50 protein-coding genes and 1 pseudogene (1 of these 51 running past the window's edge) are annotated in these 57,671 nt (G+C 57.2%); 21 read left to right on the plus strand and 30 right to left on the minus strand.

Annotated elements, in window-relative coordinates; all coding sequences use genetic code 11:
- A partial coding sequence (locus tag ACH2ED_RS09735) for a hypothetical protein (RefSeq protein WP_395090583.1) occupies positions 1-190 on the plus strand: 190 nt, incomplete at its 5' end.
- Positions 180-1,460, plus strand: coding sequence for a hypothetical protein (locus ACH2ED_RS09740; RefSeq protein ID WP_395090585.1), 1,281 nt, complete (start codon positions 180-182; stop codon positions 1,458-1,460). The genes ACH2ED_RS09735 and ACH2ED_RS09740, both read left to right, overlap by 11 nt.
- Before the next feature lie 81 nt (positions 1,461-1,541).
- Here the strand turns inward: ACH2ED_RS09740 and ACH2ED_RS09745 are convergent, their stop codons facing one another.
- The 9 genes and pseudogenes from ACH2ED_RS09745 to ACH2ED_RS09785 all read right to left on the minus strand — a co-directional run bounded on the left by ACH2ED_RS09745 (position 1,542) and on the right by ACH2ED_RS09785 (position 9,455).
- A complete protein-coding gene (locus ACH2ED_RS09745; protein ID WP_395090587.1) occupies positions 1,542-2,669 on the minus strand; it encodes an SGNH/GDSL hydrolase family protein in 1,128 nt (375 codons plus the stop codon).
- 20 nt (positions 2,670-2,689) lie between these two features.
- The gene (locus tag ACH2ED_RS09750; RefSeq protein WP_395090589.1) at positions 2,690-3,481 is read right to left on the minus strand and encodes a hypothetical protein; all 792 of its coding nucleotides are present in this window, start codon (positions 3,479-3,481) and stop codon (positions 2,690-2,692) included.
- Entirely contained in the window at positions 3,478-3,768 is a 291-nt protein-coding gene (locus ACH2ED_RS09755) for a DUF1905 domain-containing protein (RefSeq protein WP_395090590.1), read from the minus strand. Before ACH2ED_RS09755 ends, ACH2ED_RS09750 begins: the two co-directional genes overlap by 4 nt.
- Positions 3,769-3,810: 42 nt before the next feature.
- A complete protein-coding gene (locus tag ACH2ED_RS09760; RefSeq protein ID WP_395090592.1) occupies positions 3,811-5,187 on the minus strand; it encodes an acetylxylan esterase in 1,377 nt (458 codons plus the stop codon).
- 18 nt (positions 5,188-5,205) lie between these two features.
- Positions 5,206-5,940, minus strand: coding sequence for a hypothetical protein (locus ACH2ED_RS09765; RefSeq protein WP_395090594.1), 735 nt, complete (start codon positions 5,938-5,940; stop codon positions 5,206-5,208).
- Positions 5,937-7,706 carry a hypothetical protein gene (locus ACH2ED_RS09770; protein WP_395090596.1) on the minus strand — a complete coding sequence of 590 codons (1,770 nt, stop codon included), beginning with the start codon at positions 7,704-7,706 and terminating at the stop codon, positions 5,937-5,939. The genes ACH2ED_RS09765 and ACH2ED_RS09770 overlap by 4 nt, the downstream gene beginning before the upstream one ends.
- On the minus strand, positions 7,703-8,161 hold the full coding sequence (locus ACH2ED_RS09775) for a substrate-binding domain-containing protein (protein WP_395090771.1): 459 nt from the start codon (positions 8,159-8,161) through the stop codon (positions 7,703-7,705). The genes ACH2ED_RS09770 and ACH2ED_RS09775 overlap by 4 nt, the downstream gene beginning before the upstream one ends.
- A pseudogene (locus ACH2ED_RS09780) lies at positions 8,161-8,259 on the minus strand (LacI family DNA-binding transcriptional regulator); the annotation flags it as partial. The gene ACH2ED_RS09775 and the pseudogene ACH2ED_RS09780, both read right to left, overlap by 1 nt.
- Positions 8,260-8,357: 98 nt before the next feature.
- Positions 8,358-9,455, minus strand: a complete 1,098-nt coding sequence (locus tag ACH2ED_RS09785; protein WP_395090598.1) for an Mrp/NBP35 family ATP-binding protein — start codon at positions 9,453-9,455, stop codon at positions 8,358-8,360.
- 126 nt (positions 9,456-9,581) lie between these two features.
- Between ACH2ED_RS09785 and ACH2ED_RS09790 the strand changes: the two genes are divergently transcribed.
- Complete coding sequence (locus tag ACH2ED_RS09790) at positions 9,582-10,775, plus strand: polysaccharide biosynthesis/export family protein (RefSeq protein ID WP_395090600.1); 1,194 nt, start codon at positions 9,582-9,584, stop codon at positions 10,773-10,775.
- Here ACH2ED_RS09790 and ACH2ED_RS09795 read toward each other — a convergent pair.
- Both ACH2ED_RS09795 and ACH2ED_RS09800 read right to left on the minus strand, forming a co-directional pair.
- Positions 10,753-12,087, minus strand: a complete 1,335-nt coding sequence (locus ACH2ED_RS09795) for a hemolysin family protein (RefSeq protein WP_395090602.1) — start codon at positions 12,085-12,087, stop codon at positions 10,753-10,755. The genes ACH2ED_RS09790 and ACH2ED_RS09795 overlap by 23 nt on opposite strands.
- Before the next feature lie 3 nt (positions 12,088-12,090).
- Positions 12,091-12,864, minus strand: coding sequence for a diacylglycerol kinase (locus tag ACH2ED_RS09800; protein WP_395090604.1), 774 nt, complete (start codon positions 12,862-12,864; stop codon positions 12,091-12,093).
- Positions 12,865-12,964: 100 nt separating this feature from the next.
- Here ACH2ED_RS09800 and ACH2ED_RS09805 point away from each other — a divergent pair, with 100 nt between their 5' ends.
- Positions 12,965-15,106, plus strand: coding sequence for a heavy metal translocating P-type ATPase (locus ACH2ED_RS09805; protein WP_395090605.1), 2,142 nt, complete (start codon positions 12,965-12,967; stop codon positions 15,104-15,106).
- Here ACH2ED_RS09805 and ACH2ED_RS09810 read toward each other — a convergent pair.
- The 5 genes from ACH2ED_RS09810 to rpmG form a co-directional block, all read right to left on the minus strand.
- Positions 15,103-18,294 carry an SNF2-related protein gene (locus ACH2ED_RS09810; RefSeq protein ID WP_395090606.1) on the minus strand — a complete coding sequence of 1,064 codons (3,192 nt, stop codon included), beginning with the start codon at positions 18,292-18,294 and terminating at the stop codon, positions 15,103-15,105. The genes ACH2ED_RS09805 and ACH2ED_RS09810 overlap by 4 nt on opposite strands.
- A gap of 28 nt (positions 18,295-18,322) precedes the next feature.
- Positions 18,323-19,021 (minus strand): esterase family protein, encoded by a 699-nt coding sequence (locus tag ACH2ED_RS09815; RefSeq protein ID WP_395090608.1) that lies wholly within the window; start codon positions 19,019-19,021, stop codon positions 18,323-18,325.
- Positions 19,022-20,212, minus strand: a complete 1,191-nt coding sequence (locus ACH2ED_RS09820; protein ID WP_395090610.1) for an acetyl-CoA carboxylase biotin carboxylase subunit family protein — start codon at positions 20,210-20,212, stop codon at positions 19,022-19,024.
- Positions 20,213-20,291: 79 nt separating this feature from the next.
- On the minus strand, positions 20,292-20,540 hold the full coding sequence (locus tag ACH2ED_RS09825) for a bL28 family ribosomal protein (RefSeq protein WP_395090611.1): 249 nt from the start codon (positions 20,538-20,540) through the stop codon (positions 20,292-20,294).
- Positions 20,540-20,707: a 50S ribosomal protein L33 gene (gene rpmG, locus ACH2ED_RS09830; protein WP_309690119.1), complete on the minus strand. Its 168-nt coding sequence runs from the start codon at positions 20,705-20,707 to the stop codon at positions 20,540-20,542. The genes ACH2ED_RS09825 and rpmG overlap by 1 nt, the downstream gene beginning before the upstream one ends.
- 94 nt (positions 20,708-20,801) lie before the next feature.
- Between rpmG and ACH2ED_RS09835 the strand changes: the two genes are divergently transcribed.
- The 3 genes from ACH2ED_RS09835 to ACH2ED_RS09845 are packed head-to-tail and all read left to right on the plus strand — an operon-like array spanning position 20,802 to position 22,804.
- Positions 20,802-21,779: an NAD(P)H-dependent flavin oxidoreductase gene (locus tag ACH2ED_RS09835; protein WP_395090612.1), complete on the plus strand. Its 978-nt coding sequence runs from the start codon at positions 20,802-20,804 to the stop codon at positions 21,777-21,779.
- A gap of 12 nt (positions 21,780-21,791) precedes the next feature.
- Positions 21,792-22,256: a hypothetical protein gene (locus tag ACH2ED_RS09840; RefSeq protein WP_395090613.1), complete on the plus strand. Its 465-nt coding sequence runs from the start codon at positions 21,792-21,794 to the stop codon at positions 22,254-22,256.
- A gap of 11 nt (positions 22,257-22,267) precedes the next feature.
- A complete protein-coding gene (locus ACH2ED_RS09845) occupies positions 22,268-22,804 on the plus strand; it encodes a hypothetical protein (protein WP_395090615.1) in 537 nt (178 codons plus the stop codon).
- Position 22,805: 1 nt separating this feature from the next.
- Here the strand turns inward: ACH2ED_RS09845 and ACH2ED_RS09850 are convergent, their stop codons facing one another.
- The 7 genes from ACH2ED_RS09850 to ACH2ED_RS09880 form a co-directional block, all read right to left on the minus strand.
- Positions 22,806-23,105 (minus strand): transcriptional regulator, encoded by a 300-nt coding sequence (locus tag ACH2ED_RS09850; protein WP_309690125.1) that lies wholly within the window; start codon positions 23,103-23,105, stop codon positions 22,806-22,808.
- 9 nt (positions 23,106-23,114) lie between these two features.
- Complete coding sequence (locus ACH2ED_RS09855; protein ID WP_395090617.1) at positions 23,115-23,768, minus strand: hypothetical protein; 654 nt, start codon at positions 23,766-23,768, stop codon at positions 23,115-23,117.
- A gap of 11 nt (positions 23,769-23,779) precedes the next feature.
- Positions 23,780-24,463: a ribonuclease III family protein gene (locus tag ACH2ED_RS09860; RefSeq protein ID WP_395090618.1), complete on the minus strand. Its 684-nt coding sequence runs from the start codon at positions 24,461-24,463 to the stop codon at positions 23,780-23,782.
- Positions 24,460-25,659, minus strand: a complete 1,200-nt coding sequence (locus tag ACH2ED_RS09865) for a pyridoxal phosphate-dependent aminotransferase (protein WP_395090619.1) — start codon at positions 25,657-25,659, stop codon at positions 24,460-24,462. Before ACH2ED_RS09865 ends, ACH2ED_RS09860 begins: the two co-directional genes overlap by 4 nt.
- Before the next feature lie 361 nt (positions 25,660-26,020).
- A complete protein-coding gene (locus ACH2ED_RS09870) occupies positions 26,021-27,394 on the minus strand; it encodes a hypothetical protein (protein ID WP_395090620.1) in 1,374 nt (457 codons plus the stop codon).
- Positions 27,395-27,986: 592 nt separating this feature from the next.
- Entirely contained in the window at positions 27,987-28,949 is a 963-nt protein-coding gene (gene cysK / locus ACH2ED_RS09875) for a cysteine synthase A (protein ID WP_395090622.1), read from the minus strand.
- A gap of 44 nt (positions 28,950-28,993) precedes the next feature.
- Positions 28,994-29,449 carry an RrF2 family transcriptional regulator gene (locus ACH2ED_RS09880; protein ID WP_395090624.1) on the minus strand — a complete coding sequence of 152 codons (456 nt, stop codon included), beginning with the start codon at positions 29,447-29,449 and terminating at the stop codon, positions 28,994-28,996.
- A gap of 96 nt (positions 29,450-29,545) precedes the next feature.
- Between ACH2ED_RS09880 and ACH2ED_RS09885 the strand changes: the two genes are divergently transcribed.
- The 6 genes from ACH2ED_RS09885 (at position 29,546) to ACH2ED_RS09910 (ending at position 33,944) form a co-directional block, all read left to right on the plus strand.
- Complete coding sequence (locus tag ACH2ED_RS09885) at positions 29,546-30,628, plus strand: GNAT family N-acetyltransferase (RefSeq protein ID WP_395090626.1); 1,083 nt, start codon at positions 29,546-29,548, stop codon at positions 30,626-30,628.
- Complete coding sequence (locus ACH2ED_RS09890; RefSeq protein ID WP_395090628.1) at positions 30,629-31,039, plus strand: hypothetical protein; 411 nt, start codon at positions 30,629-30,631, stop codon at positions 31,037-31,039.
- On the plus strand, positions 31,036-31,788 hold the full coding sequence (locus tag ACH2ED_RS09895) for a M48 family metallopeptidase (RefSeq protein WP_395090629.1): 753 nt from the start codon (positions 31,036-31,038) through the stop codon (positions 31,786-31,788). The genes ACH2ED_RS09890 and ACH2ED_RS09895 overlap by 4 nt, the downstream gene beginning before the upstream one ends.
- Positions 31,785-32,462: a glycosyltransferase family 2 protein gene (locus ACH2ED_RS09900; protein ID WP_395090631.1), complete on the plus strand. Its 678-nt coding sequence runs from the start codon at positions 31,785-31,787 to the stop codon at positions 32,460-32,462. The genes ACH2ED_RS09895 and ACH2ED_RS09900 overlap by 4 nt, the downstream gene beginning before the upstream one ends.
- Positions 32,459-33,190 (plus strand): zinc ribbon domain-containing protein, encoded by a 732-nt coding sequence (locus ACH2ED_RS09905; protein ID WP_395090633.1) that lies wholly within the window; start codon positions 32,459-32,461, stop codon positions 33,188-33,190. The genes ACH2ED_RS09900 and ACH2ED_RS09905 overlap by 4 nt, the downstream gene beginning before the upstream one ends.
- A 61-nt stretch (positions 33,191-33,251) precedes the next feature.
- Positions 33,252-33,944, plus strand: a complete 693-nt coding sequence (locus tag ACH2ED_RS09910) for a hypothetical protein (RefSeq protein ID WP_395090634.1) — start codon at positions 33,252-33,254, stop codon at positions 33,942-33,944.
- On the opposite strand, the gene ilvE is transcribed toward ACH2ED_RS09910, so the two are convergent.
- From ilvE to ACH2ED_RS09935, 5 genes are all read right to left on the minus strand, one after another.
- Positions 33,945-34,826 (minus strand): branched-chain-amino-acid transaminase, encoded by an 882-nt coding sequence (gene ilvE / locus ACH2ED_RS09915; protein ID WP_395090636.1) that lies wholly within the window; start codon positions 34,824-34,826, stop codon positions 33,945-33,947.
- A gap of 92 nt (positions 34,827-34,918) precedes the next feature.
- Complete coding sequence (locus ACH2ED_RS09920) at positions 34,919-35,557, minus strand: hypothetical protein (protein ID WP_395090637.1); 639 nt, start codon at positions 35,555-35,557, stop codon at positions 34,919-34,921.
- 491 nt (positions 35,558-36,048) lie between these two features.
- Entirely contained in the window at positions 36,049-40,944 is a 4,896-nt protein-coding gene (locus ACH2ED_RS09925; RefSeq protein ID WP_395090639.1) for a DEAD/DEAH box helicase, read from the minus strand.
- A gap of 142 nt (positions 40,945-41,086) precedes the next feature.
- Entirely contained in the window at positions 41,087-41,722 is a 636-nt protein-coding gene (locus tag ACH2ED_RS09930) for a metalloprotease (RefSeq protein WP_395090641.1), read from the minus strand.
- 2 nt (positions 41,723-41,724) lie between these two features.
- Entirely contained in the window at positions 41,725-42,219 is a 495-nt protein-coding gene (locus tag ACH2ED_RS09935; RefSeq protein ID WP_395090642.1) for a peroxiredoxin family protein, read from the minus strand.
- A 62-nt stretch (positions 42,220-42,281) separates the two neighbouring features.
- Here ACH2ED_RS09935 and ACH2ED_RS09940 point away from each other — a divergent pair, with 62 nt between their 5' ends.
- The gene (locus tag ACH2ED_RS09940) at positions 42,282-44,000 is read left to right on the plus strand and encodes a sodium:solute symporter (RefSeq protein ID WP_395090644.1); all 1,719 of its coding nucleotides are present in this window, start codon (positions 42,282-42,284) and stop codon (positions 43,998-44,000) included.
- Here ACH2ED_RS09940 and ACH2ED_RS09945 read toward each other — a convergent pair.
- Positions 43,963-44,751 carry a DUF4058 family protein gene (locus ACH2ED_RS09945; protein ID WP_395090645.1) on the minus strand — a complete coding sequence of 263 codons (789 nt, stop codon included), beginning with the start codon at positions 44,749-44,751 and terminating at the stop codon, positions 43,963-43,965. The genes ACH2ED_RS09940 and ACH2ED_RS09945 overlap by 38 nt on opposite strands.
- 38 nt (positions 44,752-44,789) lie before the next feature.
- Between ACH2ED_RS09945 and ACH2ED_RS09950 the strand changes: the two genes are divergently transcribed.
- The 6 genes from ACH2ED_RS09950 to ACH2ED_RS09975 all read left to right on the plus strand — a co-directional run bounded on the left by ACH2ED_RS09950 (position 44,790) and on the right by ACH2ED_RS09975 (position 52,875).
- Positions 44,790-45,971: a M20 family metallopeptidase gene (locus ACH2ED_RS09950; protein ID WP_395090647.1), complete on the plus strand. Its 1,182-nt coding sequence runs from the start codon at positions 44,790-44,792 to the stop codon at positions 45,969-45,971.
- 229 nt (positions 45,972-46,200) lie between these two features.
- A complete protein-coding gene (locus tag ACH2ED_RS09955; RefSeq protein ID WP_395090649.1) occupies positions 46,201-47,286 on the plus strand; it encodes an endo-1,4-beta-xylanase in 1,086 nt (361 codons plus the stop codon).
- An 11-nt stretch (positions 47,287-47,297) separates the two neighbouring features.
- Positions 47,298-49,322 carry an alpha/beta hydrolase gene (locus tag ACH2ED_RS09960; RefSeq protein ID WP_395090651.1) on the plus strand — a complete coding sequence of 675 codons (2,025 nt, stop codon included), beginning with the start codon at positions 47,298-47,300 and terminating at the stop codon, positions 49,320-49,322.
- A gap of 8 nt (positions 49,323-49,330) precedes the next feature.
- Positions 49,331-50,374, plus strand: a complete 1,044-nt coding sequence (locus tag ACH2ED_RS09965) for a LacI family DNA-binding transcriptional regulator (protein ID WP_395090653.1) — start codon at positions 49,331-49,333, stop codon at positions 50,372-50,374.
- Complete coding sequence (locus ACH2ED_RS09970) at positions 50,371-52,233, plus strand: alpha-L-arabinofuranosidase C-terminal domain-containing protein (RefSeq protein WP_395090655.1); 1,863 nt, start codon at positions 50,371-50,373, stop codon at positions 52,231-52,233. The genes ACH2ED_RS09965 and ACH2ED_RS09970 overlap by 4 nt, the downstream gene beginning before the upstream one ends.
- Before the next feature lie 468 nt (positions 52,234-52,701).
- Complete coding sequence (locus tag ACH2ED_RS09975) at positions 52,702-52,875, plus strand: hypothetical protein (RefSeq protein ID WP_395090657.1); 174 nt, start codon at positions 52,702-52,704, stop codon at positions 52,873-52,875.
- A 41-nt stretch (positions 52,876-52,916) separates the two neighbouring features.
- Here the strand turns inward: ACH2ED_RS09975 and greA are convergent, their stop codons facing one another.
- On the minus strand, positions 52,917-53,387 hold the full coding sequence (greA, locus tag ACH2ED_RS09980; RefSeq protein WP_395090658.1) for a transcription elongation factor GreA: 471 nt from the start codon (positions 53,385-53,387) through the stop codon (positions 52,917-52,919).
- 279 nt (positions 53,388-53,666) lie between these two features.
- Between greA and rpoB the strand changes: the two genes are divergently transcribed.
- Positions 53,667-57,671 carry the 5' portion of a DNA-directed RNA polymerase subunit beta gene (rpoB, locus tag ACH2ED_RS09985; protein WP_395090660.1) on the plus strand. It continues 42 nt past the right edge of the window, so the window shows 4,005 of its 4,047 coding nt (coding positions 1-4,005); the start codon lies at positions 53,667-53,669; the stop codon falls past the right edge of the window.

A 57,671-nucleotide genomic window follows, 5' to 3' on the forward strand; every position in this document is an offset into this window, starting at 1 on the left:
AGGCATGGGGCATCCTCCGATCGAGATAAGATGCCTTGATTATGACATGAAATTCTGCTTCAATGTAGGGGGAGAAAATTTATGCCGGGTTGTACTAGTCTACTGCCCCGAGGATCTAGTGACGGGTCTGTGGATCGATTTGATACAACAGGAATATCTCAGAATCAAGCGAGAAGAAAATGATTTTTAAGAGTCAGGTCTTTGACTTTGTTGAGAATGGTTGGCCGCGTGAGATACACATCATGCGCGGCGATATTGTGAGGGTTGTAGGGAAGTCTGATCAGAACGGCGTTGAGATGTCCCTATTTGTCGTGGGTGGGCTAGGTGTAGTAGCAACTGAACGCGCATGGACGTTGAAATGGACTGCGCAGAGCGACCGTGCGTTCTATGTGGTTTCGTTGCGCCGACGAGTCGGAGCGCGTCCAGAGGAGAAGGTTGCCGAGATGCGTGTGTATGTCTACGATACGCCTCCCGCCTCATTTCGCATACAAGAGGAAACGGATATTATCACCCACCGTTGCGAGCTCCAGTGTGCTATTAAAGAGACAATTCGGTCTGTTGACTTTGAAGTGGGCAACATAGCCCTGCGGAACGAGCTGGTAGAGGAAAATCAGTGCAACCTCTCTTTCAGCGGACTCCTTCCTGGAACTCATTCCGTCTCGGGCCGCGTCAATCTCACAGGTGGGAAAGGTGCAGTGACCATCGCGCCCCAGCAAGTCACGCTGACGGAAATCTTCCGGCTCCGCGTGACACCACCATTGAAAGAGATTAATCTCACGCAAGAGATAGGTTTAAAGTCCGTGGAAATTCGGGCTGAACCCCTCGTAGGAATCCCTTCTCTGGCGAAGGTCGTAATTTTATTGAACCAGAAACCACAGGTAGTCATGAATTCCGAAAATATGGTTACCCTGCCTGTTGAAAATCTTATGGATGGAGAGTATGCTGTGCAGGCAGTCATAACATATAATGGGAAAAACCGCCTGTCTGCTCCCTTCACTTTTACTGTGCGGCGGGATATGGCCACAGAAGTTCAACGTATTGTAACTATTGCTAGGGGTATTCCACTGGATGCCTGTACAATTTACATTACCCAACTTGCAACTAATCTAGATCCTCTCTTAATCCTAAAGTCGGCTTCTCAAGCCCTAGAGTCGGTACAAAAATCTTTAGAGCGTAACAACGGACTACCAATTCCAGGATATCTTCCAGATAAATTTGCTATGACATTGCGAGAGCTACAGACTAACCGGCGCGAGGCACTGGTGCTCAGCCGCGTTTTTCTTGCGGGCGAGATTGAGTTCTGGTCATTCCTGAAGAATGCCCCGGATATTTCTAAAGGTAAGATTGCTGTCCTGATCGCTGCACGAGACATTCCGCTTTCACAATCTGTGGTGGTCTCTCAGGCCTTGCGTAAGCGCATAGATCAAGATGTGGCACTGGTGGCTTCTTTAATGAAGTGAACCTTCAATCGCTCCAAAATCAGGGTGGCTTCGCCCAGCGCAAGGGCTAGAGCGTCGGAGGCACGGTTTTCGGGAAAGCGCTCAGAGCCGAAAAAGACCAAGGGGAATGGACTCGGCCAGGACTTTGTAGCCAAGTTTCTCCGGGTGCAGACGATCCACGCTCTCGGCGGCGGCGGAGAGCTGGGTGGGGTTCTTCGGGTCGCGGAGGGCGGCGTCGAAGTCGAGAACGGCGTCGAGAGTGCGCGTGGTGCGAACCCACTGGTTGATTGCCTGGCGCTCTCGCTCCAGCTCTGGGGTGTAGTAGAACGACGGTGCACACGGGAGAATGGTCGCGCCGTAGACTTTTATGCCATGCGCCTGCGCCCGAATAGCGAGCTGCTCGTAAGCGGCGATTAGCTCCGTGGCTCCCGCCGACTTGCCTCCCAGATCGTTGATGCCCTCGAAAATTACCAGCCAGCGCACGCCAGGCTGGGCAAGCACATCGCGGTCGAAGCGGGCGAGCGCACTGGGGCCAAGGCCGCCTTTTATCACGCAGTTGCCCCCGATCCCGGCGTTGAGAACGGCAATTTGTTTGGTTCGTTTGTCAGCCTGAAGCCGCCGCGCCAGAAAGTCCGGCCAGCGCCCATTGCCATTAGTGGGCGAGCCGCGCCCGTCGGTAATGGAGTCGCCGAGCGTCACAATCGCGGCGGCGTTTTTGTCGGCGAGGACTTCAACGCCAGAGAGAAAGTACCAGTGATCCACTTTGACGGCGCTGAGAAGCTCGGGCGCATCGAGTGCGACTCCAGGCTGCAAGTACGACGTGCACCGCGAGCCGGGATGCCCGGTGATGGCTTGCGTCGTCGTCCGAAGATGCAATGTAATCGCCAGATCGGAAAGGGCAGTGAGAGGAAAGTCCAGTGCATCCGAGAGAATCGGCGTTCCTGGCGCAACTGTGACTGAGGGCGCACCATGGAACGTGAGTGCCCGGCTCGTCTCCGTCGCGACCTTGCTCTCACCCAGTGCCCGTGCTACCTGGACGCCAGTGAACGTCAGCGGCGCGGTGCCAAACTCATTGGAGAGCCGCACCCGCAGCTTGCGCCCCGCGAGTGTCAGTCGCACGATCTGCCGCAAGGTCGTGTCCGCAAACCCTGGCGCAGGCGGCATATTCCCCGGCTCCGTAAGCTGCGGCGACGCCATCCACGCCCCCACCCAGTTATCGTTAGGTGTCATACGATGACTTCCAGTCCTTTTTACTGCCCACGTTCTGTGGGCGGCCCCCCAAGACTCGCCATTCCAAAATACCCCAAGATCGGCCCGATTCCGAAGCCAAGGAGCGGCATGGGGGTGAGCTGGTGGTACGCGAAGAAGTAGATCGCGAGGTAGTAGAGCGCCACAGGAGCCTGCCCCGCGCGAAAGAGTGCAATAACGGGCAGGGCAAGTGCGACAAGGGCGGCTATCAGGGCGACGGGGCTCACGGCAAGGGCGAGCGGCAGAACTCCCTCCACATAGGCAACCGGCTGGAGAGGGTCGGGGCGCAGCCAGGCGAGTATGGCGACTCCTGCCAGCGCGACACTCACTCCGGCGCGGGCAAGAAGCGAGAGGGGGGAGCGCGACAAGAGCGCGGCACTGGCAAGCGCAAACGCCGTGACCTGTGAGGCATCGGGCTGCGCGGCGAGTGCGGCGGCGATCCGTAAGAGGAGCCAGGCCATCCCGCGCACGTGGGGCAGGAGCAGAAGTGTTATTGGGAGCGCCACCGAGGCCATATAGAGCCGAAATCCCCCAAGCCCCAGCCAGCGCTGTGGCCCGTCCCCCGACATCAGCACCAGCGGCAGAAATAGCGCTACGGTCGCAATTCCCAGCGCGACAGCGAGCTGCTTGTTGGTGAGCACCAAGCGCTTGCGGGAGAGAGCGGCGCAGGTCACTGCCGCAACACAGAACACCACGATTTGTTGAATAAGCTGGCTGGTTGGAGCGCCGCCCCGATGCATCAGAAAGAGGCTCCCGAAAAACGCCGGGATTGCAGAGAGGATGAGAGTATTCATGGTACGTTTATCTTCAAGCACACTGTCACCGTGTCGCCAATCTCCAGGCGCTCCGCCTTGCGAACAACGTCTTTGAGCGGCACGATATAGCCGCCATTCTTGGGCCAGAGCGATGTTTTGTAGGTTGTCTCCCCAATCGTCACCATCGCGGGGATCATGCCCCAGCCGTAGGTCACCAGCCCCGAGATTGCCTTGATGTCCTCGCTCTCTTGCTCGGGGACGGTGACGAAATGAAACGGCGACGGGCCGCGCCAGTGCCAGATCAGGCCGGTAAACGTGAGGGTCATCTTGGCAGATAGGATACCTTGCCCGTGATCGCCCCGGTTGGATTATTTCCAGTACCGCTCCGCCCAGGTGAGCAGGTAGGGCCAGTTGGGGCCGATGGTGTGGCCGCCTTCATGCTGACGGAAAGCGATATCGGTGTCGGTCAAGCCTTTCCCGATCTCGGGCATGGTGTCGGTGGCGAGGGGTTTCTTGCCCAGAAGGCTATAAACCGGTCCGGCGGCGACTCCCGCCAAAAACTGCCCCTTGCTGTCCACCCAGTTTCCCTCCACAAACGGCGAACCGCAGCTGATAAAGACCGGGCGAGGGGCACACAAGGCGACCAGCTCGTGGGCATCTACAGGGAGATCATTGGGGCCAAGCGAGCCCGAGGCGTACTTGACGAAGTTGCCCGCCATCCAGTGGTACTCTCCGGAGCTGGCGACATTCTCGATCTGCTCCCCGAAGATGCGTCGGTAGAGCTTCGCCCCGCCTGTGCCCGACGAGCCGATATAACCAATCGAAAAGCGCGGCTCGTAGGCCATAGTGACAACTGCGGCCTTTCCGTAGCGGGAGAGGCCCTCAATCGCCACTTGCTTTGCATTGACGGCCTTGTCGGTCTCGAAGTAATCCAACGCCCGGCTCGCACCCCAGGCCCAGGCTTTCAGGGCACCCCAGTCGTCCACTTTGCGTGGCTCGCCCTTATTGACCAGGCCGATAATGCCCTCACGCAGTCCCGCGCCGTTGTCCGCTTGGATGGATGCAGGCGAGAGAATGGCGTAGCCCCAGCCTTTTGCGAGGACTTGCTCTTGCCAGCTGGGGCCGGAGCCGGGAGGCGGAGCGAAGGCGGGCACACCGGGGCGGGTGGGGAAGATAAAGCCAAACTCCATGATGACCGGAACAGGTTTGGTCGCACTCTCGGGGGTGGTTAGCGTGAGCTGGATGTCCACTTTAATAGACGGGAAGTCTTTGTTGTCCACGTGCCCGACCAGCTTCTTGGTGACGACGGCGATCTCGCCTTTCTTCTCCTTGAGTGTCTCCGTCACTTCCCAGGTTACCTTCGGGGTGTTTTTTGGGGTACGACCGTACATCTCACGGTCGAAGTCCTCGAAAAGCTCTTTTCGCCGGGCTTCCCAGTCTTTCTTACTGGCGACTTTCTTGCCGTTTTTGAGCATCAGTGGGTCGGGGAGGGTGTAGGTGCCCACTTTTGCTTCGTCGGAGTTGGCGGCGTTGGGGGCCGTTGGAGTGCCGCTGGGGCCGGGGCGAAGCTTCTCGATCTTGAGGAGCTCTAGGAGGTGCTTGTGATCGGCTTGGGTCTTGGCCTGCATCTCCGGCGACGGCCCCAAGCGGGGAGGCTGGGGGCGGGCAGGGGGCGTCTGTGTTTGTGGTGTTGTAGGGGGTGTCTGAGCGGTCAGCACCAGAGCGAGGAGAAGGGGAGTCATCATTATTGTTATCCTTTCAAATCAAAAAAAACGAATCGTTGCCAGAGAGCGGCGGGGAAGCGTCATCAGGGTGTCGGCGGGGAGCTTGCCCAGGGGGCGCCAGCGCTCGCCGTCCTCGCCCTGGCTAGATTCGATCCGGTTCCAGCCCTCGCCCACAAAGGCGGAGTAGTGCTTCATGGCGTAGAAGCGCTCCCGCCGTTCAATCACTCCCGATACGGGATCGAAGTAGACCATGGCCCAGCTGGGCGACTGAAACGAGCGTGATGCCATCCAGATAAAGTAGCCGCTGGCCTCCCCGATCACCAGCGTATCGTGAATCTGAGTGGCGAGCTTGACGAAAGTGTCGCCTTCCAGAAACTCGGTCTGGAGTAGCGGTGTGTTAGGGAATGCGGCGCGCTGGGCCTTGAGGGCGGTGTGGAACTGCGTCTGGTCGGCCTTGTCCGCGCCATCCGAGCGACCGGAGGCGAGATTGTTGCTCTTGAGTCGTGCGGGGGGGCTCCACGCGGTGAACATCAGCCGGACGGGGGCTTTGTTGCCGCGCCCGCGTCCGTACTTGAGAGCGCTCCGGGGGTAGTCGTGGTAGTTACGGACGCGGTAGAAATCCAGCTTCAGGTCTTGAAAGAGCGCTTGGTAGACTTTATCGCGGCCCGGAAAGTCACTGATCATGTCTCCGTTGAAGGTCTGAGAGCCGCCAAAACCCAGCATCGGCTGGCGCAGCGCGTTGGTGTCGAGTCTTGCATTGGGTATCTGTTTCATAGGGGAAACTCCAGGCGCGGGTAGCTATGGAGTGGGATTTCTTTGTCGTTGACCAGCAGCGGCCCGCTCCAACCAAAGACGACTCTTCCCAGTGTAGGGGAGATATAGTCAATCTGTAGCGCTTCATCGTGGGCTAGCTTTATTGTCGAGACAGCGTAGCAGAAGTCATCGAAGTTCCCGAAGGTCACCTTGTCGCCCAACTCGCAGAGCCAGACATTCTCGTGCGCCTCGGCGCGTAGCTCGTCGCCGCCGTGCCAGCTAGGTTTTTTTTGCGAGTAGAGCGCCAGATAGCTCTCCCCAAGCCGGGCAAAGACCCAGTTGCCATTCTCTCGCATTTCGTCGAAAGCCTTTCGTGGGAAGTAGGCATGGGAGAAGGGCAGGGGGGCGTTTTCGGGGGCGCGGTGGAGGCAGATCAGCACGTTTTTATGCTGCGCGGCGCGGGGGAGCCACTTATTGCCCGCCCAGAAGTTCGGGCGCTCACTGTGCGCACTGCTCTGGGAGTAGCCGCCGGGCTGGTTGGTGAAGACCACGGCGTCGGTGCTCAGAGTTGCCTGCCAGACATGTTGCTGGTAGCCAAGGCCACCGGGGCGAAAGTCTTGGGCACAGGAGAGCTGGTAGTGTGGCGTCTGGAAAGTGAGTACGTCCACCGGCCCGAGGCATGTATTCACTTGGTCACCGTCGGTGAGGAGGGCAGCCTCGGCGATGAAGTTCTGGAGCCACGTGTCTTCGGCGGCCTCAGCGAGGGCAAAGGCGGTCTTTCTGAGGCGGGGATGGCGGGCATTCTGCACCGCCCAGAAGAGCGACGCATCGGTGAGAGAGTCGAGGTCAATGCCAGCGGCTTCGGCTTCGTCGGGGGCGACGCCGTAGCGTGCGCGAAGCTCCCCGCCAGACCCATGGGCAAGCGCGACACTCTCTTTGGAGCATCTGTAGCCGCTCGTTGCCAGTGCCGTTGCCGCAAACGTCGGGTGCGAGAGATCTGGCTCGCCGAGGCCAAAGACCAGCCAGGTCAGCGTACTCAAGGGATCGTGGCGGCGGCCTGTGAGAAACTCGGCGTAGGTGCGCCCCTGGCTGACTCCCACCACGCCATTGCGGCTGTGCCGCGCGACTTCGGAGAGCAAGAAGTCAATATGCTTGCGAGCCTCGTCGCGGAGGGCTTCGTCGTCGGCGAAGTCATAGAGGCTCACTAAGGCGAGCAAGTCTTCGTCGAAGTAGCATGAGAGCCACTCGGCATAGCCAAAGCGACGGCGGTGATTGAACCAGCGCAGGCAGCGTTCGGTGGATTGCGCAATGTGCCACGCGCCCGTTTGTTGCGTGCCGGGAAAGATGCTCTCGGGAAAGAGCTGCCCTGCGAGAAGTTCGGCGGTGTGAAACAGAATCTGGTGGTTCTCGGTGTGAAAACACATCCCCTGGATGCCCCGGCCATTTGCGTCGCGCTGGTCGTACCAGTAGCAGAAGTTCCGTGCCGCCTCGGCAATTGCCGCACGTTCTGTCTGTGTGAGCTGAGCAGTCGCTTGTGGGCGCAGGAGAGTACGTAGCAAGGCTACAAGCACAAAGTCGGCGCAGTCGCGGCGCTGGTTGATCCGTGCCAGTGCGTTTGGGAGCAAGTGTGGCGGAACGGGAGACACTTCCGATTCCAGCACCGCGATTAGCTGGAAGGCATCGAGGGGCAGGAGCTGAAAGATACCATCTTCAGGAACCGCGGACACGTGTGCGGCATTTTGTGCCTGCACTGCCAGGTAGAGCTTCTGGCGCTCGGTGTAGGTCATGGTGGTGTCTCCGTGGACGCTCGCGCATGGAGTTTGCAGGCGGGAATTTCTACCCGGCAAGCATCAAGTGGCGCACCATCAATCAGGCGCTGAAGGGTTCGAACGCTCTCCCGCCCGAGAGCCTCACCACTGGGGTCAACGCTAGTAAGGCCCGATCCTGGGTACGCATTGTCCACCCCGACTACCGCGAGGTGCCAGCCCCGCTCGTGGGCGAGTGCAAGTGCCGCCTGAGCCAGCGTGTCGTTGGCGCAGAAAACCGCCGTGGGGCGCTCCGCAAGAGCGTGCCAACGGGTGAGAAGTGTCCTCCAAAGTCCACATCGGGATCGAGAGGGCTGAGCATACAGACCCCAAAGGTGCGCGTGGCACGACGCTGGACACTGCTCACCAGCGAACTCGGGGTATCGTTTAGCTCGGAGACAGCGCGCCGGATGCGCTCGGCGGTCTCCGATGAGCAGACACTCTCACGCCCTCCCACAAACAGTGATACCGTCGTCACCGACACGCCTGCCTGGCGGGCTACTTCCTTGATGGTTGCTTTCTGAAACCGCCGCATTGCGTCTGAGTCTTTCCTAAAGCATTTTACTAAGCTGGCGCGATGATAGCACGGAGGCGTCGGGTTTGTCAAGGCGTGGGATTTACGTGGGGTGGAGCTTACATCACATTAAGTGGCCGGAACTTTCGGGCCTGGATACTGATCTGCTGAGCGAGCTTCCCGGCCACTTCATGGAAGATCTGGGACTGCGCCCCCTCAGGGTCGGAGATGAGCACGGGCTCGCCGCAATCTGAAGCCTCACGGGTAGGAATATCGAGCGGAATACGGCCCAGAAACGGGACTTTGAGCTCCTCCGCTGCGTCTTGGCCACCACCGCGCCCGAAAATATAGTAGGTGTTGCCGGTGTCTGGTGCCACAAAATAGGCCATGTTCTCAATAATGCCCAGGATCGGGACATTGAGCTTCTGGAAGGCCCTAAGGCTCTTGACGGCGATACTCGACGCCACATCCTGCGGGGTCATGACGATCACCGCGCCCGAGAGGGGAATACTCTCCGAGAGGGTCATCGTGACATCGCCGGTGCCGGGAGGCAAATCCACCAATAAATAGTCCAGCTCACCCCAGGCTACATCCCCGAGGAACTGGTTCACCACTTTCCCCAGCATCGGGCCGCGCCAGACAACCGGCTGACCGGGCTCGACCAGAAATCCCATCGAGACGCAGCTGACGCCATGGCGCTCCGCCGGGGCGATCTTGGAGATCACATTGCCGTCGGCCTGGCGTTCTGCCGTTTGCTCCAAGTGCTCGTCCTCCAGGCCAAGAAGCATGGGAATGGTCGGGCCGTAGACATCGGCATCCATCAGCCCGACCCGTGCGCCGGATTGTGCCAGTGCAATCGCCAGATTAGTCGCCACCGTGGACTTGCCCACGCCGCCCTTGCCCGAGGCCACTGCGATGACGTGCTTCACTTTCGGGATGATCTTCCCGCCCTGGGGCCGCCGCGCGACAACATTGGCCGTGAGCTCTATTTTGATCCCCTTCACGCCCGGAATCTCCCCGACAGCCGCGCGGCAATCCGCTTCGATCTTGGCTTTCATCGGACAGGCGGGGGTCGTGAGCTCCACGATAAATGCCACGTTGCCGTCGCAAATACGGACATTCTTGATCATGTTGAGGGTGACCAGGTCTTTTCCTAGGTCGGGGTCGGGGACGGTGCGCAGGGCTGCGAGCACCTGTGCTTCGGACACTTCAGGCATATTTATCTTTCAATTACCAGGTTTTCTTCAAAATACCGGCTTTTCTTCCGATGATTAAACACGGGAACCTACCGCAAGGTTCCGCAGGTATAGCAAATCGAACGCTTTCACACACTTGGAGAAAAAATGAGATCACCCTACTTTATCATCGGACTAGCGCTCGTGGGCGCTTTACCTGCTTGGGCACAGACGACGAACACCCCGACATCGGTAGGCCAAGTGATTCAAGACCCAATCACGGAGCCCATCCAGAAATACGACACGCTGCGTGTTCTGGTGATCGGTGAGCCTCTCTACACGGGAACCAGTGAGTTCAAGGTCAGTGCGGATGGTACCATCGAGCTGCCACGCATCGGGCAGGTACGTGTCGCGGGAAACTCAAACCTGAAGGCGGCGAGCTTTATCGAGCAGCGTCTCAAGAGCGGTAAGTTTCTTAAGGAGCCTCATGCGCTGGTGACGATTATTGACCGTAAGCGCAAGGAAGTGAGCCTCAACGGAGCCGTGGGCATTCAAGGACGGCGAGTCCTACGTGAGGGAACCCGCCTCTCCGATGTGCTTGAGGAGGCGGGACTGGCGCAGCTCGCCGATCTGGAGAAAGTGGAAGTAACACGCGGTAAAGAAGTCCTCGCGATCAACTACAAGAAGTTCCGCAACGGTCTGGATAACTCAGAGACGGTTAATCCGTTTCTTGAGGACGGCGACCGTATCTTTATCCGATTGGGAGAGCCGACCGAAGGGACGGTGAAAGTGGTCGGTGAGGTGAAGGATCTCACCAAGCCACAGCTCTCTATCTCACAAGGGAGCACGTTCAGTCAGGTACTGAGCATGGTGGGGGGCATCACGGACTACGGCGACCGCAAAGGTGTCTTTTTGATCCGGGGCACCCAGCGCATCCCCGTGCCCTACGATGAAATTGTCGGCGGTGCCACGGACAAAGACATCAAGCTCCTAGACAAGGACGAGATCCATATCCCACGGCTGGAGAAACCGAGCCAGTACACCGTGATGGGAGGGGTTCGCACTGCCGGCCCCGTGCCGCTTCAGGGAAAAGTCACCCTGATCCAGGCCTTCGCTAACGCCGGGCCGCTGGAGGGAGCCAAGCGCAAAGACATCCAGCTTTTCCGTAAGGGCACGGACGGGCTCTATCCCAAGAAGCCTAAGAAACTCAGTATCGAGGATGGTATTGAGGCATCAACGGTGCTTCAAGACGGCGATGTGGTTATCATCCCCGATCCGTCGCGAGGCAATAAATTCGACTTCAATCAGGTACTCAGCACTCTGGGGAGCATGATCTGGATCAGCTCTCTACTGCGTCGCTAGAGAACGCTGTCAGGCGGGTGGCGCGGATGGTCTTGATACGCCGCCCTTCCAGGACCTCTACCACAAACTCGACACCCTCGGTGAGCACGCGCTCGCCGACGGCGGCTTCGTGGCCGAGCATTCCAAAGACGTAGCCGCCGACGGTGGTGTAGTCCTCGTGCTCTAAGCGGGTGCCCAGGCGCTCGTTGATATCATCCAGGCTCAGGCGGCTGTCGAGCAGGGTGACGGTGGGGGAGATCACTTTTATCTCCGGCTCGTCTACATCGTACTCGTCCTTGATCTCCCCGACAATCTCCTCTAAGAGATCCTCCAGCGTGACGATTCCCGCCGTGCCCGCGTACTCATCCTGGACTATCGCGAGCTGCTGATGCGAGTGGCGCATGGTCTCCAGCAGATCGGCCACCCGGCGACTCTCCGGCACAAAGATCGGGGCGCGCACGAGCTTACCAAGATGGGGCGGGCGCTCTTCCGCCGTGAGGAGCCGCAGCAGATCCTTGGCGTGGAGCACACCGATGACGTTATCTATGCTGCCAGCATAGACAGGGATGCGCGAGTGGCCCGATGTCAGAATCAGCTCCACGACTTTCTCCAGCGGGGCGTTCACTGGCACGGCGGCCATGTCTACTCGAGGCGTCATGACGGCGCGAATCTCTGTCTCGGAGATCTCGATGATGTTCTTGATAATCTCCTCCTCGCCTTCGTCAATGCCACCGCCCTTGCCCTGGTCGTCCACGAATTTCTCAAACTCACCCCGCGTCATCATAGGCGCTTCGAAGCGCGCCTGCGGGGCAATGGTACGTGCCAGCCCTAAAATCAGTGCGGAGAACGGGGTGAAAAGAGCGGTGCAGCCGCGCACCAGAGGCGCAAGGCGTGTAGCCCAGTGGTCGGGAGCCTGCAAGGCCAGGGACTTGGGGAGCATACCGCCCAGCGCCATTGCCAGCACTGCCACCGGGATCGTGATAATAACCGGGGCAATGATACTGGAGTAGTCGTTGTTATTGTCGTGGATGAGGCGCTGAATCTTGGGGACGAGCGCCTGCGAGAGCACCGTCGCGGCGACGGCGGCAGCGGTGAAGCCACTGAGTGTCACGCCCACCTGGGTTGTGGCAATCATCCGGGGTTGGTCTTCCAGGAGCACCTGGACAGCCTTCGCCCCACGGCGGCCTTCTTCGACAATCTGCTCCACACGGGTAGAGCGCAGCGCGAGGAGCGCGGCCTCCGCCATGGCAAAGGCACCCATGAGCAGAATCAGAAGCAGCACCAGTACACTACTGGCTACGATAATCGTCGGGGAGATACTAGCAGGGTCCATAGATTATTTGGGGAGAGGGGATGCCGCCGGACGGGGAAACCACGAGGTAGGCAGGTGGTATCCAAGCCAGGGCGGAACCTTGAGCACGAGAGCCGCTAGAGTTAGTGCGATAACAGCACCGGCAGCCACTTCGCGCAGCGTATGCACTTTCGTCTCGACCCGAGACTGGGCAACCAGCGCTGCCAGCCCTAGAGAGAGCACGACAACCGCAGGCTGTGGAACGAGAAACAAGATAATACCAGCCAGGTAGAACGCGATGGCGGAGTGGCCGGAGATCACGCCTCCTTGCAGCAAAGAGCCTTTTTTCCCCGCGATCTTGCCCACCAACACGAGTAGCAAAAGAAGCACAAAGGCCCCCGCAAACACCGGAACCGTGGGGGGCTGGATCAGGCGTAGAGGAAGGCTTTCAAGACGAACTGCTCCCCAGAAAACGACAGCACCCACCAGAGCTGCCGTGACAGCGGAGATAAGAACAGCACCTGCCGCAATATCTTTCACGAACTTCGCTGCCGGGTGGTAGCTCTGGGTAATCATGTCCACCGTGCCCTCGATGGCGGTATTGAACAGCTCCGTGATGAGCACCAAAGCCGCACAGAAAACAAGTGCCAGCATCTCGACTCGGGGGAGGCGCAGGATGATTCCAGCCAGAAACACCAGCGAGAACGCAATCGTATGAAAGCGCATGTTCCGCTGGGTGCGGAAAGCGTGGGCGATTCCCTCGACTGCATGTCGAAAAGAAACGACGGGATTTTTAGCGCGCCAGGAAGAGTGGCTCATTGTCTGGCTTGTATTGTAGCCTATCTAAGCGTTCTGGTCGAGGCATCTGTGGTGCTATTTGCAGATTTGTGTGCACACCGATGCGGTACCATGAACTGTTATGCCGATCTCCCGCTACTTTATTGCCGCTATGGACTGCCCTACGGAGGAGCAGCTTATCCGAAACCGCCTCAGGAGTGTTGGTGGTATTGAGGAACTTCAGTTTGATCTCATTGAGCGGATTCTGACAGTGAGGCAAGCTGATGAGAGCACGGCACAGACCGAGAGTGCGCTTGCGGAGCTGGGGATGCACGCCCGTCCTCTGACGGCGGAGAATGCGGGGACTGTCCATGTCGCTCCGGTGCTGCCGCGCCAAAAGATCGTGCGGCTCGCGCTGGCGGGAGCGCTCGCCGCGAGTGCAGAGGCGGGTGCATGGATGATCGAGAGCCGGACGGGTCACCATGCCGATGATGCTCTCGCGGTGATCATGCTTGCGGTGGCATCGCTGCTGCTCTCCGGCGGAGAGACGGCGCGGAAGGCCTGGATGGCGCTCCGCACACGAACACTCAATATTAACTTTCTGATGGGCCTGGCGATCGTCGGAGCGATCGCGATTCAGCAGTGGCCCGAGGCGGCGATGGCATCGTTTCTGTTCACGGTCGCGGAAGTGATTGAGGGGCTTTCCCTGGAGCGGGCCCGAAAAGCCGTACAGGGATTGATGGAGGCGACACCTGAGACCGTCGAGGTGCTCTCAGAGTGCGGGAGCTTCCACGAGAGCAAGCTGGCGCTGGTTGCCGTAGGCGATAGGGTGCGGGTTCGGCCCGGGCAGACCATTCCCCTAGATGGCACCGTCACTGAGGGAATCTCCACGGTCAATCAGGCGGCGATCACGGGCGAGAGTCTGCCGATAGAGAAAATTGTGGGGGATGCAGTCTTTGCAGGAACCCATAATACAACCGGGACTTTTGTCTTTCTTGTCAGTGCGGCACGGGGCGACACCACGATGGATCGGATTGTCGCCACGGTGAAAGAGGCGCAGCAGCAGCGGGCACCCACGCAGCGCTTTATTGATAAATTCGCCAAGATCTACACGCCAACTGTGGTAGTGCTGGCGCTTCTCTATGCCGTTTTGCCGCCGCTCTTTTGGGGAGCAAGCTGGCCCGGGCAGCTTCACAGTGCGCTCGTGATGCTGGTAATTGCCTGCCCCTGTGCGCTGGTGATCTCGACCCCCGTTACCATTGTGAGCGGCCTGACGGCGGCGGCGCGGCTGGGCCTGCTGGTGCGAGGAGGAGCTTTTCTGGAAGAGGGCCGTCGGCTCAAGGTGATTGCCTTTGACAAGACGGGGACCCTCACCGAGGGGCGGCCCGCGGTGACGGATATTCTGCCGCTGACCGACCGTGCGCCCTCCGAGCTGCTTCACCTCGCGGCGAGCCTGGATGCGGCGTCGGAGCACCCCGTGGCCGCCGCGATTGTGACGCACTGTGCGCAGAGCCACGCGTGTCAGCACCTGCCCGTGGAGGCCTTTGAAGCCGTGATCGGACGGGGCGTGGCGGGGACACTGGAGGGGCGACGGCACTATGTCGGCAACCATCGGCTGACTGAGGAGAACCAGGTCTGTGGCCCCCATGTTGAGGCGCTTCTGGCGCGGCTGGAGTCTGAGGGCAAGACCACGGTCGTGCTCACCGATGCTCAGCAGGCGCTCGCCGTGATCGGGGTGGCAGATACCGTGCGCACGACGGCGGCGGAGGCCGTCGCTCAGCTCAAGGCGCTCGGAGTGCAGACCGTTATTCTGACAGGCGATGGGAAAGCGGCGGCAGCACAGATCGCGCGGCAAACCGGCATCACCGATGTGCGTGCGGAGCTTCTGCCGGAAGATAAGCTAGCTGCGGTGAGTGCGCTGGCGCAGCAGTACGGCAGTGTGGGCATGGTGGGTGATGGAATCAACGACGGTCCGGCGCTGGCGCGTGCCCAAGTGGGGTTTGCCATGGGGTGCACGGGTACGGGAGTCGCGCTGGAGATTGCGGATGTGGCACTGCTTCGGGAAGATCTGCGCCTGATCCCTGCGTTTATCCAGCTCTCCCGGGCCGTGGCCTCGACGCTAACCCAGAACATCACGGTGGCACTGGGGCTCAAGCTGGTCTTCTTGATTCTGGCGCTACTGGGCAAGACAACGCTCTGGATGGCCGTCTTCGCGGATGTGGGAGGGAGCCTGCTCGTCACGCTCAATGGTCTGCGTATCCTGCGCCTCTCTCGTAGGTTTTAGGAGAACAACGCGGCGATATCGTCGCGCGTCAGGGATTTGAAGAGGCTCTGGTCGGTCTGGATGAGTGAGTCCACTAGCGCCTTTTTCCTCTCCTGAAGCATTACAATCTTCTCCTCGACGGTATCGCGGGCCAGAAATTTATAGACAAACACCGGGCGGGTCTGGCCGATGCGGTGCGTACGATCCGAGGCCTGCTGCTCGACAGCGGGGTTCCACCAGGGGTCAATATGGATCACGTAGTCCGCCGCTGTCAGGTTCAGCCCGACCCCGCCCGCCTTCAGAGAGATCAAGAAAAAGGGAATGGCCTCGTCGCTCTGAAACGTGTCCACACACTTTTGACGGTCTTTGGTACGTCCATCCAGGTAGAGATAGGGAATCTTGCGTGCATCTAGCTCCGCCTTCAGTAGACCAAGCATCTGAGTGAACTGGGAGAAGATCAGCGCCTTGTGGCCCTCGGAACGCAGAGTCTCCATCGTCTCCAGCACCGCTTCGAGCTTCGCAGAGCCGACTTTGGTCGTCGGGTCCATCAGGCGGGGATCGCAGCAGACCTGACGTAGGCGCAGTAGGCCCTCCAGCACCCGAAGCTGGGCATTGGAGTTCCCCTCGTTGTCCATGATTCCTAATATCTGCGCACGGTACTTATCACGAGTCTGCTCGTAGAGCGTGCGCTGGGCCTTTTCCAACTCCACCGTGATAATACGCTCCGTGCGGGGGGGCAGGTCGCTCGCCACTTGTGCCTTGGTACGCCGTAGCAGAAACGGGCGGGTTAGGGAGCGCAGCGCCGTCACCGCGTTCTCGTCCTTGCCGCGCTCAATGGGCCCCAGAAAGTTCTCCTTGAATATCTCCAAGCCGCCCAGCAGTCCCGGATTGAGGAAGGCGAACTGGCTCCAGAGCTCCGCCGTTCCGTTCTCGATAGGCGTGCCCGTGAGCGTGAGCTTGTGCTGCGCCTTGAGCAGGCGCGCGGCACGACTGGTCTGGGAGAGGGGGTTCTTGATGGCCTGCGCCTCGTCGAGGATGGCATAGAAGAACGGGTACTTACTCAGCTTCTCAATATCGCGCAGCAGTATACCGTAGGTAGTGATGATCAGATCGTGGCCATCGAAAGTTTTGGTATCCTCCACCCGTGCGCTGTCGTCGTAGCGTAGCAGCTTCAAGCCTGGGGCGAACTTCTCCGCCTCGCGTTCCCAGTTAAAGACCAGGGAGCGTGGCACCACCAGCAGGCTCGCTTTTTTGTTCTGGCCCTGCAAGGAGAGCAGCAGTGCCAGAGTCTGGGCCGTCTTGCCCGTTCCCATGTCATCGGCGAGGCATCCGCCAAAGCCGCTGGTGCGCAGGAAGTGCAGCCAGTCGTAGCCCGATTTCTGGTAGGGACGGAGGATGCCTTCTAGCGATGCAGGCAGAGGAACTTCCTCGACTTTGTCAAAGCGACGGAGCGCTTGTTTCTTGCGCTCAAACTCCGCATCCACCTGTGAGTTGCCATCGCTATCGGTGATCGCCTGCTCAAACAGAAGCGCGTGCAGAGGCGAGAGGCGTAGGGCGTCGGTGTCTTTGGGCTCACCGGCCAGCGCGAAGATATGGCGAAAACGCTCGATCCAGTCATCGGGGATCATGCCAATGGAACCGTCGGCGAGCTTGACGTAGCGCTCTTTTTTGCGAATCGCGCGGCGCAGCTCTTTGAGAGTGGCGTGGGTCTCCCCAAACTCAACGAGGCCCTCCACATCGAACCAGTCTATTCCGCTACTCACATTGAAGGAGAGCGTGGGCTTGGTGCGATTCACTTTAATACTACTGAGTGCCTCTTCTCCAAAGATAGCAAAGCCCGTCTCGACCAGGCGCGGCAGGTGGTGCAGCAGAAAATCAACGGGCGTGAGGCGAGCACGAAGCGTAAACTCCCCCGCTTCCGTCCCGCGCTTGAGGCCATGGGCGAGGAGGGCATCGTAGGACTCAATCTCGGTCGCGGTGTCTCGGTGGATGCGATCCAGCAGACCCGTTTGGTCGTTGTACTGGAGTACTGTCGGGCTGGACTCTTTGCGCCAGGGCAGCTCGGTAGTGCCATAGCCGAAGCGGAGCTGAGCCTGAAGGTTGCCCGCACTCTCGCCCAGATAGAGCCGTCGCTCTGGTTTTTGATCCCGTATCTCCTCGCCAAAGAGCCCCTCGCCTGTGAGGGGGAGCCGCTCGGCGGCGCGCGGCAGGTACTCACTCCGAAAGTAGAGCACTTCGTCGGCGGGGATGATAACGGGCTCACTCTCCAACAGGGTAATGAGAGACTTCGGGACGGAGCCAAACCCGACTACCGCTCCGTCGAGCTTTAGCCAGAGAGGGTCTTTGAGCAGAATCTCCGGGCGCTTGACAGTGACAGGCTCACTGTCTACCATCAAGCGTGGCCCCAGAGTCATGCTGCCATCGGCATTGCTCGTGAGATGCAGAGCGACACTCCCCGACTCGGGCTTCACTTGGACGAGATTCTGAAAGGGACTGCCGTCGCTTCCGGTAAAGACCAGGGCATCGCCAAGCAGCGCCAGAAGAGAGTGGAGCTGCGACGATTCCGTGTTGTAGTAGTTATAGGAGGAGAGCTGCGCGGCTGCCAAGCGCACGGCGAGCTTTAGCTCTTGGGTTGCATTTTCGAACTGCTCACTATCCGGGTTACGGACACGCCATGTCCGTCCGACCTCACCGCGCAGGTGCCGGGCGACCTCGGCGGAGTCGGTGGGGTCGCTGACGCCGCTGAGTGCCGTTTGGGGAATCGCATAGGGCACGAGCTGCCAGTTACGGTAGGAGGGCTGGAGCGAGAAGGCGAGCAGACGGCTACCACGTTTGGGCTTGACAGCACCGCCTTCCACTCCCAGGACGCTCTGGAGCCGTGTTTCCCAGGTCTGTAGCGGGTTACTTTGGAGGTGCTGCTCCAGGCCCATCGCTGCGGCTGCGATATGGACACACGGGCGCTCCCCGGTGAAAAAAGGACAGTTACAGTCGCAGGCGATACTGCCCGCGTCGAGAAGCTCTAGCCGAACTTTCGCGCGGTCGTGCGCATCCACCTCGACAACTAAAGTGGCACTGGTAGGCGTGCATTCCTCGATTTGGCAACGCCCGCGCCACAGCAAGTTGCGAGCTTTTTCGAGAGTCGTTCGATCAACGGATTCAGCTATTTTGGCGCGACGAAGTAGAGTCGCTGTAAGAAGGGGGCGGTGCATGCAACGTGCATTATATCAGAAGTCTGTCTTAGAAATATGTCCGTGCCATCTTTTGCCACCACGGCCAGTCATGGCCGGTGCCCTCGCCCCAGACATCAAGACGGTGGGGAATCGAGCGGCGGCTGAGCACCTCCGAAAGACGCTCATTGTCACGACGGCAGATATCAAGTTCCCCAGTTGCCAGGATCAGAGTGAGCTGCTTGTAGCGCTCCCAGTACCAGCCGTCGTCGTCTTGGGGTAGGTACATGAGCGGCTGGTGGAAGTAGAAATCCTCACCCTGATAGTCGCCCAGAAAGCTAGTGAGATCGTAAGCACCGCCCATACTCACGCAGTGGCTTACTGTATCCGGGTGGCGCAGAGCAAAGTTGACGGCGTGGTAGCCCCCGAACGAACAGCCGGTCACGGCGATCTTGCCATCGCCCATCAAGGGCAACACTTCCTGGAGCAGATACGCCTCGTACTCATTGTGCCGCTGAATCTTATCCCAGGGCGCGGCTTGCTTGTTGTACCAGCTCTCCGCATCCACGCTGTCCACACAGTAGAGGTGCAAGTGGCCCGCCTCAATTTTTGCTGCGAGCGCGTTTATCATGCCCCGGTCCTCGTACTCGTAGTACTTGCCAAGCGATGTGGGAAAGACCAGCACGGGCATCCCGGCGTGGCCGAACTCCAGCAGCTCCATGCTTCGATTCAGGCGTGGGCTATGCCAGCTATGAAAAACTCGGTTCATCTAGTCCGTTGCTTTCTCTTTGGGGGGCAATCTGTGGAAGAAATCAGCATAAAAACGCTCCGTGTAGCTTTCGAGAAGCTCTGTGACGCGCTCATAGTGCTCCGAGGCGACGATCACCCCAGCGTGGTTTTTCTTCTTCATGCGCCACCAGACCTCCGGGTCGCTGTAGGTACTTAAATCGGGAGTCTCTTGCTTTGCGAGCGATACGAGCAGGCCCGCATAGCGCTTGTGCAGCGGCGCGGGGGAGTAGCTCTCACGCACCTCAAGTTTTGCCCACTCTGCCCAGAGGTTCAGCCCCGAGGCCGCCTCGATCATGTCAGCAATATGAGCCCCACCGACCCGGGCGCTTGTCTCCAGAAAATAGAACTTGCCGTCGGCAGCGCTCTGGATGTACTCCGTGTGAGAGACCCCACGCACGAGCCCCAGAGTTTTAAGCACCGTCGCGTTCAGTTTCTTGAGAGCTTTCTCCTCGGCTGAGCCATAGACCACGTTCTGTGTACAGAATACGCGCCCCTCATGGCTGACTTCCAGCGGCGGGCGGGCGTAGCGGCTTACCAGCGCCCACAAAACTTTCTTATCGTCAACTATGGAATCCACATGCCAGATCGTGCCGGGGAGAAACTCTTCGAGCAAGTAATGCGATTGCCTGTCGCCTAAGACTTCCAGAAGAGGCCAGAGCGTATCGGCGCTCTCGATTTTCTTAATCCCAATCGCTCCGGCCTGTGAGCGGGGCTTGAGGACGTACGGGGGGGGGACTTCGGCCATAAAGGCGCGGATCGTGTCGTAGTTCAGGATGCCCACAAAGCGCGGGATCGGCAGGCCACCGTCGAGAGCCTTGGAGCGCATGGCCAGCTTATCGCGGAAGTAGCGCGCTGTTGTGTCGCCCATCCCCCCAATACGCAGGTGCTCTCGTAGAAGCGCGGCTTTCTCCACATCGAAGTCATCCAGTGGGACGATCTTATCAATCTTGACAGTGCGGGCCAGATAGCTCACGGCGTGAAGCATATCGGCCAGAACCCACTCTTTCTCCACATCGGGCATGAAGTAGATATTGTCAAGAGATTCACGCGGCCAGTCCGCGTCCTGGAGGCTCTGGGAAGTCAGGAGGAGGGTGTTGCAGCCCTCCGCCTTGCACTGCCGCAGAAATGCTTGGCCTTTTTCAAAGCTTGCAATCGCAAGAACTGTTTTCATCTGCGGCATTTTACCTGAAAAAAAACAGCCCCCGCCGAGGCGGAGGCTGTTTGTCAAACGGGAAAGTTACGGACGCGCACTAGGCACCCTTAGGGAGGGGAGCCTGGCCAGCCAGGATCGCCTTGAACTTGCGGCTGGTGAGCATGCGCGCTGCTATTTTGATCTTCTTGGTGCCGCCGCCGGGAATCGGGACGGAGACCGTCTGAAGGTTGACGCCAAAGACACGGCAGGTCTTGGGGGCGCGGTGTGCCCACTGACCAGAGTGCGCGTGTCGTGTGTTGCGACCCGCTTGCTGCTTGCGGCCGCTGATTGCGCAGACTTTTGCCATTACTTGGTCTCCTTGAAGGTGACATGCTTGCGCAGGACGGGATCATACTTTTTCAGTTCGATCCGGCTGGGGTCGTTGCGCTTGTTTTTAATTGTCGTGTAGGTTGCACCACTCTCCGAAGATCGGAGGTGAATGATGATGCGGTTTTCTGAACTTTTCTTTGCCATGGGAATACGATATGCTCCTGGAATGCCAAGGGAGAAGTATACCGGGTCAAACTTGATTTCGCAAGGGCAGGTCTGCTTTAATGCGCAACAACACATGAAAAAAGACATGGGAAATCGTTTCTGTACGCGTTTTGGATTGACGGTGCCCGTGGTACAAGCGCCGATCGGGAGCGCCTCCTGCCCTGAGCTTGTGGCAGCGGTGAGCAACGCGGGAGGGCTGGGGATACTCTCCGGAACGTGGCGCGAGCCCGAGGTGCTACGGGGCTTGATTCGTCAGACACAGGCGCAGACCACGCGGCCTTTCGGAGTAAATCTGGTGCTGGCATGGGACATGACAGAGCGCTTGGAGCTTTGCTTGGAAGAGGGGGTCCGCCTGCTCTCGTTCTTCTGGGGTGATCCGGCAGCGTATATTCAGGCCGTCCATGCGGCAGGTGCGAGTGTCTTTCATACCGTGGGTAGCGCCGATGAGGCACGGAAAGCGGCAGACTCTGGTGTTGATGTGATTGTTGCTCAGGGCTGGGAGTCCGGCGGGCATGTCTGGGGACAGGTAACCACCATGGCGCTCGTGCCCCGCGTCGTGGATGCCGTACCTCAGCTACCCGTGCTGGCTGCAGGAGGAATCGCGGATGGGCGTGGGATCGCGGCGGTTCTGGCACTGGGAGCGGAGGCGGCTTGGATGGGGACACGTTTTTTACTGACCCATGAGGCACGGGTGCACCCACACTACCAGCAGCGCCTGCTACAGGCTACCGAGGCGGACACGCTCTACACGGAGCGTTTCTCCGGCGGCTGGCCGCAGTCCCCACACCGGGTGCTTAACCGCCCCCAGGACTGGGATCAGGCTGAGGATGTCATCGCCCACTACGACGATGGCGAGGCCATTGGTAAGCTCTCGTCGAACCTGCCCGCTCCCGACGTGACGGGCAATATTGACGCGATGTGTCTCTACGCGGGGCAAAGCGTGGGGCTGGCCCAGGAGGTTCTGTCCGCAGCACAGCTTGTCGCTCAGCTCGGGGAGGAGACTGATCAGGCCGTCCGCAACCTTTGGAATCGTCAGGGTACAATGGGCTAAGGAGAAATGATAATGGCACGGCTGTCCCCCTGGGTTTTTGTCGGAATGGGCTGTCTGGGAGTGACGGCACTCGGGATACTCGCAATCGGTGGTGTTGGCCTGATGGTGTCAAACACCATGAAAGAGGAGCTGGCCCGGCCTATTGATAAACAGGCACTCCTGAAGGCACTTGAGGGGATTCCGATTCACCCCAAGGCGTTTTTTGACGAACAACAGACACGCGCAGCGCGGTCGGGTTCGGTTATGGCGACTAAGTTCATAAAACTGGAGATGACCACTGCCGCCTTTCGGCTGTATGTGCCGGAGCAAGAAGTTCGTGACTGGTATAAGAAAACCATGCCGGAGCACGGCTACCAACAAGAGGATGCAGGTAACCAGACGCACCTGAAGTTTGTCAGTAAGACAGACCAGGTTTTGATTGGCTCTGGGAAATCCTGGCTGAGTATTATCCGAGTGAAACTACCCGGTACGAATTAAGGAAGAATATTATGAGCTTTGACCTCGGAAAAGATGCATCGTATAACCCACCTCCCCCGCCTAAGCGCCGCCTGTCACCCTGGGCAGTAACCGGGATCGGGTGCTTAGTATTGGTGGTGGGAGCGATTGTGGCGGTGAGTGTTGTCGCCGTGCAAATTTCCAATAACATAAAAGCGGAGGCGAGCAAGCCCATCAATAAAGAGGCAATTCTTGCCGATCTGGGAGAGACGCCGCTCTACCCCAATATCCAGTTTGATGAGCAGGTAACCCGTGCGAGCCGTGTGGGGATGATGACCTTCGCCCGGTTTATTCCCGCGAAGAAAGTGGTGATGGCGGGGTTTCGTACACAGGATGAGCCAAGCAAGGTCTATGACTGGTACAGTGCCACGCTTTTGGAGAAGGGATACCGACCGGAAAAGGGACGGGGGGGGCAGCGTGGTGGCAGGGCCTTCCGAAAAGAGAGCGACATGGTCATGGTTCAAGTAGAGAAGCAAAAGGGCGAGTGGAACGGCCTGATGCTCATGCGCTTTAACGGCATGCGGAAATAACCTAGCGCCGAACCATCTCCTCCAGGGCCGCCACGTAGGCTTCAAAGGCGCGGCGGCCCGAGTCGGTGGGGGTGTAGGTGGTTCGGGGTTTCTTGCCATGAAACTCCTTGGTCACGCGGACGTAGCTGCTCTCTTCCAGCACGGTCAGGTGCGTGGAGAGGTTCCCATCCGAGACTCCCAGGGCATTCTTGAGAAAGTTAAAGTCGCACTCTCCGGAAGCCATGAGGCTGGACATGACGCCAAGCCGCACCTTCTGGTGGATCACATCATCAATTGCATCAAGTTTTCGAACCGCTGCCATTTTCTTCTCTCACCATCCGTATTTGAGGCCCATCCAGGCCCCGTAAACAATATGAAAGCCGCCGAAGGTCACTGCCATCAGTGCTCGTGGGCCAATAATAAAGTTGGCGGGCAGCAGGAGCGCGATCATGCCCGCTCCCAGAAAAGCCCACCCCATAATTGATACTTCCCGCCGACTAAACATGCCGATTGCCAGAAGCGCCACGGCGTAGCACAGAATCCAAAATCCGTAGAGATAGGTTCCCAGTGCCTCCGGGTGCATCAGATGAAACAGGGTGATCCCCGCTCCCGCTAACAAGCCCGGTGCCACTGCGCGCGCCAGATGCACGCCCAGCGCCGAGAACGCCGTCTTGCCAAACCTCGCTGCCCGTCGCTTGGTGAGCACCACATCCGTTAAGAGTGCGAGCACCAGTGTTGCGCCCCAGAGTGCCACAAAGAGCAGTTTCTCGCGCAGTGTTCCTAAGTTGGTGGGCGCAAGAACCGCTGCGGCGATCGCGAAGCAACCTGCCAGCACACCCGAGAGCCCCGAGAGCGTGGAGTGCTTTGTGGAGCGCTCCATCGCCTGCCGGATGACCCGCAGGTGCTCTTCCGCCTCGCCCGCACTCGTGACGATACGAAAGATCGGACGACCATCGGGATGAAATTTTGTTTCTTTGCCTGGCAAAGCGCTCTCTCCTACAGGATACTTCCTGGTTGGGGGTCTGTCAAGTGGGCAAGGGCACTCAGTGCCGCTGCTTTCTCCGCCGCACGTAGTGCCCGTCCGGTTCCCTGCCCTAGAACAAGGCCCTCACACAGCACCTCAATCGAAACCGTGATGGCATCCAGCTGAGTTGCGCTGGTACGGTACTCGGGCTTTTTACGCCCCTGTGCCTGGAGCGCTTCCTGAAGGCGGCTCTTGGGGTGTTTGGTGGCTGGATTTTGAATCACGGCCTGGAGCGGTTCCTTAAGAGTCGCCTCAACAAAGGCGAGTGCAGAGGGCTCGCCCGCCTCCAGATAGAGTGCGCCCACCAGGGCTTCATAGGCTCCCGAGAGCAGGCGTGTCTGCTGAGATAGGCCCATTTTCTGGCCGCCTGCGTCTATTCTCAAAAGTTCGGGTATACCCAGAGCATGTGCGGCATCGGCCTGGGTCTCACGGTCCACCACGCTCGCGCGAGCCAGTGTCAGTGGGCCTTCTGCCGCATCGGGGAGCGCCTCCATGAGCAGGCGGGCGACATAGAGATTCAGCAGGGCATCCCCGAAAAACTCCAGCCGCTCATTAGAGTGGGGATGCGGAGCCGCCGAGCGGTGGGTGAGTGCCTGGGTGAGCAAGACACTTCCCGGGGCGAATCCCCACCGCTCGGCGAACTCCTGCTGTGTCATCTTAGTGCCGCCACGGCCTCAGTGATTCGGGCGATGCCGCGTTCCAGAGTCGTGCGGCTGGTGGCGTAGCTCAAGCGCACGTAGTCGTCGGCCCCAAACCCGGAGCCGGGCACCACCGCCACTTTTTGCGTGGCCAGTAAGTAGTCCGCCACATCATCCCCGCTCGTTAGTAACTTGCCGTCGGGTGTGGTCTTGCCATAGAGCCCGCTGACCTTGGGGAAGACATAGAACGCTCCCTCCGGCATCAGGCAGCTCAGGCCATCAATGCCGTTCAGCCCGGCGACAATAATTTTCCGGCGCGCATCGAACTCGGTGCACCACTCAGCCAGAAAGCTCTGGTCACCCGTGAGCGCCGCGAGGCCCGCCCACTGCGCGATACTGGTCGGGTTGCTCGTGCTCTGGTCTTGCAGTCGGTTCATGGCACTCACGTACTCCAGCTCCGCTGCAACATAGCCGAGCCGCCAGCCGGTCATGGAGTAGGCCTTGCTCATGCCATTGACGGTAAACGTACGCTTTTTAATCTCTGGCCCGAGGGCGGCAATCGAAATAAACTCATTGTTGTCGTAGACGATTTTCTCGTAGATCTCGTCGCTGATCACAAAGAAATCATGCTGGATCGCAAGCTCCGCCAGCGCCTCGATAGTGGCGCGTGGCCACATTGCGCCGGTCGGGTTGCTCGGTGAGTTCACGATGACTATTTTTGTTTTGGGCGTGATCGCTGCCTTAAGCTGATCTATTGTGGGCGCAAAGTTCGTGGCGTCCGTGGTCTGGAGAATCACCGGCGTGCCATCGGCGAGCTTGACTTGCTCCGGGTAGCTGACCCAGTACGGCGCGGGAATTATTACCTCGTCGCCCTCGCTGACCATGGCCTGGAAGATATTGTAGAGCGTGTGCTTGCCGCCGCACGAGACAATCACATTGCCCGGCGCGTAGTCCAGATTATTGTCGCGCTTGAGCTTCTCAGCGATGGCTTTTCGCAGCTCAGGAATCCCTGCGGAGGGCGTGTACTTGGTCTTGCCTTTGGCGAGTGCGTCAATGGCGGCATCTTTGATGTGCTGGGGGGTGTCGAAGTCCGGCTCCCCGGCACCAAAACCGAGGACATCGTGACCGTCCGCCTTGAGCTGGTTGGCCTTGGCGGTGATGGCGAGCGTGGGCGAGGGGGCGCACTGGAGGGCGCGAGGGGATAGACGACTCATTTCACCCTCCAGTATAGCGCACTAAAGTACCAGAGCAAGAGCCTTGCTCTGGTACTTTTTGTTAAAGTTTACTGCCCTGCACAAGCGACTCGACATTGAGTCCAATTGCCCGAACCAGTGGAGTAATATTGGTCACAGCACTGGCTACAATCTGTAACAAAATTCTGACAACCATAGATTTGGGGACTGCCTAGACAGTCGGTATTGATTGCCGTTTCACACAGACGACCATTTTCATCTGGAGTTCTCTCGGGGACAGCCGATGCTACGACACCAATTAAGACACCGCAAAATGCGATTGAGATACGGTACAAATTTTTCATGTTTTTCTTTCTTGCCTATAAGGCGGGAATAGCGATCTTTACCTTCCTGATAATTCTTTATTTATTTTATTTTGACGATTTATGGATTCTAATTTTGTATTTATTATTTCTTTTATGTTCTCAATATTAATATCTAAACTTTCTAGTTTTTTACTGATTCTATTAAGCGAAAACATCTCTATCGGCAGGAGGTTAATCCTAGTGTTAGTATCGCATTGTGGAGAATTATGTAAAATACATAATATGTATTTTGCGATTTCTAAAAGATTATTGGCACAATCACTGCTAGTTTTGCTGGCAGAATCTATATCTTCAATTAGTTCTAGTAATGAATCGTCAAAATCAGAAGTTATTTTCGCAAAAGATTGCCATGTCTGATCTAGAAAACAATTAGTAAATAGTGTATATTTTGGTTTGAATTCGTCATCATGATTATAAATAAAGTCTTTTTTAAAATTGTTAGTTTTTATAAACTCTAATTTTTCTATAGAATTTAAACTTGGAAAATAAATCATGTCGTGCAGTAGATTTCTAGAAGATATGTTTGATAAAAGCTTAGATTCTTCTAGAATTGGTTCGAGAACCCATGATTTTAATATACATAAATGAATTAATGTGTTTGAGTTATTTTCTCTATGCATTTTGATAGATGATAAAATTTTTAATCCATATAAATATATATCTTTGCGATATACTGCTCCTTGATTAGGTCGTATAGGTTCTTTTTTCCCGATAAATACACAGGCATTTGCGAAAAATCTTGAATCTGATGAAATTTCAATGATTTTAAGTGCGGTTTCAATCGATAAGGATTTTGGTAGGAGCGAGCCAACGGAAATATTCGGGTGTTTATGAATGATTAATAGTGACCATCCTATGCGTTCTTCTTCCTCTTTACTATAATGGAGTTTATTATTTATATAATGCTCATAACAGTATCTCATTAAGTCGGCAAGTTGTTGTATCTTTTGAATGCACTCATTCATAGACATATTAAAGAGGCGATTATCATCAATTGTAGTCACTGGATTTGGCGCAGTAGGAACGGGCGTATTGAAAAGGATATTACCCTTATCTAGCTGGCCTACTTTCCAACGGTTCATTTTCTGATTGTAGAGTAAATTACGATCAATAGTGAAATATTTCTGTGTCATTGCGAATGATAACGAAAAACTACGTAATGCACATGAAATTGCTAGTAAAGAGGCAGATGATTGATTTATTTCTTCGCGGTCAATACATATTTTAAGAATTCCTATAGATCTGTTAAATCTTGTGTTTTTGTTTAATGATGAAAGCACGCTATCTTTTAGTTGGTTTATTGGTCTGGAATAGGATTCTTCAGGTAATGGGTCAGTAATATATTTTGAAAGTAATTCTGTTATGTGTTGTGATAAAATGCTACTATTCATTTTAACACCAAATCTATTTGTTCGAAAATATTAGGGATATACCAAACAGTACCATCTGGTTTACATAAAACGAAAGATGGAGTGCCCGGTAATTCTAACATTTGAGCGAGTTTGCAATCGTTTTCTACGTTAGATTCCATTTTTTCCTAAAGATAGGAGCCGTTTGCACGAATCGGAACTGGGCATCTGAAAAGACCCGTTTTACAGTGGGAGGTCTTGAAAACATGGCCTTTCGAGACTACTTTTCGGAACAGCCCGGACACGAAAATGATTCGTGCAAAAGGCTCGTTTAATTTGCAATTTTCGAAGAGTATTATTTTGGATTGTTTTTGAAGTGGGCTTGTTAGTAGACGTAACAATTCTAAGGCCGATCATGCCACCAGTTAGAGCAAGAATAAACACTGCACATAAAAATTTCTTCTCCGAAATATCCACGATGCCACGGATTATATCATAGGTTTGTTGATATGTAAAACTACCTTGAGTTGGTTGGCCTTGGCGGTGATGGCGAGCGTGGGAGAGGGGGCGCACTGGAGGGCGCGAGGGGATAGACGACTCATTTCACCCTCCAGTATAGCGTATGCCGGGCGGCTTATCCCCGCAGATCCTCGAAGAGCACGGTCGAAAGATAGCGCTCGGCGTTGCTGGCGACAATTACCACAATGCGCTTTCCCGCGTTCTCCGGGCGCTTGCCCACTTGAATGGCGGCGTAGATCGCCGCGCCCGACGAGATCCCGACCGCGAGCCCTTCCTCACGCATCACACGCCGCGCCATCGCTACAGCGTCTTCGTTGCTCACGGGGAAAGTCTCATCCACCAGCGCCGGGTTGAGGTTCTTGGGGACAAAGCCCGCCCCAATTCCCTGGATCTTATGCGGCGCAGGAGCCAGCGTCTCGTGGGCAAGTGTTTGTGCGATCACTTGAGAGGCAAGTGGTTCCACTGCCACCGTGGTGAAACTGGGCTTGCGCGCCTTGATGACCTCAGCCACCCCCGTGAGTGTCCCGCCCGTGCCGACTCCCGAGACCAGAATATCAACGGTGCCGTCGGTGTCGTTCCAGATCTCCTCAGCAGTCGTTCGGCGGTGGATCTCGGGGTTTGCCGGGTTTTCAAACTGCTGGGGAATAAAATACTTCTCCGGGTCTTGCGCCGCGATCTCATGGGCCTTTTTGATCGCGCCCGTCATCCCGATCCCATAACTCGGCGGGACAAGCTCAAGCTGTGCGCCGTAGCCCTTGAGCAGCAAGCGGCGCTCCATAGACATCGTCTCCGGCATCACTAAAATAATCTCGTAGCCTTTAGCCGCTGCCACAAAGGCAAGCGCGATCCCGGTATTGCCACTGGTGGGCTCGACAATGATATTTCTGCCCGGTGCGATCCGTCCGGCTTTCTCCGCTGCCTCAATGAGATTGACCCCGATGCGGTCTTTCACGGAGAGGCCAGGATTTAAGTACTCCAGCTTCACGATAATATCCGCTTCGGCTCCGTCGGTGACCCGATTCAGACGCACCAGCGGCGTGTTGCCAATCAGCTCTGTCGGGTTGTTGTAGATTTTCATAATTTTCTCTCTCGCTCCTTCGGGGCGAAAACAAATCGGGGCGACTAAATATGCATTGCCAAAAAACCTTCGCGGGTAGTGGCGCGGCGCTCCAAAAGCTCCGCGACGGTCACATTCTCCACGACGGAGAGCAGCGCGGCCCGAAGCTCGTGCCAGACACCGCGGACTACTTGAACTTCAGGGATCGCCCCCAGAGACTCAGGCTCCTCGGGGGTGCCTGAGATCAGCTCATGGGGGATCAGCGGCCCGGAGAGCGCCCGCAGGATCGCCCCAACGGTCACGCGCTCTGGGGTATCCGCGAGAACGTAGCCGCCGCCCGCCCCTCGAATCGAGCGTACCACTTCGGCGCGGCGCAGCGACGCGAGAAGCTGTTCTAAGAAGGGCTCGGGGATCTGCTGACGCGCTGCAATCTCCCGTGCCTGCACGGGCGCGGGGCCTCTCTGCGCCGCCAGATCCAGTACGGCACGCAGGCCGTAGTCTTCTTTGGTCGTAAATGTCATAAGCTCTTAGCCTAACCCATTCTTTATAAGATGAGTAATTTGATCGGAATTAATTATATCGGGTAGCGGCTGAAATGGCAAGGTACAATGGCCACCGTGCTTAAGATTCACTGTGTCTCCGATCTTGGGGAGCTAGAGATGCCCTGGAAGCTACTCGCGGCGGCATCGCAGAGCGCGACGGTATTCCAGACCTGGGAGTGGAGCGCGGCGTGGTGGAAGCACAATCGGGCGGGCAAGAAACTTTTTGCACTGCGTGTTGAAGACAGTGATGGCACCATCATCGGGCTGGCGCCACTCTTTCGCTCCGTCGGAGTGCTACGCGTGGTTGGCACGGGCGGCTCGGACTATCTTGATTTTCTGGCACTGCCCAAGCGCGAGAGAGAAGTGGCGGAGGCGATTGCACAGTGGCTTCAGCAAAATCGCACGCGCTGGCTCTGGGCGGATCTTCAGCAAGTGTGGCCTGGAAGCGTCGCTGAGAGGCTGCCCGGCGCCCAGATCTGGCAAGGCGAGACGTGTCCCTTCTTACCACTGCCCGTGTCCTACGATGCCTTTCTGAAAAGCCTGAGTAAGAAGCTGCGCCAGAATGTCGGCTACTACGAGCGCTCCATGGCAAAGCTACACACCCTGGAGCTGCGCCTCGCCACTTCCCAGACGCTTCTGGAAGACATGGAGGCATTTTTTACGCTCCATCAGCTCCGCTGGCGAGGGCGCTGGATGCCCGGTGCGTTTGCCTCGCACGCCGCCCGTGCTTTTCATAACGATGCGGCAGAGAGCCTGCTGGCATCCGGGAACCTGCGCCTGCACACGCTCCGGCTGGACGGCAAGCCTGTCGCGGCACTCTACTGTTTCCATAAAGGCTCCACTACGTTTTACTATCTGGGCGGCTTCGATCCCCTGCTCTCGAAGCTCTCGCCGGGGACGGTGCTTACGGCGAAGGCAATTCAGTACGGCATTGAGATGGACGGTGCGACGCGGTTTGATTTTTTGCGCGGTGATGAAGGCTATAAGTACCGCTGGGGCGCACAGGATCGGTACAATCAGCGTGTCTCGCTCACGCCTGTCGGGATCGTACAGCCGCTCGGGGCGCTTCTGGCAACCTCAGGGCGGCTCGCGCTGTCTCTAGAGCTAAGGCTAAAGCATGCCATGCACGCAAAGCAGGGGGGAGTCAAAGGGGGATAGATGAAGTTTTTTAGCGCACTTTTTCGCTGGCTGTTTTTCACGGCACTGACGGCGGCACTGGTCTGGAATATCTGGCAAGTGCAGCAGCTCAAGGCCGAACTTGCGCAGCTTTGGAAAGCCTCAGGGAAGCACGCAGCGGCTCCCGGCGACAAACCGACACTGACACGCTCGCTGGCGCTGCTTCGGGAGTCAAAGGCACATGCGGAAAAAGCACAGGTGCTACTGAAGGCCAAGAAACTGGAAGAGGCGGCGCACGAAACGAAGCTCGCGGCGGAGACAGCTCAGAAAGCCTATGCGGGCGCACAGGGGGCCGACCCAATCGGCGAGCTGCAAAGTACGGTACAATCCCTATCAAAACAAGTGGGCTCCCTCTGGGAGACCGAAAAAAAGAAGGAACCAAAGAAGCCATGAGAAGGTTCTGGTGTGCCTCACTGGCCCTGCTGGCGCTTGCTAGTTTCGGGTGCAAGGGGGGCGGATTGCCCTCCAAAGAAAAAGAGATCGAGCTTGGTCAGCAGTTTGCCCGTGAGTACGAGCAGAAGCTCCCGGATGGGCCGATCATAACTCGTGGCCCCGAGTACGAGCGCGTGCAGCGCGTGGCGGCGAAGCTCCTTCCTCTAGCCCGCAAAGACTGGGATGTTCCCTACACGGTCAAAGTGGTGCAGTCCGATCAGATCAATGCCTTTGCTGTGCCCGGTGGCCCTATTTATTTCTATACGGGGCTCATTCGGCTAACCGACTCCGATGATGAGCTGGCCTCCGTGCTCGGACATGAAATTTCCCACATTACCAAGCGCCACTCCGTCAAGCAAATGAAAAAAAGCCAGGATATGGCGCTGGCGCTGACTGCTCTTGATGCTCTTCTCAAAGGGGGGAACACCCTTAAGGAGGGGGTCGGACTTATCGCGGGCTTCAAGTCTCTGGAGTTCTCACGCGGTGATGAGACGCAGGCCGACGAGTTTGGTTTTAAGTACCTGGTGGGAATGAACTACAAGCCCGAGGCCATGGCGAGCTTCTTTAATAAGATGCAGGCCAAAACCGGTGGGGGCGGGGGCGGGAAGCTTGAGCAGTTTCTCTCCTCTCACCCGATGACAAGTAAGCGCATTGAGGCTGCGCTACGTCGTGCTGTTAACTACCGGAAGGGAACCTACAAAGCCCCGTGAGGGTTGTCGCGATCGTGCCTGCCTACAACGAAGGCCAACGGATCTTGCCCGTTCTGGACGTGCTTGCCGCCGCGCCGTCGGTGGATGGCATTATCGCCGTGGACGATGGCTCCACCGACGATACTTTTTCTGTGGCAAACCAGCACTCTGCCTTTTTGACGGGCAAACTGCGCGTGGTTCGTCAAGAACCCAATCAGGGCAAGGGCGCAGCGATGCAGCGCGGCGCGAATGAAGCAGACGATGCGGATATCTTGCTCTTTCTGGATGCGGATCTGACGGGGTTGAGCATCGCCCATGTTGAAAATCTACTCGCTCCCGTGAAGAGTGGTGAGAAAGTGATGGCGCTGGGAGTCTTCCGGGGGGGGAACTTCTGGACGACACTGGCACAGATCCTCGCGCCCAATATCTCCGGCCAGCGCGCCATCCGCCGTGAGGTCTTTCTCAGCGTTCCGTGTCTTGCCGATGCGCACTACGGCGTTGAGCTGGCGATCACGAGCTTTGTAATGGGCGAGGGGCTTCCCATGACCGATGTGGTGCTTAAAGATGTCTCCCATCCCACCAAAGAAGCCAAGCTCGGCCTGTTGCGCGGCGTGCGTGCCCGTGCTCGCATGTACCGGCAAATGCTGCCGTTTCTGCTGCGCCGCTATAATCCCAAGCGAAAGCGAAAACTATGAGTAAATCTCTTCGTGACGATCTGCTGAGCCTGCTAGCACTGCAGGTGGTGGATTCACAGATCGACAAGGCAAGAGCAACCCTTGCTGCAACAGACAATGGTGCAGCCGCTCTCGGGCTCTACAACACCAAGAAGAAAGAAGCCGAGGTGCTTCGCGCGGCAGCTACTAAGGCACAGACAAACCAGAAAGATGCCGAGCTGAAGCTGGAGACCATCGAGACCAAGCGCAAACACGAAGAAAAGCGCCTCTACAGTGGCAGTGTCACCGGCTCACGAGATCTAGAAAATCTTCAGAAAGAGCTGGAGATGCTGGTACGCCAGAAAGATGGTGCCGAGGAAGTGGTTCTGCTCGCAATGGACGCCGCTGCCGAGGCGGTGGCAATCGCCGAGAACGCGGAGAAGGAGCAGCTTCTCCAGGCCAGCCGCTTCAAGAAGACCCGAGCTAGCTACGAGGTGCGTCACAAAGAGCTGACGGCGGAGTTTGAAGGCCTAAAAACACCACGCGCTGCTGCCGAACGCGAAGTCAGCGACAAGAGCTTGCTGGCCCGCTACGAGGCGCTGCGTGGCAAGAAAAACGGGGGCGGGGTCGCATGCTCCGGTATCGGTGAGGATGATGCCTGCGGGGCGTGCCATACCCGTGTCAACTCGCAGTCTGCCAGCGCGGCGCGGCGTGGGGAGGCGCTCGTTTTCTGCGAGCACTGTGCACGAATCCTCACTCCGTTGGCCTAAGAGAAGTGGATCTGGTAGGACTACTGTAGGCGTCTCTGCAAAAAAAGCCGATACTAAGATTGTGAAACCTCTGCTTGCTTGGATGCCCGTTGCTCTCTTGCTCGGCGGTGCCGGAGTGTTTGTGGGGTGCGCCGCGGGAAGCCCTGCACCTGTGCCCACACCCGCTCCTGCATCATCGCGTCAGTACGAACCCAACTACCGCGACGCGCTTGGGGAAGGCCGTCAGTGGACTAAGCTTGCGCTGCGCTACCGGGTTAATTTAGTGGCAGGGCAGGATAGGGACGCACGGTTTCAAACGGCTCTGGCTTCCTGGGAGCCGTACTTTTCTGAGTTCTTTACGTTCACACCCACCGCGGGCACCGATTTTGATATCGAGGTGGAGTCCGTGCCCGCCGACTCGCTCGGCGGAGATACCATCGGCAGCACCACTGTCACCTTCCAGCGCAGCGATAGCAAGATCGTTAAGGCGAAGATTCTAGTGGATGGGAGCCTGAGCGATGAGCTGCTGTCCCAGGTTCTCGCTCATGAGCTGGGCCACGCGTTTGGGCTGGATGGGCACAGCCCGGAGGTGAGTGATGTGATGTTTGCCCGCGCTCACCTCCCCTTGGCGATTACCGAGCGGGATCGTAACACTCTCTTTGCTGTCTATGCCGACAAGCTAACCGCTTCTGGGCGCGCTGAGCCGCAGCCGACACGAGGCTCTGATCTGCTCACCACGACGGTCTGCCAGTTTCACCGCGCCGAGAGTCGCTAATCAGATTGGCGTACCCGTGGTTTGGGTGTAGATGCGGAACGCCGCGACGAGCTGGGCGGTGACCGGGCCGGGCTTGCCGCCTCCGATCAGGCGCTCATCGAGCGAGACGGCGGGGATGATCTCGGCGGCGGTTCCGGTGAGAAAGCACTCGTCGGCGGAGTAGATGTCAAAGAGAGTCAGGTTCTCCTCAACGACCTTCAGCCCGAGCTGCTCCTGGGCGAGCTTGATGGCGACACCGCGCGTGATGCCCTTCAGACAGCCCGCCGACGGCGGCGGGGTAGACAGTGCGCCGTCCCGCAGAATAAACACATTGTCGCCGGTGGCCTCCGCGACATAGCCCTGCTGATTGAGCATGATGCCCTCACCCGCTCCGACCCGGTTGGCTTCCATCTTGGCGAGAATATTGTTGATGTACTTACCAGTGCACTTGATCCGGGGGTCAATGGCATCGGGCGACGGCACCCGCGTGGAGCAGGTGATCATGCGGAGTCCCTCTTCGTACAGCTCCGGGCCGTAGAGCGCGAGCTGGCGCGTGGCGATCATGAAGTTGACTTTCGGCTCCAGGTGCCCTGGATCGAGCCCCAGCCCGGTGCCGCGTGTCAGGTTCACCCGGATGTAGCCGTTCTGGTGGTCGTTCTTGCGGCAGATCGCCAGAATCGCCGCGCTGGCTTTCGCCTCATCCAGCTCCCCGAGAGGAAACCCAAGCGCACGGGCACCCGCGAGCAGACGCGCCGCGTGCGCTGGCAGCTCAAACACGTTACCGTTGTAGACCCGAATGCCCTCGAAGACGCCATCGCCGTAGAGGAACCCGTGGTCGAAGAGGGGGATTGTCGCCTGCTCTTTGGGAACAAACTCCCCGTTGAAGTACACAAACTCGGCCATGCCAGTATTGTACCCGATGCCCACCCCCCGGCCCCCTCCCTTCGCTTGAAACCCTCGTTCCGAGGGACGAAGGAAGGGGGAGACAGAGAGGTTTAGGGGAGGCTGGTGCGGATCGGGTGCCCGGCGGCAAAGAGGCTGGCAATGAGCTTGCGGTAGGCGCTGATGTCGGCGTTGATGCTGGTACCCAGGTTGCGCAGGGTGCCCTGTGCCGCCTTGATGTCGTTGACGGCCTCTTGTAGGTCGCTCAGGGCGGTGCCAAACTGAGCAACGGCAGGGGAAAACTGTGCGTGGGTGGTGCCGTTGGAGAGCGCGGTGGGCAGAGTGAGCGCGGGGTACTCGCCGGGTGTAGTGGCATCGAGACGTGCCCAGATTTCGTTGAGATCGCCGAGCACCTTGCCCCACTTCACGGCGGCGGCGGTAGTGGCGGGTATCTTGGGGAGCATGTTCACGAAGACACTACCCGGTGTGCTGGCGCGAACGTAGGCCGTAAACAGCGAGGCGTTGCTCTGGAGCGGCCCGAGTGTGTTATCGCGGGTTTGCATGGCGCTTTCCATGTCGTTGGTGCGATTTATCAGGGTCGTTTGTGCGGTCTTGGCATCCGTTGCCTTGTCGGTGAAGCCACTCTGGGTAGTGCCCTCGGGCAACACAATCGCTTTTCCGAGAGCAGTCTCGGCGTTGTTCCAGTGATCGGCGTAGGCGTGTGCCTTTGCAGCAAGATCAAACTTTCTCATGGTAAAACCTCCTATCCACCCCCTAACCCCCGCTTCGCGGGGGGACAACAAGGTATCTTCCTAAGTCCCCCCCGCCGGGCGGGGGATGGGGGGCAGACTTTCCAGTAAGCATTATATCTTCTCTGTTTTCCCTCAGCAAGTGCATGTATTGAAATAGTGATATAAAGCATTATATTGTTTATTTAATGAATAAAAATATAAATTAAAATCATTTAAATATTTATGTTATTCATTAAATAAACAATATAAATTATATAATTATCAACAAATTAAATAAAATTTGTTATATATTTTATTTAATTATCTATATATTTATTGATTTTACAAGCCCAAGATGGAAATCATCCGATTATGGGGCGAGCAAGTCGCCGCGCTTCGCGATCAATCTCACGTGACACACCTAAATACCCCCTAACCCCCGCCGGGCGGGGGGACAAAGCAGAATCCGATTCCTTTTCTTCCCCCCGTCGGACGGGGGTTAGGGGGCAATCTCACTCAAAGCTCACCTTGGGCAACCCCGCCACAATGTCCACCGTCTGCATACTGACATTGATAATGCTCAGGAGCAAGTCCAGGATATAGCGCGGGTTGCCCACTTCGTCGGCCCAGTCGTTGGGGTCGTTGGTAATGCCGCTTTCTTTGTGCGTGGTAATGGCGTAGCGCTCCATAATCCAGTCAATCGCGCTCTTTCCATTGACCACGTACTCGTAGGCTTTATCGGGGATATTGGCGACCGTGATCTTGCTGTTATAGTAAATCGTGTGCTTCTGGTCTTTTTTGGGAAAGCGCATCTTCTCGACTTTGTAGAACCCGCTCTCGGCTCCCGTCACGACTGCGCCGTCGAAGGGCGGCACGGTTTCGTAGTTGATGTGCAGGTCGGCGAGCTTGCGCCCGGCTTTACTGAAGGCCCAGAAGTTGGCGACGGTTTCGAGGAGGGGCAAGCGCGGGAGCATCTTCTTGAGGTCGCTGGCAAACGTCTCGCGGTACTCGGGGCTGTGGAGGAAGCCGTAGACATAGTAGAAAATATCCTCTTTGGTGACGCTCTTGCCGTATTGTTTTTGGGCACGCTCCAAGATAAAGTTAGTCAGACCATCTCGTTGAATATATTCATTTTCTTCAACCGCATCAAAAAGTGTCGGATTTTCTTTTTTTCTTTCTTCATAATAATAAAGGGGAAAGTTCTGTCCGTTGAAATTAACTTGTATATCAGGAATATGATTCATTATTACCACACTAAAATCTTTACTTGCTCCGCTTCCTGTCACGCATATAACTCTATTTTCGACTTTTCTGTTCGGGTAAATCTTAGGAATCTGGTATACTCTCTCATTTATATCTCTTGAGAAATATATAAACTGCTTAAAAAATGGTCTATAATAAGCAATCTCAATTACGCCATTATTAAAATGTTGTTGCTTGTTTTTAGATAGATCATATTCTAATTCTCCAGACCAACTTATCTTCATATTATTATATGAAATCACGTCGGATGTTTTAATATTTGGATTTAACTTAATATTTTCATGAAATAGTATTCTTTGTTCATTGTAAAAATTTATCATTCCTTTTAAATTATGCTCGACACTTTTATATGATGAGTTGTAACACCAAGAATCTCGGGCAGTCGCGATCCCTCGACTATAGTAATATATAAAAAATGTATCAGGGCTTTTTGTGTCTTTGTCTCCCAGTGGAATAAAAATATCGAACGCATTGCTTCGTGTACTAGTCCAATCACCATGTTCATTTGGTTCTAACGTTGTCCAGGCAATATCTTTGCTTTCAACTGTTTTAAATTTCTTGATCTTATCTAGCTTTTCTTCACGGCTGAGGTAATCGCCAATATCATAGTAATAAATGGTAGCTTTCTCGTTTTTTGCTTCGGGATTCTTGACAAGTAGAGTAATTGAAATGGGAGTTCGTGAACCAGATCCAAAAGCGTTTCCCGCTTCTTTTTGCCTTAATTCTCCACTAGTTCTTGCATTACCCCTTAAATTGAAAACATAAATCGAAGTGAACTCTTTTTCAAAAGATTTACGCAATCCATCTGCGCTATTTCCATCTATCCAAGCACCATTACTGACAAAGCACGAAATTCCGCCACCCCCCATATTATGGGTTAATCTGTCTGCACTCCAACGAAATGCTTTGATATAAGAATCATAAAGCGAGTTTTTGTTGGTTGCATTGGTTAATAGCGCATATGTTTCCGCTATCCTTGAATCTAGCATTTCATATTTTTGATTCTGTGCATTATCATTTGCAGACTTCTGCCCAACAGAATAGGGGGGATTTCCAATAATCACTCGGAGCGGGGCTTGCTTTTGTTTGACAACACGCGCTGAGTTTTTCGGGAACATATCTGTAAACTGGAGAACCTTGTCGTCATTCTCGCCAAGCTGAAACGTATCAGTCAAACAAATACCATCAAACGATGAATACTCTGTCTGTCCCATCGCATCATGGTACGCATTCTCGATATTCACTGCCGCAATGTAGTACGCCAACAGCACAATCTCGTTGGCGTGAATCTCACTTGCGTACTTGCGCGGCAGGTCTTTCTTGTCAATTAGCCCACTCTGAAGCAGACGCGTGATAAAAGTTCCTGTGCCGGTGAAGGGATCGAGGATATGGATATTCTCATCACTCAGGCTCCGGCCAAACTCTTTCTTGAGCACATCATTGACCGAGTGAATGATAAAGTCCACCACCTCAACCGGCGTGTAGACAATCCCCAGCTTCTCCACCATCTTCGGAAACGCCGTCTTGAAGAACTTATCGTAAAGCTCAATGATAATACGTTGCTTGCCCTCCGCGTTATCAATCCCCGCCGCCCGCATCTTCACCGACTCATAGAACTTCTGGAGCGTCTCAGCATCTTTGTCAAACGCCTGATCCTCCAGCAAGTCCAGCATCGTCTGCATACTCACCGAGATAGGGTTGTTCTTCACAAACGAGTAACCGTCAAACAGCGCCTCAAAGACCGGCTTGGTGATAATGTGCTGAGAGAGCATCTCCACCGCTTCCTGCTGACTGATGCTCGGATTGATATTTTTTTGCAGGCCGCCCAAGAAGTCCGCAAACGCCTTCTGGTGTGTCGTGTCATTGGTAACAAGGCGCGCAATACGTGCGCCCTGCCGCTCCGCAATCTCCGCGACACTCTTAGCCCACTGCTCCCAGTAGCGCCGATCCCCGACTTTCTGCACCATCCGGGCGAACATCACGTTTTGAATCTGCTCAAAGCGCATCGCCATCTGAGCATCAATCGCATGGGCAACCCGCGCCGTGTACTCGCCCTTGGTCTCACTAATCGCACCCGCTTTCCCATCCCCCGAGGAGCGCGTGCCATCGTCAAACGTGGTCGTAGCCGTACCAATCAGAATCTGCGACGGGCGCTTTTTGTTCAGCTCGATCTTATTGACCGTCGCATTGAACCGATCATCGTGCGCCCGGAGCGCATTGAGCACCGTCCACACCACCTTGTAGCGCTCGTTATCGTCCAGCGCCTTATCCGGCTCCACATTCGAGGGCACCACGACCGGAATAATGATGTAGCCGTACTTCTTACCGGGCGACTTCCGCATCACGCGCCCAACGGACTGCACCACGTCCACCTGAGAGTTTCGCGCCGAGAGAAAGAGCACCGCATCCAACGACGGCACATCCACCCCTTCACTCAGACAGCGCACATTGGTCAGCACCCGGCACTCGTTATCCGTCGTCTCCGCCTTCAGCCAGCTCAGCAACTCATCCCGCTTCGGTGCGGACATCGAGCCATCAATATGCTTAGACGCCACCGAGACCATCTGCTCCTTCTTCTCCGCCGGGAGCGCGTTGATATAGATCTCGGTTGTGTCATTGAACACCTCCGTGATCTTCTTCGACGCCACAATCTTCTGGCAGAACGCCACCGCACGGCGCATCGGGTCGGGATCGCTCGCCTTGATAATCCCCTCATCGCCTAGAATCTGCTTGGAGAGCGCATTGATACAGCCGATCAGCTTCGACGCATCATCGGTAGTGATCTCACTGCTCTTATCCGCAATCATCGCCTGAATCGCAGGCGGCACGTTCTCCTCACTCAGCGTCAGAATCAGAACTTTGTAGTCCGTCAGCAGGTCTTTCTCCACCGCCTCGCCAAAGCCGATGCGATAGATTTCCTCCCCATAGAGCTTGGTATCGTCCATCGAGCACAGCACCGCCTCTGCTTGCGCCGCCTTGCTCTTCACATCATCCGCATAGAGCCGAGGGGTTGCCGTCATGTAGAGGCGCTTCTTCGCCTTCAGAAAACCATCATCGTGAACCTTCGTAAACGCTGACTCATCCTCATCCGCCAGTGTCACCCCGGTTGTCCGGTGCGCCTCATCACAGATAATCAGATCGAACGCATCCAACCCCATCCCCAGTGTCGTCAGCTCCTTTTGCGCCTTCGCAATCACCTCAATAGACTGGTAGGTAGAGAACACCACCGTCATTCCCGGCTGTGCGCTCTGCTTGATCTTCCGAAACTGCCCCACAATATTCTTCACATCGGTAGACGCGGGCAACGCCAAATCCAAGACACTGGAGAGAACGCTATCCTCTGTATTCGTCTTCTTCTTCGACACCTCCGCATCAGAACAAATACAGATCGCCTTAATCGGCTCCTTCGCAAACGTAGACCACTCCCGCAGTGTCTGCCCAAGAAGCGAAATAGACGGCACCAAAAACAGCACCAGCCCCTTGCCTTCGGTTTCATTCTCTGCAATGCGTAGCGCCGTGAAAGTTTTGCCCGTGCCGCACGCCATGATCAGCTTGCCCCGGCTCTGCGCTGTAAAATGCGCCTGTGCTTTATCCTGCGCCTCGCGTTGGTGCGGCCTTAAATCCCGCTCTCCCAGCCGCGCCTGCTTGCCATGAATCCCTTCCTCCAGCTTATCCCAGTCAATCCCCGCCTCTTCCAAATGCGTCAGGCTGATACGTGCCACGGGCGGATTCTGGTTCGTAATCGCATTGGTTGCATTGTCTCCCCAGTGATTCGTCGTCGAAATCCAGAGTCGCTGTGCAAACCCAACCGTCTTAAACTCCTCATTCTTAAACGTCCGGCTAGAGGTTGCCAAAAAGGAATCCAGCGCCCCTTTATCAAGCACCGTTGTTTCTTGATAGCACTTACACTGAATGGCCCAATAATCCCCTTCATGTGTCAGTGCAACAAGATCAATCCCCGTGTCTTTTCCATCGAGGTCTTTTCGTCCCGGAAACTCCCCCCATAGCCAGACATTCTTGAATTTATAAGAATACATCGGATCCGTCTGAAGATAGCCTTGTATCAGCCTCTCAAACCGATCCCCTTTATCCCTCTCCGAGAACGCAAACTTACGATACTTTTCAAGAACACGGTTAAAAGACATTGGTTTATCGCTTCCCAGGCACGCTGAATCCCACCAATTTGTGGCGAGATGATGCGCTTAAGTTCAACTCTGAATCTCCCCCTTCCTTCGTCCCTCGGAACGAGGGTTTCAAGCGAAGGGAGGGGGCCGGGGGGAGGGATGCCTACAGAAAGTGCAGAAGTACAGGCCCGAGCAGCAAAAACAGTCCCAGCCCGGCCCAGGCGAGTGCCCACTTGAGCTTCTGCTTTTTTGTGGCGCGGGACTTTTTGGAGAACACAGCCGCGAGCCAGTGGCCGTCGAGCGGGGGCGCGGGGATCAGAAGATTGGCGGCGTTCATGACGAAGTTGATCTGTGCGACTCGCAGCCAGAAGTAATCGCCGGTGAAGTGGTAGATCGTGGCGCAGGTAATCGCGACCAGCGTCCCAAAGACCGGCCCCATGATCCCGATAAAGGCGTTCTCGGTGACTGTCGTATTGCCCCGTTGGTGAAAGACGACCCCGCCAATCAGAGGAATGAAGCGCATGCCCATGTACGGCAGGCCGTAGCGCCGCGCGGCAATCGCGTGCCCGCACTCATGGATGAAAATGGAAAACACCAGCCCTGCCGCAACCGCCCAGCCCCAGCCCATCGGGTAGGCGTAGAACCAGATGGTGAAGGCCATCGAGAGCAGCGTGCTAGGCATCGTCTGGCGGACGCGATCCGCATCCCGTGAGTCCTTGAACGTCTGTAGCTGCATGTCCTTGCCAGGCTTGGCGTGCACATCCAGGCTCTCATCCCCGAGGTCGAACTTTGTGGGCATTGCTAGATTTCGACCGATTCGGCGAGCTCCGCAAAAGCGGCGACGCGTTTGGACATGTCGCTCAGAACGGTGGGCTTGTGGCCGAGAGCCTTGCGCTGCACCGTCCCATCGCTCGCCACCAGAAACACAGCGGGCGCGTAGGGGATGCCGTAGAGCCCGGAGTGGTAGAGGTAGTGGTCGAGCATCAGGGGAAACGTGATGCTATTCTCTGCGGCAAACGCCCGGACGAGGGTTTCATCAGTCTCCTGTGAGATTCCCCAGACGGTTAACTTCCCGCTTTCCTTGTAGCCATCGGCGAGTTTTTGGAGCGCCTTGAGAGTCTGTGCGCTCTGCCCGTCTAGCCCGAAAAAGGCAAAGAGAATCCAGCTCCGGCCTCGTGTTGGGAAAGAGTGGCACACGCGGCCCGCAAGGTCCGTAAGCTGAAAGTCGCGGATAAAGTCCGCGGCATTGATCGAGTTGTCTCCCCAGCGCTGCTGGGATTGTCCACCAAAAGCCATAGTGCTGTCAGGATACCCGATTTTTCTCGTTTCGGTTCTCGCTTCCCGGTATAATCCTGCCCATGGGACTCTTCATAGACGGCGCGATTATTCTGCTTTATTTTGTGGCGATCTCCGCCATTGGCCTCACCATGGGCCGCCGGGAGACGAACCTCAAGGACTTCGCGCTGGGCGGACGGCAGATACCGTGGTGGGCGGTGATGGCCTCGATCATTGCGGCGGAGACGAGTGCGGCGACATTTCTCGGCGCTCCGGGCGAGGGCTTTGAAAAACGTAGCCTGGCCTATGTACAGCTCACGCTCGGGGTGGTCATCGGGCGCTGGGTGGTGGCGACGGTCTTTCTGAAGCCCTACTACGACTACAAAGTCTACACGGTCTACGATTATCTAGCGATTCGCTTCGGGCCAAAAACCAAGCGCTTCGTCTCGGCGCTCTTTCTGGTGATGCGAACCCTCGCTTCCGGGACGCGGCTTTTTATTCCGTCGCTGGTGATGGTGCTGGCCTGGAAGCTCTTCGCGGAGCAAGGTGGGCAGACGATCAAGTTTCAGCCGGTCACGACCGTGGGGCCGTATTTGGTGGCGATTATCACGCTCACCGTCCTGACGGCGTTCTACACGGCCAAGGGCGGGATCAAAGCCGTGATTTGGACCGACGTGGTGCAGGCCTGTCTCATGTTCGGCTCCGCGCTGATTGCGATCGCGACACTGCTGAACCATATTGGGGGCTTCGATGCGCTTCTCAAAGCGGTTCCAGCAATGGCAAAGCCCGAGGGCTACTTCGTAACCGGGTTCGAGGGGGCCCACAATCTGGATTTCTGGGGCTACCTCAAGCTGATCTTCACGGGGGAGTACACGATTTTTAGCGCACTCTTCGGGGCGACTATGATGAACATGGCGATGTTTGGCACCGACCAGGACATGGTGCAGCGCATGCTGACAGCGGAGACCCACCAGAAAGCCCGTAAGAGTCTGCTCACGGCGGCGTTTATGGACATTCCGATAGCGGCCGTGTTCACGTTTATTGGGATACTGCTCTATGTCTACTACCAGAAATATCCCCTCCACTTGCCCCTGGATCCGTCGGGGAAGGCGATCAACTCCGATATTTTCGGGAGCTACATTCTGAACGTGATGCCGGTGGGGATTCGTGGCTTGGTGCTCGCCGGGGTCTTCGCGACGGCGATGGGCTCGCTCTCGGCGGCGCTCAATGCACTCGCCACCAGTGCCACCAACGACTGGTACGTTCCGGCACTGGCAAGACGCGGGCAGTACAGTGACGAGAAAGTGATGGCGGCAGCGCGGGGCTTCACCGTGCTCTTTGCCGTTCTGATGGTGCTGGTGGCGAGTGTTTTTGCCTACATGAAGGTCAAGAACCCCGATATTCGAATCATCCCCGTGGTGCTGGGGATCGCGGGCTATATTGTCGGCCCCATGCTCGGCGTGTTTTTGCTCGGAATGTTCACTAAGAACCGAGGCTCCGACAAAGGCAATCTTATTGCCATTGCCGTCGGGCTGCTCACGACCGGGTTTCTGGGGGATCTACACATCAAAGTGCTGGACCCGCTGGGCATCAAGATTACGCACCCGGAGTGGCTCCCTCAGATCTCGTTTACCTGGTTTGCCCTGATCGGCTCTCTCACGGTTTTTCTTGTTGGTGTGTGGTTCAAGACTCCCGAAGAGGTTCTCGCCGCCGCAAAGCGCAAGATCGAAGATACCAACAGCAACGATGACCTGCCGCCCTCGCTCAGGAGCGAAGGCCACGCGCCTGAAGAAGCGCGTTAGCCCAAACACGGTCTACTAATTCCAAGCGCGGCGCCGGGTCGTTTTCATAGTGAACTTTGCGACGAAACGGCCCCTCGTCATAGATTCGATTAAATGCGGTTTGTAGGCTGATAAGAAAATCGGGCTGGTCTTCGGTAAGGGGAATGGCGACCTCAGGGAGTGGGTCGCGAACGGAGATGGGCCAACAGTCAAACGCCCCCTGCTCGGCGCGGTGCAGGCAGACCAGATAGTCCCAGCTTGTTTCCAAGCGCAGCTCTCGCTCGGGAACCCCCACGGAGTGCTCACCACCCCGTAGCAGGTCTATCTCCAGCAAGTGTGTCTTGCTCTTGAGTACCCGATTGCGTTTACGAATGTACTGGGTGCGCCCTTCACCGCGCTTATTGACAGGGCTGAGTACCTCGATAGCCGTCACTACCTGCTCCGGGCTTCCCGTGGTGACGATCTCGATGTAGGGAAGGCGAATTTCTTCCAGAGGAACTTCAATGCGCAGTGGACGCTCTTGTGTCACAACACGGCGTGTGGCAATAGAAGCAGGGCGGTTGGGGGCGACAGCAAAGCGCGTCACGGCAACATCGGGGTAGTAGCCCTCGGGCCGAACGACGTAAACTTTCTCCTCAATCTCGGCAGCGAAGCCTTCAGGAAGGTCGGCATTTAAGCGACGATAAATCTCCCCAATCAAGGCGTGGTGGACATTGTGCCAGTGCTCGGATGCTTCGAGATAAGGATCCATTCCAGGAAACGGGCTGGGCATAAAAGTAGTGTACACGTTGGAGAAGGTATAATCCAGCCATGTCTCGCTTTGATCAACTCCATGCTCATGTCGCTGCTGTCCTGCCGCAGATTATTGCCTTCCGCCATGATCTCCACGCCCATCCCGAGCTCTCCGGGAGCGAGGAGAACACGGCGCGGAAAGTCTCCGAGGCGCTGGCCCAGGCGGGCATCGCGCACAAGTCAAGAGTGGGGGGGATGAACGGGATTGTCGCGACGATTCAGGGCACTCAGAGCGGCAGTGGCGCGGGCAAGACCCTTGCCCTGCGCGGCGATATGGACGCGCTGCCGATCCTAGAGGAGAACGATGTCCCCTACAAAAGCCAACGCCCTGGCGTGATGCACGCGTGCGGCCACGATGGGCACACGGCCAACTTGCTCGGCACGGCGCTGGTGCTCAACGCGCTCAAGGACTCTTTCGCAGGAACCGTGAAGCTCTTTTTCCAGCCCGCCGAGGAGACCGTGAGCGGGGCGGAGACGATGGTACGGGCGGGCTGTATGGAGGGTGTGGACGCGGTTCTGATGCTCCACGGCTGGCCCGATCTGCCCCCCGGCCAGCTTGGCCTGCGTGTCGGCCCCGCGATGGCGTCGTCGGACTCCTGGCGACTCACCATTCACGGCCAGGGCGGCCACGCGGCCTATCCGCACAAGACCGTGGATCCGGTGTACATCGGGGCGCAGCTTGTCACCGCCTTGCAGAGCCTGGTGAGCCGCGAACTCAATCCCACCGAGCCCGTTGTGTTGACCGTCGCGACCTTTCACGCGGGAACGGCACGCAATATTATCGCTGAGAAAGCCGAGCTCGCCGGAACCGTGCGCACGCTCAACAAAGCCATTCGCGACTCGATGCCGGAGCGAATGACACGCATCATCAAGGGCGTCTGTGACACGTTTCGGGCCACCTACGACTTCACCTTCACGCCCGGCACGCCCCCCGTGGTCAACGATGCCAGTGTGGTCGCTCTGGTCCGCGAGGTCGGTGAGGAACTCTTCGGCGCAGAGAATATCGTCACGTTGAGCGAGCCCACGATGGGCGCAGAGGACTTCGCCTTCTACCTTGAGTACGCCCCCGGTGCCATGATCCGCCTTGGCACCGGCTGTCCGTATCTGCTGCACACCCCCAAGTACGACTTCGGCGATGCGCCTTTAGAGACTGGAATACTCTTAATGGTGGAGACCGCTCGGCGATTTATGCACGAATAATAGTTTGTTTGCTCACCTTTTCATGAATGGGGAATTTGGTAGTCGCGGAGCGACTTTTTGGCGGAACGCCTATTGATGCCCACGTTCTGTGGGCAGTGAGGAGTTCTCATTCTGGGCGACAGTCTCGAAGAGAAGCCCGACACGGATGACATCAAGGGCTCGTTACTCAAGGCTGAGATCGTCGTGGTATACTTTTGCTACGACGAAATAGCAAAGAGGTATTGTTAGGATGCAACAGGCAAAAAAGACAGAGACAGTCAAGCCACTCAAAGACGTGTTCAAGGGGAAGTTTCTCATCGGCACCATCCTCAGTCAGTCTGCCCTGCAGGGTCAAGACGCGCAGGATGTTGAGCTTGCCACCACTCACTTCAGCGCCATCACACCAGAGAATAGCCTGAAGCCGGAGCCCACTCAGCCCCGTGAGGGAGAGTTTCGCTTTTCTGAGGGCGATAAACTCGTCGAGATTTGCAAGCGCTCTGGAGCGACTCCCATTGGCCACACGCTCCTCTGGCACGCACAGACGGCGCGCTGGATGTTTGAGGGTAAGGACGGCCAGTCGCTCAGCCGCGAGCTGGCTCTGACACGATTGCGCACCCATATCGGCACTGTGGTCGGGCACTACAGAGGAAAAGTCAAGCAGTGGGACGTGGTCAACGAAGCCATCAATGACGGTTCCGGTGTGCTCCGGTCGTCTCCTTGGCTTCGGGCGATTGGCGAGGACTATATCGCCGAGGCGTTCCGTGCCGCCCACACCGCCGACCCGAAGGCGATTCTTATCTACAACGACTACAACATCGAGCTGGGCTACAAGCGCCCCAAAACGATTCAGATGCTCAAAGGGCTACTTGCCCAAAAAGCCCCGATTCACGCGGTGGGGATTCAGTGCCACTGGCGCATGGACAACCCCAACTTCGCCGAAGTGGAGGACGCGATCAAAGAGTACGCCGCTCTGGGGCTCAAGATCATGATCACCGAGCTGGATCTGGGGGTGCTGCCGACAAAATATCAGGGGGCGGACATCGGGTTTCGGCAGACCATGACCTCGGAGCAGCAGGCCGTGATGAACCCCTACACCAGCGGCCTCCCGGACTCAGTGGCCCAGGCACACGCCGAGCGCTATCGCCAAGCCTTCGAGATGTTCCTGCGCCACCAAAAAACAATCGGGCGGGTGACATTTTGGGGAACACAAGACGGGAACTCCTGGCTCAATGGTTTTCCCATCCGTGGACGTACGGACTATCCGCTTCTCTTTGACCGTCAGGGTAAGACCAAGCCCGCGTTTTTCGCTGTGCAGAATGCAGCTAAGAAAAGCTGAAAGGAACCTCCATGATGAAACTGAAACTCCCTTTGCTCGCCGCCGTGCTCTCCATGACAGCACTCGCTTATGCCCAGGAGCCAGCCAGCTCCAATATCCGAGGGGCGGAGTACCCACGTATCCTCCCCGATCTGCGGGTCGTCTATCGCGTGAAAGCGCCCGATGCTCAGAAAGTCGAGTTTAACCTGGGGGGAGGCAAGCGCCTCACCGCCACCAAAGACGCTGAGGGGAACTGGACCGCGACGTCGGAGCCACAAGTGCCCGGATTTCACTACTACTGGCTCGTGATTGATGGTGTCCAGGTCAACGACCCCGGCAGTGAGACTTTCTATGGCACGGGCAAGCAGACCAGCGGTATCGAGATTCCCGAAAAGGGCGTGGACTACTACCTGCCAAAAGACGTTCCTCACGGCGAGGTGCGCGAGCGAGTCTACTTCTCCAAGACGACCCAAGGCTGGCGGCGCATCTTTATCTACACCCCACCCGACTACGACACCAGTCGCGATGCCCGCTACCCCGTGCTCTATCTCCAGCACGGTGGCGGCGAGGACGAGCGTGGCTGGCCGGTTCAGGGCAAAGTCGCCACTATTATGGACAACCTCATCGCCGCAAAGAAGGCTAAGCCGATGCTGATTGTCATGGAGCAAGGCTACGCCCAGAAGCCCGGCCAGCCCCAAGTTCCGCAGCGTCCTCCGGCGGCAGGCACCCAGGGCACGCCGCCGAACTTTAGCCGGATGTTCTCCGCACTCGATGAGGTATTCACCAATGATCTCATCCCGTTGATAGACACGACCTACCGCACCCTTGCAAATCGCGAGAATCGAGCAATGGCGGGACTCTCGATGGGCGGGATGCAGACCTTCCAGATCGGCTTGGCGCACACCGAACTGTTCGCGTCGCTGGGCGGCTTCAGTGGTGGCGGCGGTGGTTTCGGTGGGCCCGTGGACCTCAAGACGGCGCATAATGGCGCAATGGCCGATGCGGATGCCTTCAATAAGAAGATGAAGCTGGTCTGGCTGGGGATTGGGACGGTGGAGCCCGCGAATATGTATGCCAGTGTCCACAACTACCACGAGGCACTCGACAAAGCGGGCATCAAGCATGGCTACTACGAGTCGCCGGGAACATCGCACGAGTGGCTAACATGGCGGCGCTGCCTCAACGAGTTCGCCCCGCTTCTGTTCCAAGATCAACCCCCACGCGCTCCGGGGCGGCCCGGTGGCTTTGGCGGTCCGATTAAGCTCAACGCCGACGATATCCAGGCCTTCCCCGACCCATCTGCGGAGATCAACGCCAAGCGCGATGTCCCCCACGGCACGCTGGAGCTGATCGAGTACGACTCCAAGACCGTGGGCGTCAAGCGTAAGGTGAATGTCTACACCCCGCCGGGCTACGATAAGAGCGATAAGAGCAAGAAATACCCCGTGCTCTATCTGCTCCACGGAATCGGCGGCGACGAGACCGAGTGGCTGCGCTTCGCCTCGCCCAACCTCCTCATGGACAACCTGCTGGCCGAGGGCAAAGCCCAGCCCATGATTATCGTCCTGCCCAACGGTCGTGCCCAGAAAGACGACCGCCCCGGTCCCAATGCCTTTGCCACCGCCCCCGCCTTTGCCGTCTTCGAGCGGGATCTACTCGACGACCTGATCCCCGCCATTGAGTCGCGCTACTCGGTAAACTCGGATCGGGTGAGCCGTGCCGTTGCGGGGCTCTCGATGGGCGGAGGACAGTCGCTGAACTTCGGACTGGGCCATCTGGAGACTTTCGCCTGGGTCGGCGGGTTTTCGTCGGCTCCTAACACCAAATCCCCCGCGCAGCTCGTTCCCGATGCGATAATGACGAAAGACAAGCTCAAGCTGCTTTACCTCTCGTGCGGCAATAAAGATGGACTCATCGGCATCAGCCAAGGCGTACATACTTTCTTGAAGGAGAAAAACGTACCTCATCTCTGGAATGTTGATAGCCACGCACACGATGCCACCCACTGGAAAAATAATCTCTACTATTTCCTCCAGAAGGTCTTCCAGGAGAAGTAGCGCACTTCATGGCTCATCCCACGATAGCGACGATTGCAGAGCACTTGGGACTCTCCCGTGCGACCGTCACCCATGTCCTCAACGGGCGCGGTGATACACAGCGTATCCGCCCAGAGACGCAGCAGCGGGTGCAGGAGGCGGCGCAGGAGCTGGGCTACCGTGCCAACGCGTCGGCGCGGGCGGTCCGAGCGGGGCGCTTTGGCAGTGTCGCGCTGATTCAGTCACTCTGGGGACAGTATCTTCCCCCAGAACTCCTCAATGGCTTGGTGAGTGCGCTGGGCGATCAGGATCTGCACCTGGTGCTCTCCCAAGTTCATGACCCCGTGCTAGAGGACGAGACGTATCTCCCGCACACGCTCCGTGAACTCGCTGTGGATGGCGTGCTCCTCAACCGGCATCTTGGGTTCTCCGCAGCCTACCTAGAGCGTATCCAGAAGCTGTGCATCCCCGCGATCTCGCTCAATGTGAAACAAGACTTCGATGCGATCCACCCCGATGATCTCCAGGGAGGGCAGCTTGCCACCGAGTTTCTGCTCCAGCTCGGGCATGAGAAGATTGCCTTTGTGGACTCCGACGAGTCACTCAATAAGCACTACAGCAAACAAGATCGCCGCCATGGCTACGAGCAGGCGATGGCGGTGGCGGGTAAGCCCGCGCATGTGCACCTGATTCCCAAGGTCTGGCATCACACCCACACCGACGACGAGCGCATCACCTCCGCGAGGGGGCTCCTGAGCGGCGCGAGTCGGCCCACGGCGATTGTCGCCTACGAGCTCGCCGAGGCCATGGCGGTTGTCCACGCCGCGCACCAGCTCGGACTGAAGATCCCCGACGACCTCTCGATTATTCTCTTCCACAGCCGCCTCGACAACCGCTACTTTCTGCCCTTCCACACCATCAGCAACCAGATGGAGCGAGTCGGGCGCGGCGCGGTGGAGCTGCTCCTGGGAAAAATTCAGAACCCGAAAGTTCTGCTTCCGACACGTGCCATTCCAGCGGCACTCTTGGAGGGAATGACTTGCCAGCCTCCTGCCAGAAAGAACGAAAGATGAAACAACAAAGCCCTACGCTCACGATAGATGCAACCCAAGCAGCGGGAAAAGTAAGCCCGCTCCACTACGGCCTGATGACCGAGGAGATTAACTACAGCTACGACGGCGGTCTCTATGCCGAGCTGATCCGCAACCGTGCCTTCCTTGACGATACCAAAAGTCCTGCACACTGGTCGGCTGTTGGTGGCGCTAGCCTGGCGCTGGACACGGCGCAGCCAGTGAACCCCGTGCTGACAATGAGCCTTCGTATAGAGGCGGCGACGGTGGGTGCGGGCGTCGCCAACGCTGGGTACTGGGGCTTTCCCATCAAGCCTAACACCCGCTACAAATCCTCATTTTTTGCGCGAGGTAGTGCTGGCTCACTAACCCTCGCGCTCCAGAGCCGCGATGGCAAGACGGTCTACGCAAAAGCGACCGTGCCTGGCCTGACCGAGGGATGGAAGCAGCATGGCGTTACTCTCACAACGGGTAAGGTCGCTCCCACCACGGACGCCGTCTTTACGATCACGGTCAGCAAGCCGGGTACGCTCTGGCTGAGCCTCGTCTCGCTCTTCCCACCAACCTGGAAAAATCGCCCCAACGGCCTGCGCCCCGACCTGATGCAGATGCTCGTGGAGCTCAAGCCCGCGTTTCTGCGCTTCCCTGGTGGCAACTATTTAGAGGGCAACACCATCGCGACCCGCTTCGACTGGAAGAAGACAATTGGCCCGATCTCGGAGCGCCCTGGTCATCCGTGCCCGTGGGGCTACCGCTCGACCGATGGCATGGGCTTGCTGGAGTTTCTGCTGTGGAGCGAGGACATGGGCGCGGAGCCGGTGTTGGGAGTCTACGCGGGCTACTCCCTGCGCGGCGAGTTCGTCAAGCCCGGCCCGGATTTAGAGCCCTACATTCAAGACACGCTGGACGAAATTGAGTACGTCACCGGCCCTGTCACGTCGAAGTGGGGCGCACGGCGGGCAAAAGACGGTCGCGAAAAACCGTTTCCCCTGCGCTATGTCGAAGTGGGCAATGAGGACTTCTTCGACCGCTCTGGCAGCTACGACGGCCGCTTCGCCCAGTTCTACGATGCCATCAAGAAGACCTATCCCCACCTGAAGGTCATCTCCACGGTCGGCAACGAGCAGCCCGCCAGCAAGCGCGTCACCAGCCGCCGACCTGATGTTCTGGACGAGCACTACTACCGCAAGGCCGCTGACTTTATCCGCGACTCGCCCACCCACTTCGAGCGCTACGATCGCAAGGGGCCGGAGATCTTTGTGGGCGAGTGGGCCGCGCATGAAGATGTCGCCCCGTGGACTCCGCCGTCGCGAAATTTACCCGCCACGCCCAGCATGAAAGCGGCGCTGGGCGATGCGGCGTTCATGACCGCAATGGAGCGCCACTCCGACTTCGTGACCATGCAGTGCTACGCGCCTCTACTGGTCAATGTGAATCCCGGAGGGCGGCAGTGGCGGCCCGACCTGATCGGCTACGATGCGCTCAAATCCTACGGTGCGCCCAGCTACTATGCCCTCAAGCTCTTCAGCACGAGTGTCGGGGATGAGCTTCTCAAAGTCAGTCTCACCAGGGCACCGCTCCTGGCCTCCGTCACACGCCAGAGCAAGTCGGGCAAGATTTTCTTGAAGTACGTCAACCCGGGCGAGGCTCCCCAGAGCGTTGCGATCCAGCTTCAAGGCGTAAAATCCATCAAGCCCAAAGCCACCGTGACGACGCTTGCGGCTCCTCCTGATGAGACCAACTCCATGGAGAGCCCGACCAAAGTGAAACCCAAAACCACAACGATCAGCGGCATTAAGCCTGAGTTTATCTACAACTTCCCGCCGCATTCGATCACCCTGATCTCGCTGGAGACACGCTAAAACCCTGAGACAAGATAAGAATTTCTTTAAAAAGGGCGCTGGTACCCCATTCGTGTTTAGACTAAAGGACCCCCCCCCGCCGTTTTTGACGATCTGAGATAGCCCTCCATAGGGTAGGGTTCTCTTACCACAGAGGCTCACCCCTGAATCGCGGACGGGTACATTTCCGGGAGCTTGCTCCGCATCCGCATAGGATGCTTTACAATGCTTCGTGAGTCAATACATCCACAAGAGCCATAATATCTCAGCGTTGCTTTACCACTCGTGAGTTCCTTTCGCGTCTGCCCGGCCTTCGCAAGGAGTTGTAGGGAGCCTCGTTCTGGTCGAGTGGCTACTTTATCAGCACGGTTGGTGCTCATGGCAATGAGCACACGATCTCCAGCCACGTTCGTAACTGACCCCGACTCTCGATAGCTGGAGCTGTTTTCAGATTAGTTCGTCTCTGAGATACCCCGGCCTTTAGGCCGGGTGAGGACCTGGTGTGAGCACTACGGCTATATCGTGGATCAGCCCGAGTCTGGCTTTCGGGAAGCTAACTTGGCAAGTCTTCGCGAGCGGCTGACCCCCGATACTTTTAAGGTCGCGTTCGAGCAAGGCCGCGCCTGGAGCCCCGAGGAAATCCTCGCACGGCTTCGCGTGTAGCCACGGAGCGACTTTTGGGCCCAAGGCCCTCGGGGCAGGTGCTATTCGAGCGTGAGAATCTCCAGGGTCATGGTGCCGCCCGGGGTAGAGACGGTGACACTCGCGCCGACCTTCTTACCCATGAGCGCCGCGCCCACAGGGGAGGCGACAGAGATCAGGTCATTGACGGGGTCGGCCTCATAGGAGCCCACCAGCGTGTATGTGAACTCGTCGTCGAACTCCGTGTCGCGAACCGTCACCTTTGAGCCCATACCTACTGTGTCACTGCCGGGGACTCCCTCGGGGACAATAATGGCGCGCTCTAGCATCGCTTGCAGATCCGCGATTCGACCACCGATGAAGCCTTGCTGACGTTTGGCATCCTGGTAGTCAAAGTTCTCCGAGAGATCGCCCAGATCGCGCGCCTCACGGATGCGGATTGCCAGAGCGGGCATGTCCACGCTACGGAGGCGATCCAGCTCAGTTTCGATTTTTTTCTTCCCTGACGGGGTAAGGACAATATCTTCTGACATTCTCTTTTCCTACACGAAAAGCAAATTGCCCCGAAAGTGCTCGGGGCAGTCTGGCGATTATACCAAACAGTGGGGAGGTGGTCAAGAAAAAAACAAAAAAATTAAGGCACGAGTGTTGACAGGAGGATAATACAGCGGTAAATTAAGAGTTCGTGCCACCAGGGGAGTATCCGCAAAAAGCGCCTCTGGCGAGTGGCTTCAATGGGTTCGGAGAGCAGTGGTCAGTCTACCTCGACCGTGTTACCCGATTTTACCCAATTAGGAGGGGTTCCAGTCCGTATGGAAATTCAGCATCAGGCTAAGCGTACCGAGCATGCCGCCCCGATCCCCAATCTTGTCGAACTGCAGCTAGATTCATTTCGCTCGTTCCTCGAAGAGGGATTGCATGAACTTTTCCGATCTTTCTCTCCCATTTATGACTTCACCGGGCAGACCGCCATCGAGTTGGTGGATTTTACCCTGGGGGAGCCTAAGCATTCCTTAGAGCAGTGTCGGTCACGTGACGTGACATTTGAGGTGCCTATCAAGGCTAGGGTTCGACTCACGAGTCCTGGTCAAGAAGTTATCGAGTCCGAGGTCTATCTGGGCGATCTGCCTCTGATGACCGCAAAGGGGACTTTTGTGATCAATGGCGCAGAGCGCGTCGTGGTCTCACAGCTCTCCCGATCGGCAGGTATCTACTTCCGGGATTCCCTGAACCTCCAGTTGGAGTGGCAGTTCTTCGCTACCTTGATCCCCTCAGAAGGGCCCTGGGTGGATATCGAGACCGATGGCGGCGCAATCACGGTGCGCATCGGGCAGAACAAGAAGTTCTCGATCATGACCCTGCTGCGGGCGCTTCATGCGTTCGATGTCGCCTCTCCGGAAGGAGAGTACGTGATCGAGTTCCGCGAGCTGGTGGGTAAGACTCTGGGCGAGCCGATCATTAATGAAGTGACGGGTGAGCTGCTCCTCGATAAGGGCACCCAAGTCACGGCGGATTCCTACCGTGACCTGATCAAGGCGCTCGGGGGCGAGCAAGCAGTGCGCACTCGCAAGACCAAGTGTCTCCTGACGGGCTTTGATCTTGAGACCGATGCGCAGATCCTGAGCTACTTCAGTAACCGTGTGGTTCTGAGCGCTGAGGAGCTGGCGCAAGGGGAGACCGATGTCGAGGCCAAGTGGCGCTACGCGTCTACGGATCTCTACGATGTGGCCAACAAGCTGATCGTCCCCGCCTTCGCACGCATTGACCGAGAAGCCTCTAAGAAGCTTGCCGCTCGGGAGCGCGAGGTGGAGGTGCTGGAGGTTCACCGCTTTATTGGTGCGAGCCTGGAGATGGAAGAGCTTAAGATCGTTGATCGAAAGAGCTCCCTTCACGATATCTACCACAAGATCCGCCCCGGTGATCCCGTGACCGATGACTCCGCCAAGGCCCTTCTGAACTCGATGTTCTTTGATAGCCGTCGCTACGATCTGGCGAAAGTCGGACGGCACAAGCTCAATAAGAAGCTGGGTATTACCCTGCCGCTCTCGGTGCGTACCCTCACCAAGTACGATCTTATCGCTGTTATTGAGTATCTCATTGGAATGCAGGAGGCCTCGCGCCCGGATGCAACGGATGAGGCGAAGATGCGCTTCACCACCGACGATATTGACCACCTGGAAAACAAGCGCGTGCGCTCGGTGGGGGAGCTTCTCTACTCGCAGCTACGCATGGGCTTTCTGCGCATGGAGAAGGTCGCCAAAGAGCGCATGACCCAGTATGATGCCGAGAGCATCATTCCTCAGGTCGTGCTTTCCGTGAAGCCGGTGAGTGCCGCGATTAAGAGCTTCTTTGGTTCCTCGCAGCTCTCACAGTTCATGGATCAGACCAATCCGCTTGCGGAGCTCACTCATAAGCGCCGTTTGTCGGCTCTAGGGCCGGGCGGTCTCTCCCGCCAGAGTGCCAAGCTAGAAGTGCGCGACGTCCACCACTCGCACTACGGACGAATCTGTCCGATCGAGACACCGGAAGGGCCAAACATTGGTCTGATCGGCTCGCTCGCCGTGCACGCTCGTGTGGATCCTTTTGGCTTCATCGAGACTCCGTACCGACGGGTCAAAGACGGCAAGGTCTCCTATGATCTCGACTGGCTGCCCGCTGATAACGAGCACCACTATAATATCTGCCCTGCTAGTGTCCGTCTGAACCCCGATGGGACGTTCGTCACGGCTCAGGTGCAGGTTCGTCACAACCACGAGTATCCCTATGTACCCGCCAAACAGGTGAACTACATGGATGTCTCGCCGCAGCAGCTGGTCTCGGTAGGTACCTCGCTGATTCCGTTTCTCGAAAACGACGATGCGAACCGTGCCTTGATGGGGGCGAACATGCAGCGGCAGGCCGTTCCGACACTTCGTCCTGACGCCCCGCTTGTCAAGACCGGAATGGAGCGCCGTGCGGCGCTGGACTCTGGAGCGATTATTGTCGCTAAGCACGGGGGGCGAGTCAAGAAAGTTACCAGCGAGGAGATCATTATCGAGACCCGTGAGGGCAAGATTGATCGCTACTGGCTGCTGAACATGATCCGCTCGAACCAGGCGACCTGTATCACGCAGCGCCCGATTGTCGAGCCCGGTCAGCGTGTTAAGCAGGGACAAGTACTCGCCGATGGCCCCTGTACCGACGGGGGAGAGCTGGCACTAGGACAGAACGTGCTGGTCGCGTTCATGCCCTGGAACGGCTACAACTACGAGGACGCCATTTTACTTTCCCGCCGCATGGTGCGCGACGATGTCTATACCTCGATCCATATCGAGAAGTATGAGGCGGAAGCGCGCGATACCAAGCTAGGACCTGAGGAGATGACCCGCGACATTCCCAATGTTGGCGAGGATGCTCTCAAGGATCTGGACGAGGAAGGCATTATCCGTATCGGAGCCGAGGTGCGCAGTGATGATATTCTCATCGGGAAAGTCGCGCCCAAGGGCCAAGGGGAGCTCACGGCGGAAGAGCGCCTGATTATCGCAATCTTTGGTAAAAAAGCCGAGGAGACCCGCGATGTCAGCCAGCGTGTTCCGCACGGTGAGAAGGGCAAGATCGTTGATGTCAAGGTGTTCTCGCGTTATAAGTACAAAGACGCGAGCGGCAATGTCTTCAACTTCTCCAAGCGCCCGGACTCTCTGGAGTCGCCCTACGACGGCAGTGAGATGGAGCGCCTTCCCCCGGATGAGCTTCAGGCGGGTGTGAACAAGCTGGTTCGTGTCTACATCGCTCAGAAGCGTAAGATCATGGAAGGCGACAAGATGGCGGGGCGGCACGGCAACAAGGGAGTGGTCTCCAAGATCATGCCCGAGGAGAACATGCCGTTTCTTCCCGACGGAACGCCGGTGGACATCGTGCTCAACCCGCTTGGTGTGCCTAGCCGTATGAATATCGGTCAGATCATGGAGACCCATCTTGGGCTCGTGGCCAAGGAGTTTGGTGTTCAGTTTGTCGAACCGATCTTCGAGGGCTCCAACGAGGAAGAGATTCTCAAGGAGATGGGGCGCTTTGGTGAGAAGCGCCGCCGCGAGATGCTAGCCCGCTATGTTCAGAGTGATCTGGAGCTTGATGTCGCGTTCACTGAGGTCGGGGAGGATGGCCAGACTCTGAAGAACCTTCTCGGTACTCTGGAAGCGGCTCTGCGCGATCTGGACTCTGAGGAGCTGGAGCGTGTCTCGACGATCCTGGCGGGGCCGGAAGTGCCAGAGGAAATTCCTGCGGACTTTGACTACGAGCTCTTAATCAACGAGGTTCGTAAGCGTGTCTGGCAGCGTGTGGGCTTCCATGAGGATCTGTGTAAGATGGATCTTCGTGACGGTCGCACGGGTGAGAACTTTAATATGGCAGTGACCGTGGGCAATATCTACATGCTCAAGCTCGCGCACCTTGTTGATGACAAGATCCACGCTCGCTCCACAGGCCCCTACAGCCTCGTCACCCAGCAGCCGCTGGGAGGTAAGGCGCAGTTCGGTGGACAGCGCTTTGGGGAGATGGAAGTCTGGGCTCTGGAGGCGTATGGCGCTGCCTACACGCTCCAGGAGATCCTGACCATCAAGTCCGACGATGTCCTGGGCCGTGTGAAGACCTACGAGTCTATCGTCAAGGGTGAGCCCATGCTGGAGCCTGGTGTGCCAGAGTCGTTCAAGATTCTGGTCAACGAGCTTCAGAGCCTCGCTCTCAAGGTCACGGTGGAAGATGCCACCGGTGCCGAGATAGACCTCAAGGACAAGGACGAGGACTTCCTGGATGACGAAGCAAGCCGCCGCCGTGCGCAGATT

Origin of the sequence: Armatimonas sp. (assembly GCF_043757465.1) — a bacterium.
Classification (GTDB): domain Bacteria; phylum Armatimonadota; class Armatimonadia; order Armatimonadales; family Armatimonadaceae; genus Armatimonas.

What these genes read in the sequence shown, in the direction of transcription:
- ACH2ED_RS09740 (WP_395090585.1), top strand. Translation starts at nt 180, where the DNA reads ATGATTTTTAAGAGTCAGGTCTTTGACTTTGTTGAGAATGGTTGGCCG.
- ACH2ED_RS09745 (WP_395090587.1), bottom strand. Translation starts at nt 2,669, where the DNA reads ATGACACCTAACGATAACTGGGTGGGGGCGTGGATGGCGTCGCCGCAG.
- ACH2ED_RS09750 (WP_395090589.1), bottom strand. Translation starts at nt 3,481, where the DNA reads ATGAATACTCTCATCCTCTCTGCAATCCCGGCGTTTTTCGGGAGCCTC.
- ACH2ED_RS09755 (WP_395090590.1), bottom strand. Translation starts at nt 3,768, where the DNA reads ATGACCCTCACGTTTACCGGCCTGATCTGGCACTGGCGCGGCCCGTCG.
- ACH2ED_RS09760 (WP_395090592.1), bottom strand. Translation starts at nt 5,187, where the DNA reads ATGATGACTCCCCTTCTCCTCGCTCTGGTGCTGACCGCTCAGACACCC.
- ACH2ED_RS09765 (WP_395090594.1), bottom strand. Translation starts at nt 5,940, where the DNA reads ATGAAACAGATACCCAATGCAAGACTCGACACCAACGCGCTGCGCCAG.
- ACH2ED_RS09770 (WP_395090596.1), bottom strand. Translation starts at nt 7,706, where the DNA reads ATGACCTACACCGAGCGCCAGAAGCTCTACCTGGCAGTGCAGGCACAA.
- ACH2ED_RS09785 (WP_395090598.1), bottom strand. Translation starts at nt 9,455, where the DNA reads ATGCCTGAAGTGTCCGAAGCACAGGTGCTCGCAGCCCTGCGCACCGTC.
- ACH2ED_RS09790 (WP_395090600.1), top strand. Translation starts at nt 9,582, where the DNA reads ATGAGATCACCCTACTTTATCATCGGACTAGCGCTCGTGGGCGCTTTA.
- ACH2ED_RS09795 (WP_395090602.1), bottom strand. Translation starts at nt 12,087, where the DNA reads ATGGACCCTGCTAGTATCTCCCCGACGATTATCGTAGCCAGTAGTGTA.
- ACH2ED_RS09800 (WP_395090604.1), bottom strand. Translation starts at nt 12,864, where the DNA reads ATGAGCCACTCTTCCTGGCGCGCTAAAAATCCCGTCGTTTCTTTTCGA.
- ACH2ED_RS09805 (WP_395090605.1), top strand. Translation starts at nt 12,965, where the DNA reads ATGCCGATCTCCCGCTACTTTATTGCCGCTATGGACTGCCCTACGGAG.
- ACH2ED_RS09810 (WP_395090606.1), bottom strand. Translation starts at nt 18,294, where the DNA reads ATGCACCGCCCCCTTCTTACAGCGACTCTACTTCGTCGCGCCAAAATA.
- ACH2ED_RS09815 (WP_395090608.1), bottom strand. Translation starts at nt 19,021, where the DNA reads ATGAACCGAGTTTTTCATAGCTGGCATAGCCCACGCCTGAATCGAAGC.
- ACH2ED_RS09820 (WP_395090610.1), bottom strand. Translation starts at nt 20,212, where the DNA reads ATGAAAACAGTTCTTGCGATTGCAAGCTTTGAAAAAGGCCAAGCATTT.
- ACH2ED_RS09825 (WP_395090611.1), bottom strand. Translation starts at nt 20,540, where the DNA reads ATGGCAAAAGTCTGCGCAATCAGCGGCCGCAAGCAGCAAGCGGGTCGC.
- rpmG (WP_309690119.1), bottom strand. Translation starts at nt 20,707, where the DNA reads ATGGCAAAGAAAAGTTCAGAAAACCGCATCATCATTCACCTCCGATCT.
- ACH2ED_RS09835 (WP_395090612.1), top strand. Translation starts at nt 20,802, where the DNA reads ATGAAAAAAGACATGGGAAATCGTTTCTGTACGCGTTTTGGATTGACG.
- ACH2ED_RS09840 (WP_395090613.1), top strand. Translation starts at nt 21,792, where the DNA reads ATGGCACGGCTGTCCCCCTGGGTTTTTGTCGGAATGGGCTGTCTGGGA.
- ACH2ED_RS09845 (WP_395090615.1), top strand. Translation starts at nt 22,268, where the DNA reads ATGAGCTTTGACCTCGGAAAAGATGCATCGTATAACCCACCTCCCCCG.
- ACH2ED_RS09850 (WP_309690125.1), bottom strand. Translation starts at nt 23,105, where the DNA reads ATGGCAGCGGTTCGAAAACTTGATGCAATTGATGATGTGATCCACCAG.
- ACH2ED_RS09860 (WP_395090618.1), bottom strand. Translation starts at nt 24,463, where the DNA reads ATGACACAGCAGGAGTTCGCCGAGCGGTGGGGATTCGCCCCGGGAAGT.
- ACH2ED_RS09865 (WP_395090619.1), bottom strand. Translation starts at nt 25,659, where the DNA reads ATGAGTCGTCTATCCCCTCGCGCCCTCCAGTGCGCCCCCTCGCCCACG.
- ACH2ED_RS09870 (WP_395090620.1), bottom strand. Translation starts at nt 27,394, where the DNA reads ATGAATAGTAGCATTTTATCACAACACATAACAGAATTACTTTCAAAA.
- cysK (WP_395090622.1), bottom strand. Translation starts at nt 28,949, where the DNA reads ATGAAAATCTACAACAACCCGACAGAGCTGATTGGCAACACGCCGCTG.
- ACH2ED_RS09880 (WP_395090624.1), bottom strand. Translation starts at nt 29,449, where the DNA reads ATGACATTTACGACCAAAGAAGACTACGGCCTGCGTGCCGTACTGGAT.
- ACH2ED_RS09890 (WP_395090628.1), top strand. Translation starts at nt 30,629, where the DNA reads ATGAAGTTTTTTAGCGCACTTTTTCGCTGGCTGTTTTTCACGGCACTG.
- ACH2ED_RS09895 (WP_395090629.1), top strand. Translation starts at nt 31,036, where the DNA reads ATGAGAAGGTTCTGGTGTGCCTCACTGGCCCTGCTGGCGCTTGCTAGT.
- ACH2ED_RS09905 (WP_395090633.1), top strand. Translation starts at nt 32,459, where the DNA reads ATGAGTAAATCTCTTCGTGACGATCTGCTGAGCCTGCTAGCACTGCAG.
- ilvE (WP_395090636.1), bottom strand. Translation starts at nt 34,826, where the DNA reads ATGGCCGAGTTTGTGTACTTCAACGGGGAGTTTGTTCCCAAAGAGCAG.
- ACH2ED_RS09920 (WP_395090637.1), bottom strand. Translation starts at nt 35,557, where the DNA reads ATGAGAAAGTTTGATCTTGCTGCAAAGGCACACGCCTACGCCGATCAC.
- ACH2ED_RS09925 (WP_395090639.1), bottom strand. Translation starts at nt 40,944, where the DNA reads ATGTCTTTTAACCGTGTTCTTGAAAAGTATCGTAAGTTTGCGTTCTCG.
- ACH2ED_RS09930 (WP_395090641.1), bottom strand. Translation starts at nt 41,722, where the DNA reads ATGCCCACAAAGTTCGACCTCGGGGATGAGAGCCTGGATGTGCACGCC.
- ACH2ED_RS09935 (WP_395090642.1), bottom strand. Translation starts at nt 42,219, where the DNA reads ATGGCTTTTGGTGGACAATCCCAGCAGCGCTGGGGAGACAACTCGATC.
- ACH2ED_RS09940 (WP_395090644.1), top strand. Translation starts at nt 42,282, where the DNA reads ATGGGACTCTTCATAGACGGCGCGATTATTCTGCTTTATTTTGTGGCG.
- ACH2ED_RS09945 (WP_395090645.1), bottom strand. Translation starts at nt 44,751, where the DNA reads ATGCCCAGCCCGTTTCCTGGAATGGATCCTTATCTCGAAGCATCCGAG.
- ACH2ED_RS09950 (WP_395090647.1), top strand. Translation starts at nt 44,790, where the DNA reads ATGTCTCGCTTTGATCAACTCCATGCTCATGTCGCTGCTGTCCTGCCG.
- ACH2ED_RS09955 (WP_395090649.1), top strand. Translation starts at nt 46,201, where the DNA reads ATGCAACAGGCAAAAAAGACAGAGACAGTCAAGCCACTCAAAGACGTG.
- ACH2ED_RS09960 (WP_395090651.1), top strand. Translation starts at nt 47,298, where the DNA reads ATGATGAAACTGAAACTCCCTTTGCTCGCCGCCGTGCTCTCCATGACA.
- ACH2ED_RS09965 (WP_395090653.1), top strand. Translation starts at nt 49,331, where the DNA reads ATGGCTCATCCCACGATAGCGACGATTGCAGAGCACTTGGGACTCTCC.
- ACH2ED_RS09970 (WP_395090655.1), top strand. Translation starts at nt 50,371, where the DNA reads ATGAAACAACAAAGCCCTACGCTCACGATAGATGCAACCCAAGCAGCG.
- greA (WP_395090658.1), bottom strand. Translation starts at nt 53,387, where the DNA reads ATGTCAGAAGATATTGTCCTTACCCCGTCAGGGAAGAAAAAAATCGAA.